This is a genomic window from Paenibacillus sp. Dod16, assembly GCF_049893405.1.
Classification (GTDB): domain Bacteria; phylum Bacillota; class Bacilli; order Paenibacillales; family Paenibacillaceae; genus Paenibacillus_AQ.
On record NZ_JBNDYG010000011.1, the window covers coordinates 115344 to 173014 of the forward strand.

At 50.5% G+C, this 57671-nt stretch carries 49 protein-coding genes (2 of these 49 cut by a window edge); 12 read left to right on the top strand and 37 right to left on the bottom strand.

The window, feature by feature from the left end:
* The 4 genes from ACPV3A_RS11260 to ACPV3A_RS11275 form a co-directional block, all read left to right on the top strand.
* On the top strand, positions 1–607 hold the 3' portion of the coding sequence (locus ACPV3A_RS11260) for an ABC transporter ATP-binding protein (RefSeq protein ID WP_426199612.1). It extends 164 nt beyond the left edge of the window; the window shows 607 of its 771 coding nt (coding positions 165–771); the start codon falls outside the window, past its left edge; its stop codon occupies positions 605–607.
* Entirely contained in the window at positions 582–2531 is a 1950-nt protein-coding gene (locus ACPV3A_RS11265) for an ABC transporter permease (RefSeq protein WP_426199614.1), read from the top strand. Before ACPV3A_RS11260 ends, ACPV3A_RS11265 begins: the two co-directional genes overlap by 26 nt.
* 43 nt (positions 2532–2574) lie before the next feature.
* A complete protein-coding gene (locus ACPV3A_RS11270) occupies positions 2575–3186 on the top strand; it encodes a DedA family protein (protein WP_113058241.1) in 612 nt (203 codons plus the stop codon).
* 105 nt (positions 3187–3291) lie between these two features.
* The gene (locus tag ACPV3A_RS11275) at positions 3292–4134 is read left to right on the top strand and encodes an undecaprenyl-diphosphate phosphatase (protein ID WP_220686587.1); all 843 of its coding nucleotides are present in this window, start codon (positions 3292–3294) and stop codon (positions 4132–4134) included.
* A gap of 142 nt (positions 4135–4276) precedes the next feature.
* Here the strand turns inward: ACPV3A_RS11275 and ACPV3A_RS11280 are convergent, their stop codons facing one another.
* The 7 genes from ACPV3A_RS11280 to ACPV3A_RS11310 all read right to left on the bottom strand — a co-directional run bounded on the left by ACPV3A_RS11280 (position 4277) and on the right by ACPV3A_RS11310 (position 11429).
* Complete coding sequence (locus ACPV3A_RS11280; protein WP_374198216.1) at positions 4277–4921, bottom strand: N-acetylmannosamine-6-phosphate 2-epimerase; 645 nt, start codon at positions 4919–4921, stop codon at positions 4277–4279.
* A 29-nt stretch (positions 4922–4950) separates the two neighbouring features.
* Entirely contained in the window at positions 4951–6441 is a 1491-nt protein-coding gene (locus ACPV3A_RS11285; protein WP_194540869.1) for a PTS transporter subunit EIIC, read from the bottom strand.
* Between the two features lie 224 nt (positions 6442–6665).
* Complete coding sequence (locus tag ACPV3A_RS11290) at positions 6666–7478, bottom strand: MurR/RpiR family transcriptional regulator (protein ID WP_339295542.1); 813 nt, start codon at positions 7476–7478, stop codon at positions 6666–6668.
* Positions 7479–7701: 223 nt separating this feature from the next.
* A complete protein-coding gene (locus ACPV3A_RS11295; protein ID WP_220686588.1) occupies positions 7702–8007 on the bottom strand; it encodes a DUF4406 domain-containing protein in 306 nt (101 codons plus the stop codon).
* 307 nt (positions 8008–8314) lie between these two features.
* On the bottom strand, positions 8315–9214 hold the full coding sequence (locus ACPV3A_RS11300; RefSeq protein WP_426199618.1) for a helix-turn-helix domain-containing protein: 900 nt from the start codon (positions 9212–9214) through the stop codon (positions 8315–8317).
* 224 nt (positions 9215–9438) lie between these two features.
* Complete coding sequence (locus tag ACPV3A_RS11305; RefSeq protein WP_194540865.1) at positions 9439–10434, bottom strand: Gfo/Idh/MocA family protein; 996 nt, start codon at positions 10432–10434, stop codon at positions 9439–9441.
* Positions 10431–11429, bottom strand: coding sequence for a Gfo/Idh/MocA family oxidoreductase (locus ACPV3A_RS11310; RefSeq protein WP_339295541.1), 999 nt, complete (start codon positions 11427–11429; stop codon positions 10431–10433). Before ACPV3A_RS11310 ends, ACPV3A_RS11305 begins: the two co-directional genes overlap by 4 nt.
* A gap of 275 nt (positions 11430–11704) precedes the next feature.
* Here ACPV3A_RS11310 and ACPV3A_RS11315 point away from each other — a divergent pair, with 275 nt between their 5' ends.
* Positions 11705–13168, top strand: a complete 1464-nt coding sequence (locus tag ACPV3A_RS11315) for a carboxylesterase/lipase family protein (RefSeq protein ID WP_426199621.1) — start codon at positions 11705–11707, stop codon at positions 13166–13168.
* Between the two features lie 233 nt (positions 13169–13401).
* Here ACPV3A_RS11315 and ACPV3A_RS11320 read toward each other — a convergent pair whose 3' ends face one another.
* The 5 genes from ACPV3A_RS11320 to ACPV3A_RS11340 form a co-directional block, all read right to left on the bottom strand.
* Positions 13402–14220 carry a carbohydrate ABC transporter permease gene (locus tag ACPV3A_RS11320; RefSeq protein ID WP_194540862.1) on the bottom strand — a complete coding sequence of 273 codons (819 nt, stop codon included), beginning with the start codon at positions 14218–14220 and terminating at the stop codon, positions 13402–13404.
* The gene (locus tag ACPV3A_RS11325; protein WP_220686593.1) at positions 14220–15086 is read right to left on the bottom strand and encodes a carbohydrate ABC transporter permease; all 867 of its coding nucleotides are present in this window, start codon (positions 15084–15086) and stop codon (positions 14220–14222) included. Before ACPV3A_RS11325 ends, ACPV3A_RS11320 begins: the two co-directional genes overlap by 1 nt.
* Before the next feature lie 53 nt (positions 15087–15139).
* Entirely contained in the window at positions 15140–16360 is a 1221-nt protein-coding gene (locus ACPV3A_RS11330; RefSeq protein WP_426199624.1) for an ABC transporter substrate-binding protein, read from the bottom strand.
* Between the two features lie 205 nt (positions 16361–16565).
* Positions 16566–17426: a transporter substrate-binding domain-containing protein gene (locus ACPV3A_RS11335; protein ID WP_071221923.1), complete on the bottom strand. Its 861-nt coding sequence runs from the start codon at positions 17424–17426 to the stop codon at positions 16566–16568.
* A 215-nt stretch (positions 17427–17641) separates the two neighbouring features.
* The gene (locus tag ACPV3A_RS11340) at positions 17642–19609 is read right to left on the bottom strand and encodes a methyl-accepting chemotaxis protein (RefSeq protein ID WP_194540858.1); all 1968 of its coding nucleotides are present in this window, start codon (positions 19607–19609) and stop codon (positions 17642–17644) included.
* Between the two features lie 385 nt (positions 19610–19994).
* Between ACPV3A_RS11340 and ACPV3A_RS11345 the strand changes: the two genes are divergently transcribed.
* Together ACPV3A_RS11345 and ACPV3A_RS11350 are read left to right on the top strand one after the other, a co-directional pair.
* Positions 19995–20744 (top strand): RNA polymerase sigma factor, encoded by a 750-nt coding sequence (locus ACPV3A_RS11345; RefSeq protein WP_426199626.1) that lies wholly within the window; start codon positions 19995–19997, stop codon positions 20742–20744.
* A gap of 64 nt (positions 20745–20808) precedes the next feature.
* Positions 20809–21216, top strand: coding sequence for a VOC family protein (locus ACPV3A_RS11350; RefSeq protein ID WP_426199628.1), 408 nt, complete (start codon positions 20809–20811; stop codon positions 21214–21216).
* Between the two features lie 82 nt (positions 21217–21298).
* Here ACPV3A_RS11350 and ACPV3A_RS11355 read toward each other — a convergent pair whose 3' ends face one another.
* The 6 genes from ACPV3A_RS11355 to ACPV3A_RS11380 form a co-directional block, all read right to left on the bottom strand.
* Positions 21299–22519: a sn-glycerol-1-phosphate dehydrogenase gene (locus ACPV3A_RS11355; RefSeq protein ID WP_426199630.1), complete on the bottom strand. Its 1221-nt coding sequence runs from the start codon at positions 22517–22519 to the stop codon at positions 21299–21301.
* Entirely contained in the window at positions 22516–23283 is a 768-nt protein-coding gene (locus ACPV3A_RS11360) for a glycerophosphodiester phosphodiesterase family protein (RefSeq protein WP_426199632.1), read from the bottom strand. Before ACPV3A_RS11360 ends, ACPV3A_RS11355 begins: the two co-directional genes overlap by 4 nt.
* A 26-nt stretch (positions 23284–23309) precedes the next feature.
* Positions 23310–24626, bottom strand: a complete 1317-nt coding sequence (locus tag ACPV3A_RS11365; RefSeq protein ID WP_426199634.1) for an ABC transporter substrate-binding protein — start codon at positions 24624–24626, stop codon at positions 23310–23312.
* Between the two features lie 61 nt (positions 24627–24687).
* Entirely contained in the window at positions 24688–25521 is an 834-nt protein-coding gene (locus ACPV3A_RS11370; RefSeq protein ID WP_194540854.1) for a carbohydrate ABC transporter permease, read from the bottom strand.
* 30 nt (positions 25522–25551) lie between these two features.
* The gene (locus tag ACPV3A_RS11375) at positions 25552–26430 is read right to left on the bottom strand and encodes a carbohydrate ABC transporter permease (RefSeq protein ID WP_194540853.1); all 879 of its coding nucleotides are present in this window, start codon (positions 26428–26430) and stop codon (positions 25552–25554) included.
* The gene (locus tag ACPV3A_RS11380) at positions 26423–27478 is read right to left on the bottom strand and encodes an ABC transporter ATP-binding protein (RefSeq protein ID WP_194540852.1); all 1056 of its coding nucleotides are present in this window, start codon (positions 27476–27478) and stop codon (positions 26423–26425) included. The genes ACPV3A_RS11375 and ACPV3A_RS11380 overlap by 8 nt, the downstream gene beginning before the upstream one ends.
* A 361-nt stretch (positions 27479–27839) precedes the next feature.
* Between ACPV3A_RS11380 and ACPV3A_RS11385 the strand changes: the two genes are divergently transcribed.
* Positions 27840–28601: a DeoR/GlpR family DNA-binding transcription regulator gene (locus ACPV3A_RS11385; protein WP_071221931.1), complete on the top strand. Its 762-nt coding sequence runs from the start codon at positions 27840–27842 to the stop codon at positions 28599–28601.
* Between the two features lie 998 nt (positions 28602–29599).
* On the opposite strand, the gene ACPV3A_RS11390 is transcribed toward ACPV3A_RS11385, so the two are convergent.
* Together ACPV3A_RS11390 and ACPV3A_RS11395 are read right to left on the bottom strand one after the other, a co-directional pair.
* Positions 29600–30634: a lytic polysaccharide monooxygenase gene (locus tag ACPV3A_RS11390; protein WP_426199637.1), complete on the bottom strand. Its 1035-nt coding sequence runs from the start codon at positions 30632–30634 to the stop codon at positions 29600–29602.
* A 381-nt stretch (positions 30635–31015) separates the two neighbouring features.
* On the bottom strand, positions 31016–31315 hold the full coding sequence (locus ACPV3A_RS11395) for a hypothetical protein (RefSeq protein ID WP_426199639.1): 300 nt from the start codon (positions 31313–31315) through the stop codon (positions 31016–31018).
* A gap of 204 nt (positions 31316–31519) precedes the next feature.
* Here ACPV3A_RS11395 and ACPV3A_RS11400 point away from each other — a divergent pair, with 204 nt between their 5' ends.
* The 3 genes from ACPV3A_RS11400 to ACPV3A_RS11410 all read left to right on the top strand — a co-directional run bounded on the left by ACPV3A_RS11400 (position 31520) and on the right by ACPV3A_RS11410 (position 34123).
* Positions 31520–32935, top strand: a complete 1416-nt coding sequence (locus ACPV3A_RS11400; protein WP_426199641.1) for an NAD-dependent malic enzyme — start codon at positions 31520–31522, stop codon at positions 32933–32935.
* Complete coding sequence (locus ACPV3A_RS11405; RefSeq protein ID WP_426199643.1) at positions 32928–33533, top strand: class I SAM-dependent methyltransferase; 606 nt, start codon at positions 32928–32930, stop codon at positions 33531–33533. The genes ACPV3A_RS11400 and ACPV3A_RS11405 overlap by 8 nt, the downstream gene beginning before the upstream one ends.
* 74 nt (positions 33534–33607) lie before the next feature.
* Positions 33608–34123, top strand: a complete 516-nt coding sequence (locus tag ACPV3A_RS11410; protein WP_100540121.1) for a DinB family protein — start codon at positions 33608–33610, stop codon at positions 34121–34123.
* 164 nt (positions 34124–34287) lie between these two features.
* Here the strand turns inward: ACPV3A_RS11410 and ACPV3A_RS11415 are convergent, their stop codons facing one another.
* The 9 genes from ACPV3A_RS11415 to ACPV3A_RS11455 form a co-directional block, all read right to left on the bottom strand.
* Positions 34288–35253, bottom strand: coding sequence for an anti sigma factor C-terminal domain-containing protein (locus ACPV3A_RS11415; protein ID WP_426199679.1), 966 nt, complete (start codon positions 35251–35253; stop codon positions 34288–34290).
* A gap of 142 nt (positions 35254–35395) precedes the next feature.
* Entirely contained in the window at positions 35396–36820 is a 1425-nt protein-coding gene (locus tag ACPV3A_RS11420; RefSeq protein ID WP_426199645.1) for an alanine/glycine:cation symporter family protein, read from the bottom strand.
* A 282-nt stretch (positions 36821–37102) separates the two neighbouring features.
* Positions 37103–37873 (bottom strand): MerR family transcriptional regulator, encoded by a 771-nt coding sequence (locus ACPV3A_RS11425; RefSeq protein WP_426199647.1) that lies wholly within the window; start codon positions 37871–37873, stop codon positions 37103–37105.
* A 157-nt stretch (positions 37874–38030) separates the two neighbouring features.
* On the bottom strand, positions 38031–38804 hold the full coding sequence (locus tag ACPV3A_RS11430; protein ID WP_426199649.1) for a hypothetical protein: 774 nt from the start codon (positions 38802–38804) through the stop codon (positions 38031–38033).
* 162 nt (positions 38805–38966) lie between these two features.
* A complete protein-coding gene (locus ACPV3A_RS11435) occupies positions 38967–39635 on the bottom strand; it encodes a hypothetical protein (RefSeq protein ID WP_426199651.1) in 669 nt (222 codons plus the stop codon).
* Positions 39636–39921: 286 nt separating this feature from the next.
* Positions 39922–41115 (bottom strand): acyl-CoA dehydrogenase family protein, encoded by a 1194-nt coding sequence (locus ACPV3A_RS11440; protein ID WP_426199653.1) that lies wholly within the window; start codon positions 41113–41115, stop codon positions 39922–39924.
* Between the two features lie 109 nt (positions 41116–41224).
* Positions 41225–41728, bottom strand: coding sequence for a GNAT family N-acetyltransferase (locus ACPV3A_RS11445; protein ID WP_426199680.1), 504 nt, complete (start codon positions 41726–41728; stop codon positions 41225–41227).
* Positions 41729–42236: 508 nt separating this feature from the next.
* Positions 42237–43016 (bottom strand): alpha/beta fold hydrolase, encoded by a 780-nt coding sequence (locus ACPV3A_RS11450; RefSeq protein ID WP_426199655.1) that lies wholly within the window; start codon positions 43014–43016, stop codon positions 42237–42239.
* A gap of 16 nt (positions 43017–43032) precedes the next feature.
* The gene (locus ACPV3A_RS11455; RefSeq protein ID WP_426199657.1) at positions 43033–43638 is read right to left on the bottom strand and encodes a TetR/AcrR family transcriptional regulator; all 606 of its coding nucleotides are present in this window, start codon (positions 43636–43638) and stop codon (positions 43033–43035) included.
* A gap of 275 nt (positions 43639–43913) precedes the next feature.
* Here ACPV3A_RS11455 and ACPV3A_RS11460 point away from each other — a divergent pair, with 275 nt between their 5' ends.
* Positions 43914–47030, top strand: a complete 3117-nt coding sequence (locus ACPV3A_RS11460; protein ID WP_426199659.1) for a glycoside hydrolase family 2 TIM barrel-domain containing protein — start codon at positions 43914–43916, stop codon at positions 47028–47030.
* An 80-nt stretch (positions 47031–47110) separates the two neighbouring features.
* Here the strand turns inward: ACPV3A_RS11460 and ACPV3A_RS11465 are convergent, their stop codons facing one another.
* The 8 genes from ACPV3A_RS11465 to ACPV3A_RS11500 form a co-directional block, all read right to left on the bottom strand.
* Positions 47111–47608 (bottom strand): pyridoxamine 5'-phosphate oxidase family protein, encoded by a 498-nt coding sequence (locus ACPV3A_RS11465; protein ID WP_426199661.1) that lies wholly within the window; start codon positions 47606–47608, stop codon positions 47111–47113.
* A gap of 230 nt (positions 47609–47838) precedes the next feature.
* Positions 47839–49875, bottom strand: a complete 2037-nt coding sequence (locus ACPV3A_RS11470; RefSeq protein WP_426199663.1) for an alpha-L-arabinofuranosidase C-terminal domain-containing protein — start codon at positions 49873–49875, stop codon at positions 47839–47841.
* Between the two features lie 53 nt (positions 49876–49928).
* On the bottom strand, positions 49929–50822 hold the full coding sequence (locus tag ACPV3A_RS11475; protein WP_071221947.1) for a carbohydrate ABC transporter permease: 894 nt from the start codon (positions 50820–50822) through the stop codon (positions 49929–49931).
* Positions 50823–50835: 13 nt separating this feature from the next.
* Positions 50836–51798 (bottom strand): ABC transporter permease, encoded by a 963-nt coding sequence (locus tag ACPV3A_RS11480; RefSeq protein WP_426199665.1) that lies wholly within the window; start codon positions 51796–51798, stop codon positions 50836–50838.
* A gap of 33 nt (positions 51799–51831) precedes the next feature.
* The gene (locus tag ACPV3A_RS11485) at positions 51832–53403 is read right to left on the bottom strand and encodes an extracellular solute-binding protein (protein WP_194540836.1); all 1572 of its coding nucleotides are present in this window, start codon (positions 53401–53403) and stop codon (positions 51832–51834) included.
* Positions 53404–53600: 197 nt separating this feature from the next.
* Positions 53601–55241, bottom strand: coding sequence for a response regulator (locus ACPV3A_RS11490; RefSeq protein ID WP_426199668.1), 1641 nt, complete (start codon positions 55239–55241; stop codon positions 53601–53603).
* Positions 55242–55245: 4 nt separating this feature from the next.
* On the bottom strand, positions 55246–57060 hold the full coding sequence (locus tag ACPV3A_RS11495) for a sensor histidine kinase (RefSeq protein ID WP_426199670.1): 1815 nt from the start codon (positions 57058–57060) through the stop codon (positions 55246–55248).
* Between the two features lie 76 nt (positions 57061–57136).
* Positions 57137–57671, bottom strand: partial view of an AraC family transcriptional regulator gene (locus ACPV3A_RS11500; RefSeq protein WP_426199672.1) — the 3' portion only. 320 nt of this gene lie beyond the right edge of the window; only the last 535 of its 855 coding nucleotides appear in the window; its start codon lies off the right edge, out of view — the gene reads right to left on this strand; the stop codon is at positions 57137–57139.

The following is a 57671-nucleotide window of genomic DNA, read 5'->3' on the forward strand; positions in this document are numbered from 1 at the left end:
TGATCAGTCCACGGCCGGGGAAGTGATCATCAATGGGCGCAATCCTCATCTGCTCAGCAGAAGCGACACCGCTCTGTTTCGGCGCCGGGAGCTGGGCTTCGTCTTCCAGCACTTCAATCTGCTGGATACGCTCACCGTTGAGGAAAATATCGTTCTCCCGTTAACGCTGGAAGGCGTGCCGCTGGACGAAATGGGCAGCCGGCTGAGCCGGATCGCGGATCGACTCGGCATCGGGTCCATTCTGCATAAGCATACCTATGAGATTTCCGGCGGACAGATGCAGCGTACTGCCATTGCCAGGGCGCTCATTCAGGAGCCCTCCCTGATTCTCGCTGACGAGCCCACCGGCAACCTGGACTCCAAAGCCTCCAAAGAGGTGATGCAGACGCTTTCCGCATCGAGTAAAGAGGCTTCCGCAACGATTCTCATGGTCACTCATGATCCGGTGGCAGCCAGCTACTGTGACCGCGTCTTGTTCATCAAGGACGGACAACTATATAATGAAATGTATTGCGGTGACAACCGCCAAGCCTTTTTCCAGAAAATCATCGACATGCTGGCTTTACTGGGGGGAGGCAGTCATGACCTTTCGACAATTCGCTTTTAGGAATGTCCTGAGGAATAAGCGGACCTATGCGGCCTATTTCTTAAGCAGCGCATTCTCCGTCATGATTTTCTTTGTGTGCGCCCTGTTCCTGTTCCATCCTTCGATAGCCGACGAGATGTTCTATCCGGTTGTTATCCAAGCGATGCTCGGCGCCGAGCTGATCATGTATGTATTCTCGTTTTTCTTCGTGCTGTATTCCGTCGGGGCCTTTCTAAAGACGCGCAAGCGCGAGTTCGGCATTCTGTTCATGCATGGCATGACGGATCGCCAGTTTAACAAGATGGTATTTCTCGAAAATATGATCATCGGCGTTAGCGCCATTGCAACGGGCATCCTATTCGGCGTCATTACAGGCAAGCTGTTTCTGATGGCTGGTTCGGCCTTTCTTGGAATCCCGCCCCTGCCGTTTCGACTGCCCCTGCGTGCGCTTGGACTGACGGTCGCAAGTTACGTGCTGCTGTTTATCATCATCTCGCTGTGCACATCCTGGCTGCTGCGTCCTAAAGCGTTGATCGATCTGTTTCAGTCCGGACAGCGGCCGAAAACGGCGCCCAGGACATCGCCCAGGTTATCCATATTGGCAGCCGTGCTGCTGGTGGTCAGCTACAGCTTGGCGGCCACGACAAGCGCGTCGACTCTCGCGCTGCGCATGTTTCCGGTTACCTTCATGACGATGCTCGGCACCTATCTGTTGTATACGCAGCTAGGCGTTGCTCTTGTGCGAAGGCTGAAACAGAGCCGCCGGTTAGCCTGGAGACGGACCAGGCTGATCTCGCTATCCAGCCTGCATTACCGGCTTAAGGATCATGCACAGATGTTCTCGATGGTAACCATCGTGCTGGCTGTTTCCTTTTGCTCGGTAGGCGTATTTGCCTCCATCCCGGTGCTCACGAAGCAATTCAATGAGGATTTCCCTGCTGCCATCGGCTATCTTGCCAAAACGGGAGACACCTCCGAGAAGCAGCATTTACATGAAATTCGACAGGAGCTTGAATCGAAAAAAATACCGTTTGAAACGCTATCGTTTCGCGTGAAATATACGGAAGCCCAGCCGGCTTCCGCGCAGGTCGGGCAGTTGCAAAATCCGTTGGCACTGATCTCCTTCTCCGACTATAAGGCGGCGGTGCTGATGGCGGGGCTGCCATTTGATGAACAGCCGCTGAGCGGTGAGGATGCTCTTGTTCTCATTGCCTCGCAAAATGACAGAGCTTATATTCGCCATCGGGAGCACGCTTCATACCGGATCCATGATTCCGAAATCCTCCTGCATGAAACCGGTTATTCCGATCATGTCGGCGTACCGGAATATTTGCTGCCGGAAATGGATGACGATTCCCGCTTCGGCGGGCTTGTGGTCAGTGACAAAGCTTTCGCCGCCATCACGAATCCGGTCCGGCTAGAGCGGTACACCGGCTTCTATGTGGATGATTTCACGAAGACTGAGGGCATCGTCCCTCATCTGGCCCCACGCGGGGCGGTGCGTTATGAGATGGGCCAGCCTTATGCGCTGGCGGTCAGCGGCACGCTGTTTGCCCTCCGGGACAGCCTGTACAATATGCTGCTCTTCGCGGCACTGCTTGTGGGTACGGTGTTTTTTATCGCGGCGGGAAGCTTCCTGTACTTCCGCCTCTATGCCGATCTGGATTATGACCGCAGGCATTATGCCACGATATCCCGGCTTGGAATGACCGATAAGGAGTTCCGGCGGATCGTCACCGGACAGCTGGCGCTGCTGTTTTTTGTACCGATCGGCCTTGCGATTGTGCACAGCATCTTTGCTTTTGTGGCGCTGCAGAGCTACTTCTATTTATCCATTGCGGCAGAAATGGGCATCGTGCTGATCAGCTTCCTGATGATGCAGGTTCTGTATTTCTTCTTCATCCGCAGTCAATATCTGCGCAAGCTGAAGCAGACCCTTATATAAAGGATGGCAGTGGCATCCTTATCATTTGAAAGAGGTGTAACTTTTGGAAAACTGGATTACGGATATTATGGAGCAGTTCGGCTATATCGGCATCCTGCTGATGATTGCCCTGGAAAACGTGTTTCCTCCAATCCCCTCCGAGGTCATTCTTACCTTCGGCGGATTCATGACCACCTACACAAAATTGACGGTGCCAGGCGTTATCATTGCCGCTACGATCGGATCTATAGCCGGTGCTGTTATTCTGTACGGGATTGGTCGCCTGCTCGATGTCGAGCGGCTTGAAAAAATCGTGGATCGTTGGGGACATATCCTCCGCGTCAAAAAAGAAGACATCCGCAAGGCGGATGCGTGGTTTGATAAATACGGCTACTGGACCGTCCTGTTCTGCCGCATGATTCCACTGATCCGAAGCCTGATCTCCATCCCGGCGGGGATGTCCAACATGAAGTTCGGCATGTTCCTCCTCTTCACGACGATCGGTACACTGATCTGGAACGTTATTCTGGTATGCGTGGGAGCCGCCGTCGGCGGTTCATGGGAAAAAATCGTGGCTTTCATGGACGTCTATTCCAATATCGCTTATGCTGTAATAGCTGTGGCCGGGATTGCGTTTCTGTTCCTTTTCTTCCGCAAGCGGAGAAAGTCAGCTTAAAATCGGGTGCCCGCTGAAAAGTTGAAGATTGAATCACGCACTTCATGCCATTCATCATTCATATCATTACATTTAATATTTTTTGTAAGGGAGAGACTATAGGTCATGGATTTTTTAACCATCCTGAAAGCAATTATTCTGGGAATCGTCGAGGGACTGACCGAGTTCGCTCCTGTATCCTCAACCGGACATATGATCATCGTTGATGATATGTGGCTGAAATCCGAGGAGTTTCTGACGAAATACGTAGCCAACACCTTCAAGGTTGTCATTCAGCTTGGCTCCATTCTCGCCGTCCTCGTTGTGTTTAAGGACCGCTTCCTGGATCTCTTGGGACTCAAACGCAAAAAGCCTGAAGCCGGCGTACCGGCGGGTACAGGCAGATTGAAGCTCAGCCAGGTTATCGTCGGTTTGATTCCGGCCGGTGTTCTGGGCGTCTTGTTCGAAGACCTGATTGACGAGCATTTATTTTCCACCGAAACGGTGCTTATCGGACTTGTGATCGGAGCCATCTTCATGATCGTTGCCGATAAAGTCAGCTCGAAAAAAGAACCGAACGTGGTCACTGTCGACCAAATTACGTACAGACAGGCATTCAGCGTCGGTCTGATTCAGTGTCTGTCGCTCTGGCCGGGCTTCTCCCGCTCCGGCTCCACCATCTCCGGAGGCGTCATGCTCGGAATGAGTCACCGCGCAGCGGCTGACTTCACCTTCATTATGGCTGTGCCGATCATGTTCGGAGCCAGCTTACTGTCGCTGCTGAAGAACTGGGAATACTTCACGCTGGAGGCTCTTCCGTTCTTCATCGCCGGTTTCGTGGCAGCCTTCGTCTTCGCCTTGATCTCCATCCGCTTCTTCCTGAAGCTGATTAACCGGATCAAGCTGGTGCCGTTTGCGATCTATCGGATCGTGCTCGCTGCTATTATTGCGTTGGTGCTTTATCTGTAAAACCGTTCGTTCATGTATATTGAATGCACAAGATTGAAAAAAGGCGGGGCTGTCCCTAAGTCATCCTCAATGACTTTGGGGACAGCCCCGCCTTTTATTAAGGGTGCGCGGATAGCTATCGTACAACTGTATGCCTCTTTTGTTATAGAATTTCGTTTACCGCATTCGAGAACCATTTCGTGATGATTTGCGGCCTTGTTATGGCACTGCCTACAACCACACAATAAGCTCCCATTTCGATCGCTTTTGCCGCCTGCTCCGGTGTGTTGAAGTTGCCTTCTGCAATGACTGGCTTCTTACACTGCTTAATCAGTTCTTCCAGCACAGTGAACTTCTCCACATGCTGGGACTGCGGTGTATAACCAATAAGGGTCGTTCCAATGTAGTGGAACCCCAATCGATCTGCTCGCACCCCCTCTTCCGTTGTGGAGATATCCGCCATGAACTTCTGCGAAGGATATTTTGTAAAGATCGATTGCAGGAATGCCTCATCCTGATCCATCGTTGCTTGCACAGCAATAATCTCAACCCCCGTACCAACAAGCGCATCCACTTCGGTCATGGTCGCTGTAATGAACGATTGCATGCCCGGATAGTCTTTTTTGATAATGCCAATAATGGGCAGCTCAACTTGCTTCTTTATTTCCTCGATGTCTTCAACGCTATTCGCACGGATCCCCACCGCACCGGATTCGGCTGCCGCAATGGCCATACGTCCCATAATAAACGAACTATGCAACGGTTCGCCTGGCAAAGCCTGACATGATACAATTAATCCTCGTTTCACAATATGTTCCCTCCATGCCATATCCTCTTTTATTCTTCTCCAATAGCCTCATTTATCTTTTGTTTAATTAAGTCGGCTTTTGCGCCAAATACAGCCTGAATCCCGCCTTTTACTTCCAATACTGCAGTAGCGCCCAGTTCTTTAATTGTATCCTTATCTACTTTCGATACATCTTTGACTGCAACGCGAAGTCTCGTAATACATGCATCGACATCTTCCAGGTTCTCCTTGCCACCAAGCGCATTCAGCACTTTCATCGCGGTCTCTCCAATGCTGTCCTTGGTTTCGACCGATACGCTCTCCCCATCACTTTCACGTCCAGGTGTCGCCACATTGAATTTCGCAATTAAGAAGCGGAACACAAGGTAATAGATGATAGCCCAGAAGAGCCCCACAATAATGACATAGATCCAATTCGTTTTGGCATTCCCCTGCAGAACCCCAAAGAGCATGAAGTCGATGGCCCCGCCAGAGAAGGTATTTCCGATACGAACGGATAACATATCCGCGATCATAAAGGATAGACCATCTAGAGCCGCATGAATCACGTATAACCAAGGAGCGACGAATAAGAACATAAACTCAATCGGCTCCGTAATCCCTGTTAGAAACGATGTCAGCGCTGCACTAAAGAACAAACCAAACACAAGTTTGCGACGGTGCTTCGGAACGCAATGATACATCGCAAGACAGGCCGCAGGAAGACCAAACATCATCGTAGCAAAACGTCCTGCAAAAAAACGGGTTCCTTCGGAGAACATTCCAGCATGATTCGGATCAGCCAGTTCGGCAAAAAAGATTTTCTGCGCACCCACCACTTGCTGACCTGCAACCGTGGCGACACCGCCCAGCTCTGTGAACCAGAACATCGGATAAATCATATGGTGTAGACCGACAGCACCTGTAAGACGAAGCAGGAATCCGTATAAATAGGTACCGAAATAGCCCATTCCGGCTATAGCAGTCCCTGCCGCTACCAGCCAGCCTTGAAATGTAGGCCAGATTAAGAAGAAGATCCCGCCTACGAAAATAGCACTAAACGATGAGACGATCGGAATAAACCTCGAGCCTCCAAAAAATCCTAGAAAGGAAGGTAATTGAATCCCCCGGTATCGATTGTTCAAATAAGTAACCAGGATACCAATGACAATAGCCCCTACAACTCCGGTGTCAATGGATTCAACGCTTGGATTAAATACCGTGATCATTGCACCAATCGATGCATTCATAACCAAGAACGAGACGGCCGCGGCCAGCGCAGCAGTACCTTTATCTTTTTTCGCTAACCCCACGGCAAGACCAATACACATGATTAGCGCTAAGTTGGCAAACACAACATTGCCGGCTGCCGACATAATTTGAAAAACAGCTTGTAAAAACCGCGTATTCAGAATCGGATATGCAGCAATCGTATTCGCATTCGATAAGGCTCCCCCAATCCCAAGCAGCAAACCCGCAGCAGGTAGGATTGCAATCGGTAACATAAATGACTTACCAAGCTTTTGCAACTGTTTAAACATGGATTTTCCTCCTAATGGATCAATCATTGTATTCCATCGCGATATGTCAATTCTACATCATGAAATTATTTTAGTAAATATAATATTACTAAAATAATTTTATTAATTGGTAATTACTCTATGACACTTAGTATGAACAATGACAATAAAAAAACCTGTGTCCCTCCAGTAGACGCAAAATACGTCAACTTCTGAGGTTCACAGGTACGATGAAAGCTTTATTTTTAATCCATTCGATTATGTTCAAGAATCGTATTAACTGTAATTTGCATCCGACTATTTAAATCCGGATCCGCAAGTAAGATCATGCATAAAATATCTATCGCATACATGACGGAAAATTGACTGTTTACAAACCTTTCTTTATCAACAAACAATGTATTGGAGACCAAAATAAAAGAGTCCACTTGTTGCGCAAGCGTACTTTCGGAGAAGCTGGTCAGACAGATGACTTTGCACCCATTATTCTTTGCAATTCTAGTTGCGTCGACAATAACAGACGTTTCCCCTGAACTGGAAATCGCAATAACGAAATCATTCTCATTCAATATCGAACTATTGATCAGCATTAAATGAGAATCCGTAATACTCTGCACATTGAAGCCCATACGCAGCAAGCGAAGCATCATTTCCTTCGCTGAAAGTCCCGAGCTCCCGATTCCGTATATGTAAATTCGTGCTGCGCTCTTAATCGCTTCAGCAAGTCGATGCAAATATGTAATGTCCAGTAATTGATTCGAACGCTCAATGACCGTCTGATAGAATTTTGATACTTGAATGAGAATATTGTCCTCCGCCGAAGGAGCCGTCGCAGTACGAAGCCTGCCCAACTGAACCTTCAATTCGGCAAAATTATTGCAACCAATCTTCTTGCAAAAATGCGTGATTGTCCCATTCGAGACACCGACATGGTTCGCCAGCACAGATATATTCATGTTATTAATTGATTGACCTTCTTGAAGAATATAATTCGCTACCAACTGTTCTTTCTTCGAGAAAGTCGGATATAACTGCTGAATAACCATATAAATATCCATTGAATCCACCACCGCCATTTGGGAATTATAACAAAAAAAGCATATGGATTCAATATTATTGCCATGGGCGTGAATGCTAGTGCCCATCCTGAATCCTAGTTCGTAAAAACGGGTATACAGAGAAAGATATCGAGCTCGTTCGGAAGACCGTTTTTTAGTAAACAAACGTCCGATCTGTCCGTCAACGAATATCATAAATGCGGGGGCTTCGAGGAGCAGACTACTACAGTTGCTCCTTTGAATAATACCGTACCTTCTTACCATGACTGCTGGCGTATTCAATTTCGGCCCGAGTGCTGTCTCCAATATAGCCATTCACATCGATTACAAAGATTTCGTCCGACCTATCGATTTTGCGGAAGTGCAGCTCTTTAAGCTGGCGCTCCTGCTCCCCCGTGATCGCCATCCCGTCGCTCTGCTCAAAAAAACCGACACTAAGAACGATATGTCCGCTTAACGTAAGCGCAGCTTCGACTTCCCGAAACTGTGCTTTAAACTTGGTCGATCCGCATAGCGTTATTACGTGCATGGTACACCTTCCTTTTGGCAAATAGATGCTCGTTTTCTTCAGAAATATCGTATACAAGAAAAGATGCGGATAATAAGAGTTGTTTCTAATGAGCTGAAGCTATCTATGATTATCATAATGATAGGGATAATTGCTCAAGACCATCATAGGAGTAAATATGATGCAACGCAACCATTCATCCATGGAGAAAAAAAGAAGAAGCCCTCCGATAAGGAAGGACTTCTGCCTAATGGTTGTACGGGGAATCCCCTATCCATCGACGATCCAGGATTCATTCATTTCCATAGCAGCGTGAACCCCCTCCACCTCACTCTTCAAACGATAAATTGGTAGGCTCCTCCAGCAGCTCATAGTGAAGATCGAGGTTCGTCGTCGGTACGCTAAGTTCCACCTCTTCAAAACGGAGGCTGTCCAGCCACACCTCGCCTGCCCCCATCAGCAGAACACCGATCGAGATCGTGGCGCTCTCCTCGGGTACGTCGAGCACGATGGCGTAGTGATTCCAGTGCGTACTGCCCACAATGCGCCGATCGTTCATATTATCGAACTGAAGCACGTCCTCCGCACGGTTATCAACGCGCATCCACAGCCCGCAGTATTCTTTGACGTTCTCGGTTTTGACAAATCCGGAGAACCGCATCCGTTTGCCCGCATACTTATCAGCTTTGAACTGCTGCATCATGGTCGCAAATGCGCCAGCCTCCATGGGGGTAAGGGCTTTTAGGTAACCGGAAGTCCTTCCTTGGTGGACGATGGAACGATCGACGCCGATTTCATAATCATGCGGGTGGCTTCCGCTCAGAAACCAGCCTTTTAATTCGGATTGAGATTGCTGCTGCATGTGATCCTCTCCTTTATAGTGGCTTGAGTGATGAGCGTGAACCGCAAAGATTTTCCGGTAACGCCCCGGCGGCATGCCGTATAATTTTTTGAATGCTCTCGTAAACGACTCCTGACTCTCGAAGTGGCAGTGCAGGGAGATGTCGATAATCGCAGCCTCGGAGTGCAGCAGAAGCTGTGCTGCATAACAGAGTCTTCGTTTTCTAAGGTAATCCGCGATGTTCATACCGACCTCCTTCCGAAACAAGCGGTGGAAGTGATATGGCGAAAAACCGGCATGGGCCGCAATATCCGCGAGGGTCAGCTGCTCCTCCAGATGCTGCTCCATGTACGCTATGCTTTTTTGGATGATACGCTGGGTACTCAAGGTCAGGCCCTCCTTTGTTATTAAGAATACCAAATGGAAGAAGGACGTTTTTGATCTTTTTTGCCAACATCAAAAAGCCCCCTTCGATTACAAAGATCGAAAGAGGCTTTTGCCATGATATGATTCTCATTATGGATCCTGGGAAAGGCTTCCTGCGTGTCGTCGACGGCGACACCTAACCGAGCGTGCATCCTGCTGTACGGCTATAGCCGGAAAAATCGCATTTACCCCAGCGGTTTCAGCTGAACGGTACGCTTGGTGCTTGCGGATTCATACGCTGCAATGGCTACACGGGCAGAATAGTACCCGTCTTCCCCTGTTATTTCGACCGGCTTGCCGTCGCGAATGCTGTCGATAAAGCTGTTGACAAGACCTGCATCCATATCATCGCCCCAGAAGCTCCACGCAGCTTTACCAGTTACATCGCTGTAGACATCGTTCTTCTGGGCAAAAGAATCAATGTTCAGCACACCCTTGGTGCCGATGATCTCAAGCGTTACGTCTCCCCAGGTCGGGAAGGTACGATTACGGGACCAGCTTGGGTCCAGTACAGCAACAACGCCATTCGCGAATTTGACGTGGACCATGCCGGCATCGTCAATCTCCGTGTCATTGAAGAGTGTTTCCGCATGGGCGTACACTTCCTCTGCCTTGCTGCCGGTAAACCAGTGCATCAGGTCCATCACATGGACGGTATGGTCCAATACGGCTCCGCCGCCCGATTTCTCCCGTTCGATAAACCAGCCGCCAGGCATGCTTCCCCGGTTGGTTCCCTTCATGGCCAAAATCTCACCGATTTGTCCCGCGTCAATCGCTTCCTTCGCCTGACGAACGGAGGTAATATAACGGCAAGGAAAAGCCGTCATAAGCTGAACGCCATGATCCTTGCACACTTGAATCATCTCCAGCATCTCGGACTCGGACAAACCTAATGGCTTCTCGCACAGCACATGCTTACCCGCCGCAGCGGCAAGCTTGGTAAATTCTGCATGTCGTGCATTTTCCGAACAGATGACAACCGCATCCAGCTCCTGTGCCAGCAATTCATTGTAGTCTGCATAATACGGGATTCCCCGGTCCACAGAGTAAGGACGCACGCGCTCCGCGTTCTCATCCGCGACTCCGACCACCTCGACATCATCCCGCTTCAGCATGCCTAAGAGATAACTCGCTGCATGCATATGGGCAAAGCTAATAAAGCCTACTTTAACTTTTTTCATGAAACTGTCCCTCCGATCATCACGGGCTGTCCAGTCTGAGCCGATTGCTCCGCTGCCTGAGCGATTTCAACGGCATAACAAGCATCCTTGATACTGACAAGCGGTTCGCTGACGTTCCGGATGCACTCGATAAAATGCTGCACCTCGTAATAATATGGGTCATACAAGCTTGGGCTTGAAGGAACCTGTACGGCTGCTCCCTCTCCTGCCTCCGCATTCACCAATTTAATATCCAGAGACTGCACCTGATTGCTATCAAATCTTATGATTCCTTGGTTTCCCGAAATTTCGAACTGCGTCGTAAACGGTCCGGGATATCCCCAATAGCCGGTTAGACTCGCGATTGCTTTATTTTTAAAATGAAGCGTAAGCTGAGCATACTCCATCTCAGGCTCATCCCGCTTAACAGTGGAAGCATATACCGACTCCACTTCCCCGAACAGCCAGCAGGCAAAATCGATATCGTGAATCAAGAGGTCCATGATAACACCGCCGCTCTTGCCCGGATCGTTATACCATCCATCCATGCCCTGCGGATACGAACCGTACCGCTTAAAGTGAGCCATCTTTGGTGTTCCGATGCTCCCGGAGTTGGCCTGCCGATAGGCATCATGATAGTTCGGGAAGAATCGAACGACATGTCCGATAAACAAGCGGACTCCATGCTTTTCGCAGGCTGCCTTCATTTCCAGTGCGTCCTCCAGGGTCAATGCAGCCGGTTTTTCGCAGATGACGTGCAGCCCTCTTTCAGCTAACATCAGCACAAACGGTTTATGGAGATAGGTGGGCAGACACACCGCAACCGTTTCCAAATCTTTTTGTTCAAACAGCGACTCTACATCCGTGTATGCCTTCGCCCCAGTCAAAGCTGCTGCCCGCTCAGCCCGCCCGGCGTTAATATCAACCACGCCTGTCACCGTTACTCCCGGCATTTTCGCCAAATTGTGCGCATAGGCTGTCCCCATCGTTCCGCAGCCCAAAATCGCTATGTTCATGCTTATCCCTCCAGTATACCTTAATGACTTGGACCAGAAAGTGATACCGTATTCGTTGTCCACGAATACGACTCACCCTGTTACATTCTTCATGTGACATGACATTCCTGCCTCAATTTCGCATGATTCGTGCTTTTTTGAACTTATGCCGCTAACTTGGTAAAGTGTATATATAGAGTAGTAAAAATCTTCTATATGACGCTTCAGCCATTATGAATAACATTCGAATAGGGTCGACAGGAAAGATCCACAGATAGAAAGGGTGTAGAGTGAACATGTCAGAACTTGTCGTTCAAACGAAAGCCGGGCGTATTCATGGCAGTTCGGAAAACGGAGTACGCGTATGGAAGGGAATTCCTTATGCGAAGCCCCCGGTTGGCCCGCTTCGATTCCGTGCTCCTGTGCCCCCCGATCCATGGGACGGGATAAAGGATACCACGGCCTTCAGCCCCATGTGCCTTCAACCGCTTGAATCCACTTCAAGCATGCTAGGCGGAGGCGTTACCAAAACCGTGTCCGAGGATTGTCTCTATCTCAATGTGTGGGCACCCCTGAACACGCCAGCGGAGCCGCTGCCGGTCATGGTATGGATTCACGGGGGCACTTTCGTCACAGGCTCAGGCAGCTTGCCAAGCTATAACGGCACGCCTTTCGTACTCCGGGGCGACGTGATTGTGGTAACGATCAATTACCGGCTGGGTCCGCTCGGCTTTCTCCATCTCTCCCCATACGGCGAAGCCTACTCCTCCAATACCGGTTTATTGGACCAGATCGCTGCCCTGGAATGGGTGCGGGACAATATTGCGGGCTTCGGCGGCGATCCGGAGCGGGTTACCGTATTCGGAGAGTCGACCGGCAGCATGAGCATCGCAGCCTTACTTGCAATGCCGGCAGCCAAAGGGTTGTTTCACCGGGCTATCATGCAAAGCGGCGCTGCCCAAGTCATGGCTCCGGAACAGGCAAAAATGGTAACGGCAGGTTTGCTTAAGGAGCTGGACATCTCGCCTGATAAGGTCCATGAGCTTGAATCACTCACAGGTGAGTTAATATTCGAAGCCGGGGAACGATTGAAGAAACGATTTGGCCCTGGTGTCAGCATGATCTTCCAACCGGTGCTGGAACCGGGCACTTTGCCTCATGATCCGCTGCAGGCTGTTCAATCGGGCTGGGCCAAGGACGTGCCGATCCTGATCGGCACAAATCTCGATGAAGGCGCCTTGTTCTTCCGGCCGGACATGCCGCTTGTGAAGGAAGACGATCTTGTACGCACCGTTGAAATGATGACCGGTATCCAGGATGCCGCGCCTATCACCAAGGAATACCCGTACAGCATCGACGGACATGCCCAGATTATGACTGACCTGTATTTCTGGCGTTCGGCCCTGCAATTCGCTTCCGCTCAGAGCAAACACGCGCCGGTATGGATGTACCGATTCGATTGGACGCTGCCAAATCATCCGGTTCTCGGCAAAGCGATGCATGCCCTGGAGATACCGTTTGTATTTAACACCCTGGCGCTGTTTCAGAACATCGGTGTTCAAGTCGATGCCGCCACGCAAGCCCTGTCCAACCGGATGCAGGATGCTTGGATATCATTTGCGCGCCATGGTTCGCCGGATACGGAGGCGCTGCCGTGGCCAGCTTATGATCCGGCATCGCGCTCAACGATGATATTCAACAACGACAGCAGGATCATCGAGGACCCGGATGCGGAGAAACGGAACATGCTGCAATTATAAAATGGAAAAGCCTTAAGCAAGGGCCCTTTCGCGGGAGGTGGTCCTTATAACAGCAAAAAAAAGCTGTATTTCCTGGCATGACATCATGGATATCATGCCGGAGTACAGCTTTTTGTTAATTTTAGCAGGCCGCACATGCACATACACGACTAACCTCTGGCGTACCTCTATCCTACAGCATCCGGTTCAGGCTCTGTCCGTCGAAGGAAACTTGGATCGGACCGAGCCGCTCCTTATTTCACAGCTCCCTGCGTAATGCCATTGATGATCCACTTCTGGGCGAACAGATAAATAATGATCATCGGCAGCATCGCCATCAGATATGAAGCAAAGGCCAGATTGAAATCTGTATTGAACTGCCCCTGGAAAATATACTGCACAAGCGGCAGCGTGTAGGAATCCGTATCGCTGATAATGATGAGCGGCAGCAGGAAGTCATTGTAAGTCGAAAGGCAGATCAGAATGCCTACCGTCGCATTGATCGGTGCCATAATCGGGAATATGATTCTCCAAAAGGTCCCCCAAGTCGACGTGCCGTCCACCCGAGCCGCTTCCTCCAGCGCAACCGGAATGGATTTAATATAACCAACATACACAAATACGTTAAATGCCAATGCATACACGGTATGCAGGATGGTCAACCCGACCAGGTTCGTCATATTGAACCCGGCTGTCAGCTTGACCAGCGGCAGCATAATAATCGGGAACGGAATGAACATAGCGCTGATGAAATAGAAGTATAAACCCTTGAAGAACTTTCGGTTCATATTGCGGGCAATGGCATAAGCGACAAGCGAATTGGTCAGCAGGGTCAGTACCACCGTTGCCGTCGTTACCATCGCACTATTGCCCAGCGCGTTGAAGAAATTGGTCATTCGAATGGCATTCGTAAAATTCTCGAAATGAAGCTCCTTCGGCAGGCCGAACACGGAAGCCAGCATGTCCTCCGGCGTTTTGAGCGCAATCGTGATTGTCATATACAGCGGGAACAGGATCAGTATCGTCCCCAATGTGATGAGAATCATCACCGTCCAGTTGGTTTTCGTCCGCATTACATGTCCCCCTCTCTTCTCTGCAGGAACCGAATCTGCACAATCGATATCGTGGCAATCAGGATGAAGTAGATCACGGAGTTCGCGGATTGATAGGCAAACTCCCCTCCCTCGAAGCCGCCGGTGTAGATCAGATGGGAGATGGACTGCGTGGCCCGACCTGGACCGCCGTTGGTAAGGGCGACGATCTGGTCAAAGACCATCAGGGAATTCTTCATCGCAAGCACCATGTTGATCGTAAAGAATGGCGCGATCAGCGGAAACGTTATTTTCCAAAATTCCTGCCAGCGGTTCGCCCCATCGAGGTTGGACGCCTCGTACAGTGTTTGAGGGATAGTCTGGAGCCCCGCGAGATACAGGATCGTGTTATATGCTATGCCCTGCCATACCGCTACCACCACGATACCGATCCAGGCATGCTGTTCACTGCCCAGAATATTGGTGGACAGCCATTCGATCCCCAGATTTTGGCCCCAGATGGTAAACACATTCGAGAACAGATAGTTGAAGATGTAACCAACGATCAGCACACTCAGAATATTCGGAAGAAAGTAGATGCCTCTGAGGAAATTCCTCGCTTTGATTCTGGCATTTAGCCCCATGGCAATCAGCAGACTGAAGATGTTGATCAGGATGGTTACCACGACCGCGAATTTGAATGTGAACCAATACGCATTGCCCACGTTACCGTCCTTGAACAGATTGATGTAGTTCTTGAATCCGATGAAATCGAAGTTATCGCCGAATCCATTCCAGTTCGTGAAGGAGTAATACACCCCCTGCAAGGCCGGCAGTGTCAGAAATACGAAGAACAGCACGACCGCTGGCACGGTCATCAAATAATAAGGCATAAGACGCTTGTTCATGTTGGGTCCTCCTCAATGCTCATGGATATCGTGTCACAGCGTTGATCGCTCCGTTAGCGTCTGTCCGCTACCTTGTCCCATTCGGTGTCCAGCTTCTGTAGATACCCGTCAATGTCCCTGTTCTGGAGGAAGGATTGGATCACCGAGTTCAGCTGCACAGCGGCAGGAATATAGTGATCGGCAAAGTCGATAACTTGGCCCCGCTCCAGATAAGGCAGCAGCTCTGCAACGGCAGGATCATCCTGCGTTACGCCCTCAACGGTCGAGAACAGCGTTTGCTCCGTAATATATTGCTTGCTATTCTCAGGCTCCAGCAGAAACTGAATGAAACGCTGAGCCTCCTCTTTATGCTTCGAATCCTCGGAAATAGCCAGTAGAGTATCAACGCCCGAAATCAGTTTATTCTCCTCCGGATTATCGCCGGTTGGCAAAGGAAAGAAGCCGATCGGCGCATCCGGATTGGCCTTCCGGATTTCCGGAATTGCCCAGGTTCCCTGGATATACATGGCCGATTCACCCCTCGCAAACCCCCGGTTGCCGTCCGCGTAGTTCTTGCCGAAGTTATCCCCATGGCCATAGTCCATCAACGCGAGCTGCTTCTCCGCAATCTCTCGATACTTCTCGGCAAACGTTACCGTGCCTCCCCGGCGATCCATGTAAAACTCTATGCCTTCCAGATTGGATGCCAATGCGTTAAACGGCAGCACCGTCTGCCAATCGTCTTTATAAGTGAAATAAAACGGGATTATCCCCGCATCCTTGGCCTTCTGCGCCGTAGCTAACAGCTCGTCCCAGGTCTTGGGAACGCTGAGCCCCAATTCCTTGAAAATTTCCGGATTGTACATGACGCCGTTAGCGTTCGTTGAATAAGGAATGCCTGTAACCTCGTCCATCCCCGCTACGTCTTTCAGCATCTGAACATAGGTCTCATCCACCTGACTCAGCAGCGGATTATTCGTCAAATCCATAAATATGCCGCTTTGCGCAAGCAATGAATACGTATCGGTTGCACCCATGCCGATAATGTCAGGAATATCATTCTTGACAACTCTTGTCTTGAGTACGGTCTCCGCATCCGGCGGATTCACCTGAACAACCTTGATCTCGGACTGGGATTGATTAAATTTCTCAATTAGTGCGTCAAAGGAGCCCTTAGCCTCAGGCTTATTCTGAAAAAATTCAATCTGCACGCGTCCCGATTCCTCTTTTGCACCGCACGCGGCCAGCATCAATACCATCACCAAACACGCCGCGATCCTTGTACCAAGCTTCATGGTCTGCCCCCCGTTTCATATCCTGATGTAGTTTTGGTCAAAGTCCATGTCTATTTACTACCCTTTTTGCTTGGTTGGTAAACCTCCCGGACGCCGAGGGGACGCCCTCTTCACTTTATTGGACAAAACGAAAAAGCCAGCAGACCAGGCTCTTCAGCCTGGTCTGCTGGCAGGGATTGGCTATCTGCTCATAGCCTGATTCAACCTACTCCAACCATTTTTTATGAATGTCCGCAAACTTGCCTTGCAGCTTCATTTCGTCAATCCACATTTCCAGATAGCTTGCATATTCAAAGTCGCCGCGAGGAATCATGTAGCCTTTTTCACTGTTCGTGAACGGCTTATCCGTCAATGCAGCATACAGTCTGGAATCTGCTTTTGCATACGTAATCGCTTCGATCGTATCGGTAATCATCACATCATACGTACCGTCCGCCACCAAATGCGGGATATCCAGATTATTTGGAACGACAGTCACATTAGCTTTCGTCAGATGCTCGCGTACGAACACCTCGTTCGTTCCGCCCGGATTCACGCCAATGCGAACCGAAGGTTTGTTAATGTCTTCAATCGTCAGGTATTTGTCCTTGTCTTCAGCACGAATCAATGGGGCTTTACCGAAGGAAATGTACCCTTGGGATACATAAGCCGTTTTTTGTCTTGCCGTGTTGCGGGTAACGCCGCCCACTGCGATATCGAATTTATCAGCCTGCAGGTCTTTCATCATGTTGGACCATGTGGTGTTGACGTAACGAACTTCCACGCCTAGATCTTTACCGAGCTCTTCCATAGCGTCAACGTCATAACCTTCATACTCTTTTGTAGCAGGATTTAAATATGTAAACGGTTTGTAATCCCCTGTCATACCAACCCGGATGTAGCCTCTTTCGATAATTTCGTCGAGCTGGGAAGCCGATTGTTTCTTAAGTTGTCCGGGTGCATTGGTCGAAGCTGATTTAGCGGATACCTCCGGTGATGTGAGCACTTCGTTTGCAGCAAAACCCGTTGCCACCAATGATAAGCTGACTACCCCTGCTAGTAATACCTTTTTCCAATTCTTAGCCATGTCTTCATTTCCTCCAGTTTTCATCTAGTTGTACATCGTGATGCCCCTTGGTTGGCAGCGGCATCGATCTGCCTGAAACACTCTGATCATCGTCTTGCTGGTACTTACTGGTACTTTCCGTGACTTACTGCCTTCCTCGTTACGATTTGAGCCTCTTTTCTTCCAGGTATCCCCCCTCTCAAGTACCCATACGTGCGGTCCATAAGAACGGAATGTTAAAGCCTGAATTTGGCAAGCTCTTTGCTAAGCTCCTGAGCGACCGTCTCCAGATGTTTAACGGAGTTCGAAATTTCCTTGATGGTTGAGATTTGATCTTCCACAGCGGCAGACACATTTTGGGCGTCGCTGGAAGTCAGATCTGCGATGGATTTCAGCTCTTCCACCGAAGCGCTGACCTGTTCGGATCCCGCCGACATTTCCTCGGAAGCTGCCGATACCTCCAGAATGTGGTCAGCCACGTTGCGTGTCGCACTCAAAATGTTATCGAATTTCTCGCGCACCTCTTCAATCAGCGCAATTCCATCCTGTACATCCTTCCGGCTTACGTCCATCACCTGTACGGCGTTAATTGTGTCCTCGCGGATTTCCGTTATCAGCTTCGCGATCTGATCGGTCGATACCTCGGATTGTCCAGCCAGTTTCTTGACTTCTTCAGCCACGACTGCAAAGCCGCGTCCATGCTCGCCTGCTCTGGCTGCTTCAATAGAAGCATTCAAGGATAGCAAGCGAATCCGGGAGGTCACTTCCGTGATGAAGCTCAGAATCTGCTCGATTTCGGAAGAACGCTCATTCAAGCGCTCAATTGCCGTGCCGACCTTGGTCGTGCCCGCGCCGATGTTGCCGATCTGCTTCACCGCTTGTTCAACGACAACCGATCCGGTCTCCGCTTGACTTGCCGCCTCCTGTGCAGCTTCAGATACCATGGAGGACGTTTCGGCTATTTTGACGATCCCGCTAGCCATGTCACTCATCGATACGGCGATTTCGTTGGAGCTTGAGGCGTGAGCATTCGCGCCGCTGGCAATTTGACGAATGGAGGCGCCGATACGATCCACGCTGTCCATAGCCGTCTCCACCCCGCTCGAAACGGTCTCCGTTACCGACATAACTTGTCGGGAGGAATCATTCACACCGAGGACCAGATGCTTCAGATGCGATACTGTCTGGTTAAAATCGCCGGAAAGGACGGCAACTTCATCCTTGCCGCTAACCTGAATGGTCTTGGTCAAATCGCCTGCCGCAACTTCCTTAACTGCCGTGTTGAGCCTGCGGATCGGCCGGACGATCTGTGCCGTGAACCAAACCGCTGCACCGGCGGAAACGACCAGCGCGGCAACGGAAATAATGACTAACGTAACCGACATCTCCGTGATCGGAGCATTCAGCTCCTTGGTCGGTGCCGTTACGAATATGCCCCAATTCAAATTGGATGGCGCATAGGCAGCCGAGTACTTGGTACCTTCCAATACATAATCGAACTCGCCAGGTGCGCCTTGACTGACCTCCTCGTAGGCCTTCGTTAATTCCGCACTATTAACCTCCTTCACAGTCATTTGTAGAACAAGTTCCTCTTGCGGATACCACATGAACGTTCCCGCTTTGCTCAAAAGAAAAGCGTATCCGGTGTCTCCAAAGGTTTGGGAGGATACTTTTTTCTGCACCTCGTTGATCGGAAGCGTAGAGCCCATATAACCGTACTGTTTTCCATCCTTCATCAACGGAATGATCATCGTTACAATGTTGTTTCCCGTACGCTTGGAAAGCACCGGCTCGGATACAACCAGCTTGCCTTCTCCCTTCCCGGCTTCCTGATAATGGACGCGATCGGACACATCGGTCACCTCGCCCAGAAAGTTAATGACGTTCTTCCCCGTCAAGTCGTACGAGAAGAAGAAGGTCTCAAATTCCGGGTTCACTTCCTGTGCAGCCTGAATCAACTGCAGATCCTGCTCTTTATTCCCTGTTATAAATTTCCCCACGCTCTCAACCTTGGCAATTTCCACGTCAAGAAATTGATCGATCTGAAGCGCCAGCTTTTCTGCTCTAAGCTGTGCTTCCTTGTCCAAGCTCTCCTGCAGTAAGTCAGATGACCGGTTGTAAGTTACGGCAAAGACGGATCCAAGACTGACGAGCAAGAGCAAACAAATCATTGTAATCATTTTTTGCTTGAGACTCTTAAGCATGCTGATAACCCCCCCAAAAAAAATAGTTCCTGGGTCCTATCCGATCATTCGTCCAAAATTTTTGCAAGTGCTCTTTTTTCTGTAAGGACTTTCTCTCTACAAACAAAAATGAACAAATCACATCGAAAAATCATGGTATAAAATGGTGAAATAAGACTCCACTTTATTAGTTATCGGTAGGGTATGTTCGTTTTTTGAGAGGTTAATGAGACATTTTACACAATTCGACATTAACGTGAGAGAGCGAAAATCCAGGAGTTTATCTAGTTCAAAAGATTTAAATATATATAAATATTTTCATACATCTTTAGTCCCTGCCAACATGTTGCAGGAATTTCCTGAGTTTATATGGAATGTATCAGCACCCTGAGGAGGAGTGAGGTTTGTGACATTTCCATTCAACGAAGACTTATCCCAGCTATTGCCCGACCTTAGGAGTTATTGCATGCAGCTTGCATCCGGCTCCAAGTGGGACGCTGAGGATATCGTGCAAGAATCGCTGATCAAGGTCCATCACGCTCTTGAACAGACGCCTAATCGGAAGGTTACCAAAGCCTATCTATACCGGATAGCGCAGACCACTTGGATCGATATGTACCGTAAACAGAACAAAAAGCCCGTTCTACAGGCAGATGCCGGCAAACATGAGGCGTACCATGACCAATGCATCTTGGTAAGGGAATCGTTGGAGCTGCTTACATCTCAACTCACCGCCCTTCAGACGGTCCTCATTATCCTTGTCGATGTCTTCTCCTATACAGCCAAAGAAGCAGCCCAGCTTATCCACAGTACGGAAGGGGCGGTTAAGGAAGCTTTGAAAAGGGCCCGAAAACGGTTGAAAAGTTTCAGCGTCAAGCAGGATATACAGGAAGTGTCAACCAAGGAATCAAGTCAAGTTATAGGCCCTCCCTTCGCTTGGTTTGAACAGCTGCTTCAAGGTTTTCGGTCTGCCAATCCCTACGCGATCGCCAATGCCTACCTGTCCATACGTTCGCAGAACATCCTTCTTCGCGATGTTCAGCGTTCAGGCGAGACGCTGTCCTTTACCTTCCGGGATCCAGACGGACATTTGCTTACCTTTACGACAAATATTTTTTTCAGACCCGTTTCTTTTGCACCCTCAACTTCCGTTTAATAAGTAAAATCGCAATCAGCGATGCCTAATCTGGTTAGGACCATCTGAAAGGAGTGTATAATCAATGGCAACAATCCCGCAGCGGGTAGCCGTCATTCAATGGCCAGTAAAAAATGTGGAACGATCACTCAAATGGTACCAGGAGGTGCTTGGCGTCACGCTGACCTTCCCGTTTACCCCAGGTGATCCTGCAGCCTGGCTGTGCATTGGCGACGTCGGATTCGGCTTAGTACAAACGGAAGAAGTGCCTCGCCTGGAATTTACGGATATGCAAGGGAATCTTCAATCCATTGTCCAATTGCAGGTGAACGAAATTCATGAGGTATACCGGCATCTTCAGGACAAAAAAGTAACCGTCAGCGATATGAGGTACATTTCGGACGGTGGCTACAGCTTCAGCTTTACCGATCCGGACGGCAACACCGTTAGTCTCTGGGGCGGCTGGCCATCTCCGGAAGACCACACGGACTAAGATAAAAGCAAAGAAGGCTGTCCCCTATCAAGCAGAATAATCCGCTTTTAGGGAACAGCCTTATTTCATTGCATGTGGATTCTTAATTTACGAACAGATATCCTTGTTCATTGTAAGCATGGAGCAGCGTGTACCGGCTGTTTCGAACCTTGTGAGCCTCACCCAGGCTCCGCTTCAACAATTCGCTCTTGATCGGAAGCTCCGACACTCCAGCCGGTCCGCCGACCGTTCGCATCATATCAGCCAGCTCTGCCGGCTCCGGGATTTGCGTTATATGCAACCGGATTTCATTCCAGTGCTGCATGATCCGAAGTGCAGCGTCATCCGCACCCTGGGGGGCGCCTTTGTTCAACTCAAGCCCCTGTTCCCCGAGACGGTGATACAGCTTCGAGATTTCCACGCAAGCGGCACCTACCTTGGCACCGTGCAGCAGCTGCTTCTCCCCCAGCCGGATAAACTCCATCTCCCAATAGTGGGACAGATGATGCTCCGAGCCTGAAGCCGGATGGGATTGACCGAACAGCAGCATGGCTAAGCCGGATTCGACGAGCGCACCCATTAAGAGGCGCACCCCCTCCTCGGTTCGCTCCGCAATCTGTTTCATCCCTTTCACGCACTGGTTAAGCGCAGATCGCGTAATATCCGCCGAGATTTGCAAATAGGGTTCATCGGCCACCAGGCTTCCGAATTTCCAGTCGAACAGGGATGTATACTTGCCCAGCATATCCCCGAACCCGGCTGCGGTAAGCTGTGGGGGAGCCGACATGAGAATATCGACGTCCGCAAAAATCGCGCTCGGTCCAATGGCCGGAATCGTCTTTTTCTCCCCTCGTATAATGATGGGTGCTCCCTTGGAATTAAATCCATCCACCGAAGCGGCCGTGGGTATAGAGATGAACGGAATACCCGCGGTATAGGCAGCATACCGGCTAATATCATGAATCGTTCCCCCGCCTACCGCCAGCACCGCCTTCGCCCCGCTTTGCTGGATATCCAGTATGACCTGAATCAGGGAAACCTCATCCGCGATAACATCTCCCTTCCGGTCCGGATGAAGCCTGGTGACTTGGACCTGAATCGAGGATTTCGTGAGCAGGCTCGCAAGCGGCTGGCCCGCTACGTCATAGGTATTGCCGTCGACGACCATCACCACCGAGGTCCAGCGTTTCGTCTCAAGGTAACCCGCGACCTCGCGCAGAGCTCCGGACTGGATCCGAACCAGCTCCACTTCATCCAGATTCGAAAGCTGCCTAGCAGGTAAGTCCGCCGCCAAACTTCGGACATTCGATAAAATGGAGGTCATATCGGAGTGCCCTTCTTTCCGATCACAGCCATCGCCGGCAGCGGGTCATTGCAGGTCATGCCGGTAACCCCGCATTCCAGCGAATAGCGGACACCCTCCTCATCGTCCGGACAATAGCTCCAGACCAGCAGTCCCTGCTCCTGAAACCGGGCAACGAGCTCCGGCGTAAGCAGCGGCATCTCCACGCCGATTGCCCACATCTTGGAGTAGGTTCCATCCTCGCCGAGGACAAATCGGGACATTTTCTCGCCAGGAAAACCCTGGGTCTTCAGTCCATGCGTATCATGAATATGGGTCAGAACTTCTGCATCGAAGCAGGTGAATACACAGCGCGGCAGGTACCCGTATCGGTTCAGCACATCAATCGCCAGGTCTGCTGCCTCTATAGCATCAGGGCTTGGCTTAATCTCCACGTTGCACAGAACTTCGGGATATTCCCGGAGCAGTTCGCATAGCTCCGCAAGCGTCGGGATCTTCAATCCCTCAAACTCCCGAGCGAACCAGCCGCCCGCATCGAGGGATTTCAGCTCTGCAAGCGTATAATCCCTCACCTCGCCGGCGCCGCTCGTCGTGCGCTGAACCGTTGCATCATGGATAACCACCACTTCCTTATCCCGCGTCAGCCGAAGATCAAACTCCAGCATATCTACCCCTAACTCCAGCGCCTTGCGAAAGGCCAGCAGCGTATTTTCCGGATAAGCTGATTTATACCCGCGATGTGCAGCCACCATCGTACAGGATGGTTCCCGTAGTCGTTCGATCATATGTCCTGCCACTCCTTTACCAGTTGTTATTGGGCCAAAATCCGTTCCGTCTCTTTCTTGAAGGTATCCAGCGTAGCCGGAATATCCTTGCTGTCGTACATGATCGCTTCTATGGCCGAGAAGAACTCATGCATAATCTCCGGCCATGCTACGTCCTTATTGGTATCGGTCGCAAATTCCAGCTGATCATAGGCGACTTTGCGGTTCGGTTCCTTGGCCCACAGCTCTTGGATCTTCTCCGACTCTACCATCTTCTTCGTGAAAGGCAGATAACCGGATTGCAAAATAAATTCAAGACCGCCTTCCTCTTCCATCTCCATCCACCGGATGAACTCCCATGCCGCTTCCTTGTTCTTGGAAGAGGACAGCATCGTCACATTCGCGCCTCCGGTCGGATTCGCATATACTTCGTCCTTAGGCAGGAATGCCGTCACGTAATCGAAATCCACCGCGCTGGACAGCCCGCCAATCGATCCCGTCGATTGATACATCATTCCGACCTTGCCTTCCACAAACATGCTGTTCACAATGTTGCCGGAATCCTGAGCCGGCGGATAATACAAGGCGCCTGTGCTTTGCAGGTCTTTAAGGTAAGTGAACATCTTGGCGCCTGCGCCGTTATCCCCGAAGCCGATCGACGTATTATCATCGTTGAAAAAAGTGCCGCCAGCCTGCGAGATCATGGCAATCGGATACCAAGTGTCATAAGGCATCGTAACGCCGTAGCGCTTATACTCGCTGCCTTCCTTAACCACCAGCGCATTGGCGACCTCCTTCAGCTCCTCCCATGTGGTCGGAATTTGAAGACCCTGCTCATCCAGCAATGTTTTGTTCACATGCAGAATCGGGGTGGAACGGTTCAGCGGCAGCGATACTAATTGATCATTGAAGGTGGAGTGTCCCATCAGTCCCGGCGTAAAATCTTCGACGCTGATGCCAGAGCCTTCTAGATAAGGCGTCAGATCTTCAAGCACTTCCGAATCGGCGAACATCTGAACGTAGGCTCGCTCCAGCATACTGACGTCCGGACCGGTATCGGATGCTATCGCTTGCTGCAGCTTGGTTACCGTCTCGTCATAACTTCCCTGGAAGGTGCCTATCACCTCGATATCCTCATGGGATGCATTAAAACGCTGGATGAGCGCGTCCATGTATTCCCCGTTCTTGCCGCCCAGCGAGTGCCAGAACTGAACCGTGGTTTTCCCTTTGTCTCCGGACGGGGCTTCGGTTCCCCCGCTGCCCGGGGCTACGCCTGGATCACTGGAAGTTCCCCCGCCACCGCATGCGGCAAGCAAACTGAACAGCATGATGACGGATAGCAGTGTATACCATTTGGATTTCATATGACTCATTCCTCCATTAATTATTCGATTATGAATTGCTGAACCCTGTCATTTCCTGTAATTATTTAATGCCTGAATAAACAAAAGCCTTCACGATGTGTTTCGAGCAGAATACATACACAAGCAGGATCGGCACCACCAGAATCACATTCCCGGCCATAATGATATGCCAGTTGCTGATGCCCTCAGTCTCCCTTAGCATGGCGATCCCCAGGGTCAGCGGCCGGACAGCAGCAGAATCGGTCATGACGAGCGGCCAGAAATAGTCATTCCAGTGGCTGACAAAGCTGAACAGCGCAATGGTAGCCAGTGCCGGCTTCGACATGGGAATCATGATTTTTCGAATGATTTTGAATTCGCTCGCATTATCAAGGCGGGCCGCTTCAATGATTTCCTCCGGAATCTGCATGAAATATTGCCGCAGCAGGAAGATGCCGAAGGCATTCGAGATGAACGGGATAATCTGCGGCAGCAGGGTTTTGACCAATCCCCAATCGGCCATCATCAGATAGACCGGAATGAACGTCACCTGGCCCGGGATCATGAAGGCCAGCAGGATCATGCCGAACAGCAGCGTTTTTCCCGGAAACTTATACTTGGCAAATGCATACGCGGCCGGGATCATGATCAGGAACTGCAGAACGATGATGGATCCCGTGACAACAACCGAGTTCCTGAAATAGGTCAGAAAAGGACCTGCCTGCATCGCCTCCGCGAAGTTGCCCCACTGCGGCGAGGCTGGAATCCACGTTGGCGGAAACGTCATCGTTTCCCGGAATGTCTGGAGCGAGGTGGAGATCATCCACAGAAACGGGAAGATAAATATCATGAGCACCGCGGCTTTCAGCAAATAACCTAGCATTGTCCATACGATTTTTAAGTCAAAGGTCTTCAAACTGTGCCTCCTTTCTGCATGGCCAAAGCCTTATTGATAATGGACCTTTTTGGACAGCAGCCGGAAATAAATGAACGTGAGCAAACCGATAATGGCCATAAGCACAACGCCTGTCGCGGCCGAATAACCGATATTGGTCGTCCGGAAGCCGTATATGTAATACACAAGCGTAGTCGTTGCATTATTCGGTCCTCCACCTGTCATCACCTGAACGGTATCGAAGACTTTGAAGGAACCGATCGTCATGATGATCAGGATAAAAAACAGCTGCGGCGAAATCATCGGCAATGTGATTTTATAAAACACCTTGAACCTGCTGGCATTATCCAGCGCAGCCGCTTCATAAATGCTTGGCGATATGCTCTGCAGGGCTGCCACGATAATCAAGGTGTAATAGCCGATAGCCTGCCAGACCGATACGATAATGACGGAAATCAATGCGGTCTTGGAGCTTTGCAGCCATGCGGACGGCGGGAGTCCCACCAGCTTGAAGATATAGTTGAGAAGTCCTTGATTCGGCTCCATCAGCCACAGCCAGACCAATGAGATCGACACAATCGAAACGACGTGCGGCGTAAAAATCCCGGCCTGAACGACCGAATTGAAACGCCCCTTCTTGTTAAGCCATACCGCAATCAGCAAGGATAGCAGCATGGTTAGAATAACGACGCCGACTGTGTAGATGGACGTGTTCCAGAGCGCTTTGTAGAAATCCCCGCGGCCCAGAATCTGGGTGAAATTGTCCAGTCCGACAAACTTGCTCTTATCCTTGTTCATCAGGTTGTATTTGAACAGGCTTAAGTAAATCAGATAACCTACCGGATACATCACAAACAGTATGATACCAGCCATGGCCGGCGCGATCAGCACATAGGGCCTGATCCCTTCCCAGATCCGCTTCTTATCCATGAGCCAGCCCTCTCAGCCGCTCCATGAACTCCCTATAGCGGACGTCCTGCGCTTCGATCCGGTTCTCATCCGCTCCGAAGAAAAACAATTTATCCGCCGGTACGCCGAGATGTACCTCCTGATCGACATGGAACTGGTCATCCTGACACTTCACCATGAATGCCTGGCCCTCCGTTGTCCTCACCTGATAAATCGTCTCGGATCCCAGCATTTCGCGCGTGATGACCTCCCCCTTGGTCGTATAATGAAACGACTCCGGTTCTGTGCCGATCACGACGCTCTCCGGACGGAATCCGAATGTGGTGCGATCGTCGCCAAGCGGCGCAATGTTCATGGGGGGAACCCCGATAAACTGGGCCGCAAACAGATTGCTGGGCTCCCGGTACACCACTTCAGGCGGCGCTTCCTGCTGTATGATGCCTTTGTTCATAAGGACGATGGTGTCTGCCATCGACATGGCCTCGATTTGGTCATGGGTCACATAGACAAAGGTCGTTCCCAGCTTCTTATGCAGCTCAATCAGCTCGATCCGCATCTGAACCCTGAGCTTGGCATCCAGATTGGACAACGGCTCATCCATCAGGAAAACGGACGGATTCTTAACCATCGCCCGGGCCAAAGCCACCCGCTGCCGTTGTCCGCCGGACAAGGTGGATGGCTTGCGATCCAAGTAATCGTTCAGTCCAACGGTTGCCCCTATGGTCTCCACCAGACGTGTACGCTCGGCTTTGGGAACCTTGTTGTTCACGAGACCAAACTCGATATTCTCGCGGACCGACATGGTCGGGTAGATCGCGTAATTCTGGAATACCATGGCCACGCCGCGTTTACCCGGCGCAATGCGCGTAACATCCTTGCCATCGATAAGAACGGAACCGGAGGTTTGAGGGTCAATACCCGCGATCATCCTTAGGAGCGTTGTTTTCCCGCAGCCTGACGGACCGACCAGCACGGTGAATTTTCCGTCCTCGATGGTAAGGTCCAGGTCCTGTATGACGGTTTGACGATCAAACGACTTGCTTACTTTCACAAATTCAATGGATGCCAAGAGCGATCCCCCTCACGAAAGTGTAATGATGCTGTCATGACAAGCGAATAATAAATGAATCCATAAAAATGAAAACCTTACATGCATCTGATAATAAGTACGCACCAAATGCACATGTAATGATCACTTTTGTTCATTTTTATTTAATTCGATTGTAGATGTGCAATATTAGGAGAGTGTTAGACCTTCGTACGGATTTTGTAAATTCGCTTCGCATCAAGGGATTTAACATGGCATTAACATACTGGGAGTACACTAGATAGACATGGAATCCTTAAGCATAAAAGAGCAAAAGTGCGCATTGTATGTACAAACGTACCTGCACAGCTCATTGTCTATTTAGGAAGGGAGAAATTATCGATTGCTAGCACATGAACGAAAGAAAAGGATTATTGATTATGTAAGGCAATACCGAACAGCAACGGTTGCTGCGCTGGCATCTGAATTCGGTGTTCACACGGCAACCATCCGCCGCGATCTGGCGGAGATAGAACAGGAGGGCGCTTTGAAACGCACGCATGGCGGGGTCATCATGGAGCAATGGACGCATAACGAGCCGTCCTTTAATGAGCGAACCAACTTTCATCGGGACGAGAAAATACGCATCGGTCAGCTCGCGGCTTCTCTCGTGGAAGACGGGGAGAATATCATCATTGATTCGGGAACAACCACCCTTCATATTGCAACGCATCTTGTGCACCGCTCGGACATTACGGTCATTACGAACGATATGAACGTCGCCGTCGAACTTCGCGATGCTCCGGGCATCAAAGTCATCCTGACCGGCGGGGAGCTGTACCCCTCGAGTTACATGCTAAACGGCATGTTTACCGACCATGTGCTGAAATCCCTGCATGTCGAGAAAGCATTTATCGGTACCCCTGCCCTGCATCCTCAGCATGGCCTCATGCACCCGGAAGCGCTGCTCGTCCCGGCCAAGCAGAACATGATTCAGGCCGCAGGTGAAATTGTCGTTGTCACCGACCACAGCAAGATCGGCAAGCTGTCTCTGCACACGGTCGCCCCCAACAGCGCGATACATACTCTTGTCACCGGCACTGAGGCTTCCGACTCGGATATCAAGCCGTTCCAGGAACGGGGCATTACCGTGTACAGAGTTTGAGGCTTTCACACTTTGCATACCTTCATACTTTGCATACATTGCATATCTTGCATACCTTGCGTACCTTGCATACTTTCATACTGTGCATACCTTGCGTACCTTGCGTACCTTGCATACTTTCATAATTTGCATACCTTTGTGTACCTTGCATCTTTTGCATACCTTTGTGTACATCAGCATTCCTTCGCACACCTAGGCATTCCTTTGCGTACCTTTGCGTACCTCGGCATACCTGAACATCCTTCTTACAGATAACACATAAGGCACCCCTAGGGGTGCCTTATCAAGCTGCTGCTTGCTGGCAGCTTGTTTATTTATATTCCACTGCTATGTTTCCCATCCATGCCCGCTCTTTTTTCGCCATCCCCCCGCTTAGACCAAAAGCAATAAGCAGATAATTCACTGAACGTCCAAAAATTACGATCGCTATTTCGTTCAATATGTCCAAAAATACGATCGCCATATCATTCAATATGTCCAAAACTCAACGGTCGACAGTCGATCCAAGCATGCCCCGGGCCACGCACCGTGCGCTCAGGGAGCAGTGCGCACGATGTACTTGTTCTTTATTCCTAACGGACTCAGAATACCTTATTTCATAGAAAACAGCTCTTTTAGTAACTTTAGCCGACCCAGCGGACCTTATTTGCGGTTTTAGTCGGTATTTGCTCCCGTATTTCTCATAATAGCGGATCTGGAGTCCGGTACATTGTGAAAAATCGGGTTATGATCTTAAATAACGGAACTAGGGTCCGTTAAAGTTGACGAAAGCCATGAAATCATCGAATGAAGAACATCGACAGTCAGTGAACCCACAACATTTCGATCGGTAATTTCAAGAGCCACCAGGGACAATACGTAGCCGACGGAAGCTATTTCCTCTACGCTTATTAATGGAAGTAACAAAAGGAAATCTCCCCCCACTCTCTCATTCCCTGCCCGGCTGCCTAAAAAAAAGATCCGGCAGTCATAAGACGCCGGATCTCTCACCCTATCGATTAAGGAATGACCTTCCAAACTTCGGCAGATCCAGGAGTTTCGCCTTGAGTCCACCATCTTGCTTCATAGTTCACGCCGTTGTGGCTGACTTTGCTGCCACCTAAATAAACGGCTGTTGCGCTCCATGCCGGATAGGTCGCTGCGCTTCCGGATGTTGATACGGTAAGCGGAGCGGATGCGGATGATTTGCTGCCCGTACTGCTGACGGCGACCACAGTATACGTATAGGACGTTCCTTCGGCTAACCCCGTATTGGTATAGGAGGTTGTTGTGGAAGTACCTACAAGGGATCCGTCACGGTAGATTTCGTAACTGGAAGCACCTGTGGAAGCTGCCCATGCCAAGGAAACACTGTTGTTGGTTTGGGCTGGGGAAGTAAGTCCTGTCGGTGCCGGTACGCCTGGGTTCGGCGTTCCACCACCGCCAAAGTCCACATCGATAACGTTATAGAAAGCGTTAGCTGTGTCAGCTACTTCCCATACCGCCAGAATGACATGGTAACCGGACTTTGCAGGAACGTTACAAGTGGATGCATAGTTTGTCGGAGGTTTTACACCGCCGTAGTTAATGGAGCAGAAAGGCGTCAGATCAAACGAAGCTCTGCTCAAAGGAGCATTTTGATTCCAGCCGTCTTTTGTAATGTAGTATTTCCAGCTTGCCGTCGCATGGTTGGCTGTCAAATGCCATTGGAACGTTGTGGTTCCCGGGGAAATGCTTACTTTGCTCCAGCGAGTTGCGGATTGCTCGTCAAGTTTAGGGAACACGCCGCCTGCACTGGCGATTTTGCCATCGGCAGGGCCTGCGTTCGGCCAGCCTTTAGGAGCTTCCAAGCTTTGAGGCTCATACACGACTGCGCCGCAATCGGTATTTTGCCCCTGCTTACACAGAATGGCGCGGCTGCCTGGGGAATCGACATATCCGTGGGCAGAAGCTTTATCAGCAAATAATACCATGAACAAGGTCATCAACAACATCGTGGAACCGGCAATGATCAGATTCTTGAGCCAAGCTTTGTTCGGCAAACTTAAAGTCATACAATTAATCCTCCTTTAATATAAAAGATAATAAATAAAGCGTTTACACAACCTCCGGCTGCTCGGCCCACCTCCCTTTCTTTGATACAGTAGTCACCCTCTTAATTTGACTGATAACTTGATTAAACTTGGAAATCTTCCATAACCATCGTCCAAGCTTTACCAGTACTATAATTATTTTAAAGCATATGGAAGCCCTATCCCATAACACTAATCAACGATTTGTTACACATTTCAATGAAATTGGATAAATATGTAACCTGAAATGTTATGAAAACACACGGAAATTGCAGAAAAAAATCACAAAAAAAGCATGCCTCCCCTGGGGGAACCATGCTTTCGTTCCATGCTGTTCTTTCCGTTTTGACCGCGCAACAGCTCCTATTCCACGCCGTCCTTAAAGTGTTTCTGATAATGCTTATCCCCTTTATGCTCCAAGTCCTCGATCGTAAGCTCAAGGGTATGAATGATCTGCTCCTTGACCTGATTCAACGTGTCAAAATACACGTTCTCCTCCGATCCTACAATGCGTGTGCCGCTGAGTGCCTGAACGGCCTGGTAGATCCGGTGCTGTTCGGCCAAATCGTCAACGGCTTTCAACGTATGCTTCATCTGAAGGAACAGGTCCTTATGATGCTGGGTCGTCAAACGCTTTTCAAGTTCCTCGATTCTGGCATTCATGGTGCTCCCTCCTTCACAATAAGCTGCTTTTGATAATAATTCCTGACATTTTGCATTTCCAAAAAATCCTTCTTATATATATCACGGTTTCTTTATACTGAAACAGGAAATTGACCACTGCTCAGCGAACTATGATAACGTTAACATTTTGCATAGTTACATACACTGAGAATGTCGAAGTCGATCAAACATTTGGAGGTAACCATGGAAAACAACGGACTCGGAGGAAAGAGCATTATCCTCAGACTAGAAATGAATACACAAGAAATCAAATTCGGTCAGGTAGCATCCACCATATTTGAAGCCGGGGGAGACATGGTCGCCATCGACGTCATTCAGGCGAGCGGCCACATTACCGTACGCGATATTACCATTACGGTCACGGACAGCGTCGATATCGGAAAAATTACAGATGCCGTGAAAAATCTAAAAGGCGTCCGGCTCGTCAACGTTTCGGATCGTACCTTCCTGCTGCATCTCGGCGGCAAGATCGAAACCCAGCCTAAAATCCCGATCCAAAACCGCGATGATCTGTCGCGCGTCTATACGCCAGATGTTGCCCGGGTGTGTGCAGCCATTCAGGAGGACCCGAAAAAAGCCTTTACGCTCACGATTAAAAGAAATACGGTGGCCGTCATCTCGGATGGAAGCGCCGTGCTCGGTTTGGGCAATATCGGCCCTTATGCGGCCATGCCGGTGATGGAAGGAAAATCGATGCTCTTCAAACAATTCGCAGGTGTAGACTCCTTCCCGATCTGCCTGGATACCCAGGATACGGAAGAGATCATTTCTTGCATCAAAGCCATGGCACCGGCTTTTGGCGGCATTAACCTGGAGGATATCTCCTCCCCGCGCTGCTTCGAGATCGAGCAACGACTGCGGGATGAGCTGGATATTCCCGTGTTCCACGATGACCAGCACGGCACAGCGGTCGTTCTGTATGCGGCACTGATCAATGCCCTGAAAATTGTCGGAAAATCAATCGATAAAGTCAGGATCGTTGTATGCGGAATCGGCGCTGCAGGCGTGGCATGCAGCAAAATCCTCCTGTCGGCCGGTGTCAAGGACATCATTGGCGTAGACCGCGAGGGTGCGCTGGTTGCTGGAAAAGAATACAGTAATAGTATGTGGCAATGGTACGCAGAGCATACGAATCCGAATAAAGTTGAAGGTTCCCTGCGCGAAGTGATCCAAGGTGCCGACGTGTTTATCGGCCTATCCGCCGGCGGCCTGCTTCGCCGCGAAGACGTACAAGCCATGGCTAAAGATCCGATCGTGTTCGCAATGGCAAACCCTACGCCGGAGATTAAACCGGAAGAGGTCGAGGATATTGTAGGCGTCATTGCAACCGGACGTTCGGATTATCCGAACCAAATTAACAACGTCCTCTGCTTCCCGGGTATTTTCCGTGCAGCCCTGGATTGCAGAGCAACCACGATTAATGAGGAGATGAAGCTGGCCGCAGCCGAAGCCATCGCATCCGCCGTATCGGATGAGGAACGCAACCCGTCGTATATTATTCCAAGCGTATTTAATCAGAACGTCGTGAAAGCCATTCGCGAGCTTGTCGTGAAAGCGGCGATCAAAACCGGCGTTGCCCGGAGAATCCCGCGTGAATAAGCAATCCCTCATTCGGAAGTTCAATAAGCAGGCAGCGATATATGAAAGGAACACCAGACAGCGCAGGCTCGGTGAATGGAGACAGCGGCTGCTTGAGGATGTAGAGGGTAGCGTGCTTGAAGTAGCTGTCGGCGCCGGCGCGAACTTCCCCTTCTATCCTCGTGACAAGGTGAACGTAACGGCTGTCGATTTCAGTCCCGAGATGTTAAGCCGTGCACGGCGGATGGCCTCCGAGATGGGTATCCGGGCCCATTTCCTAGAGCGGGATATCGAGACGCTGGAGCTGCCGGAACGTTCCTATGATTGTGTTGTATCCACCCTGTCGCTATGCGGCTATGAGGATCCGGTCAAAGCTCTGAATAAAATCAATCGCTGGGCCAAACCCGGCGGCCGCGTTTATTTACTGGAGCATGGCATGAGCACGAACCGGCTCCTTGGCGCTATTCAGCATCTGATCAACCCGGCAGCACGGCGGATATCCGGCTGTCATTACAACAGGGACATGATCCAGATTGCGAATGCCTCGGAACTGAACATCGTCAAGACAGAACGCTATTGGAACGGCATCGTTCATCTGATCTGGGCGCAAGCAACCTGATCCATTCATTCATTTTGACCTGTCGGCATAAATTTTAACGTAAGCTCTTATTAATTAATCTGGAGGAACTTGTTATGAACACAAGGCCTGATTCTAATGAATATTTACCCCTCGCCGAAAAATACGTCTCTCTTGTCCCCGAAGGCCATATTGCCGAAGTTTTGCAGCGGCAACATGATGAAACGTTACGATCGCTCAGCGATCTGACGGAAGAACAAGCGAATGTTCGCTATGCCGAAGGGAAATGGAGTCTAAAACAGGTGGTCGGACACATCGCCGATGTAGAGCGCTTATGGAACTACCGCATCCTCTACATCGCGCGTGGAGATGCCCGTGAATTCTCGGGGTACGACCGGGAGATTTTTGTCCAAAATTCACCCTTCAGCCATCTTCCGTTACGGGAAGCCCTCAAGGATTATGCCGCCGTCCGGCAGTCTACCATTACGCTGGTTGGAAGTTTGACGGAGGAAGCGCTGCTGCGCCAGGGCACGTTCAACAATTACCCGCTCTCCGCCCGGGCAGCCGCCTATGTCATTGCCGGTCATGAGCTTCATCACCTGAATATTCTACGAGATAAATATTTAACGTAGTTTATGAAGGGGCATCCTTGCACGCCATTTGGCCTGGAGAGATGCCCCTTGGCATGCTGCCGATCCACATCGTCTGCCTTCACTTCCTTAAATTTAAAAAAGGCCTCAAGCTGAGGCCTTTTTCCCTTCCATATTATGTAATGGTTTAGCACAGCCTGGCTGGCTTAACTCCAATTCCATACCTCGATGCGGCCCAAGCGGAATCCCCAAAATTCCGACTCCTCCTTCAGCTTCTCCAGCTCGCGCACAGGTCCCGTAACGGTCGCTCCGTAAACTTGAACCCCATTTTTCTTTAAGTAAGCCAGCCGCTGTTTGTCTTCATCCACGCCGTTATATTTGATGTTGTCCGTCATCCATTCAACGTCGGCGATCAGTTGCTTCACGTGATCTGTTATCCCGTCATCCATTGAGAAGAAAGTATGCCAGAGGGAAAGGGAATGGTTATCGCCAAACTGAACCTTGGGTCTTAACGTTAGATGAGGAATCATGTAATCTGCGCCGCTAGAGCTATAAGTACCCAGCTTAAAATCCTTCAGTTCGCCTGCAAAAACAGCCATACTGGTTGCTTTAACGTCATAGTCCGAGAAGAGCTCCAAGACCTCCTCCGGTGACCTAAGCATTCGAAGCGAGAAGAATAATTCCGCTACGTTACCGTCTTCAAGTTTCCCTAACTGGTTCATTGCACCAGTAGGGTGAGGATCGTCTTTAATCTCCCTGCCCTCCAGCAGCGCAGAGTTCAGGGTATAAGGATTTCTTTCCTCACGATTCAAATAAGGATTCAGTTCCTCAATAGAATACCTCAGTTCTCCCCCTAATCGCTTCTTCGCGTGAAGCTCTCCGACAATTACCTGCCATTCCCCCACATTCTTATACACTTTCAGATTTGCCTTCTGAGTGAGGAAGGGCGTTACTTCAACCAAAGGCAAGCTTCGTTTATCTACCATAAGTCCACTTTCATGCAATTCAACCGTTGTTATGACGGTCCTTAGAAATTTATCATTTAGGCCGGTTTTGTAATGGTAAATGTGGATAGCCGAGTAATACACGGCATAAATAAAAAACAATAATAATACAACTAACAAAGCATATATAAGCTCCTTCACCCTTGTCTGCCAGGTTATCCGATTCATCACTTCCGTATCCATCTCCTCTCTACCTTCTCATGTAGACAACGGTTTAATCGCGCTAATGTTACGGTAAAACAAGAAAAATCGCTACAGCAGCTAAAAGCAAGCAGCTACCGTAACGATTCCATATAACGAATATTCTATATTATTTCACTTCAGTCGATAGGGTGCTGTGTCCATCCCAGCACTCCACCTCATCAAGCCCTTTGATGCTATCCTTGGTGTAGACAGGATTCAGGCCTGCCCGCTTCTGCTTCATGTAATCTTGAAGCGCGGCAAAGGCCGTTCGGGATAGCAGCGTGATAGCCACAAGATTCACAATCACCATCAATCCCATGAACAGGTCGGCCAAATCCCACACCAGCTTCACGCTGGTAACGGAACCGAAGATAACCATGGCCAGCACAGAAGCCCGATAAACCCATATCCATGCCCGATTCGACTTCAAAAACTCGATATTGGTTTCCCCGTAATAATAATTGCCGATCAGCGTGCTGAACGCAAACAGGAAGACCATGATCGCCAGGAAGTCGGACGCCCATGCCCCCATCTCCATGCCCAGCGCGGCCTGCGTCAGGGCGATTCCATCAAGTCCGGTCTGCTGATAGGCACCGGTAAACAGAATGATGAAGGCGGTGCTTGTACATATGACCAGCGTATCGATCAATACGCCCAGCGCCTGCACCAGCCCTTGCTTGGCTGGATGGCTTGTCGTTGCGGTAGCCGCTGCGTTAGGCGCGCTCCCCATGCCGGCTTCGTTGGAGAACAGCCCTCTTTTGATCCCGTTCATGAGAGCGGCACCGATCGACCCGCCAACAACCTGCTCATAGCCGAACGCGCTTTTGACGATAAGAGCAAAAACTTCCGGCAGCTTGGTGATGTTCGCCAATACGATAAACAGCGCGGCACCGACATACAGGACGGCCAATACCACAACGATCAGCTCCGACATTTTGGCAATCCGCTTCACGCCGCCAAAGATGATCACCGCGAAGATAACCGCCATAATAATGCCGATGGTTAATCGGTCAGTTCCGAATGAGTTCTCGAAGGCAATCGTAATCGTATTGGATTGGACCGCATTAAAGACAAGACCGAAGGACAAGGTGATCAGGATCGCAAACAACACGCCCATCCACCGTTTCTTTAATCCTTGCTGCATGTAATAAGCGGGACCGCCGCGATAACCACCCGCCCCATCTTTTACTTTATAGATCTGGGCCAGCGTACTCTCGATAAAACTGGATGCCGAACCGATAAGCGCAATAATCCACATCCAGAATACGGCCCCGGGTCCTCCAAGCGAGATGGCCAGAGCCACCCCGGTTATATTCCCTGTCCCGACACGGGCTGCCATACTGATGGCAAATGCCTGAAAGGGCGAAATGCTACCCTTCTCTTTACTCTTGGGTTCGCGGATGACCCGGAACATCTCGCCGATCAGGCGAAATTGCAGAAACTTGGTCCCCACCGTGAAATACAGGCCAACGGCAATCAGCAATACGATGAGCAGCTTAGACCATAAAAAATCATTAAAGATATTGACTACATTCTGTACAATTTGATCCATATTCTACCCTCGCTATATAAGTCATCACCCATGGTGTAGGTTTTGTGTAAAATAGTCCACGTTTCATCTAACCATTACTTCCCCATCCAATACAAGAGGTTAATTGTGGAAAATGCTGCACCTAACCTGGGCGGTTACGTCATTTCTTATTCGCGGGGATTCTTTGTTGATTTCAAGGCGGGATTTTCGGACATTCATATTAAAAAGGACCCTCTCCTCTGCGTGTTAAAGCGCAGGAAAAGGGTCCTGTCATCATGTCAGGCTGCCTACCTACCAGCCTTTCTATGATGAAGAGTTCATGCCCGTATAGACCAGAATCGCATCGCGGAGGAATACTGCCGTTCCAGGCTGCTTCTCATCGTAATGAGCGGTAAAGCGCTCATCGTCAACATACATCTGGGCGAGGCCTGCGTGGGCCTCTTTGCTGTAATCGTTCCAATAATAAGTGAGCCAGCGCTTGTGAAGATCGGCCGCCTTCTGGGCCAGCTCACTGGCAGGATCGCCTTGCTTAAATGCTTCGGCCAGCGTCTCGTACAGCTCATCAGCCAGACGCGTTATTTCCTCATGCTGTTCTTGCGTCATATTTTTCAGCTGGGCATTGGATTTATTTACAATCTCATCGCCATACTTCTCGCGAATTTCCTTACCGTATTTCTTCTCATTATCATCAATCAGCTTCTGCTTGAATCCTTCAAATTTCTCTTGGTCACTCATGGTTATTCTCCCTTCGGCGGAGGCGATCGTGTTCTCCACATTGGTAATCAGCAAATCCAATTGCCTTCTTTTGTCTAGGAGCTGCGCATGGTGTTCTTGGAGCGCCTTGATCCGGTTGAAGGATGGTGAGGCCATAATCTCTTTGATATCGTCCAATTGAAGCCCGAGCTCCCGGTAAAACAAGATCTGCTGCAATTGATTGACCTCCTCCTGCCCATAGATCCGATATCCCGACGAGTTGATTCTGGCCGGCTTCAGAATACCGATCTCATCGTAATAACGGAGCGTCCGGGTACTTATTCCTGCCAACCTTCCAAGCTTCTGCACCGTGTATTCCATGTTTTCTCACCTCCTGACAACATCAATGTACACCTTTACGTAACGTTAAGGTCAACACGCTGTGCAAAAAAAATTATAAATTTCTTAAATAAAAAAGAAACTGAATGTATTCTTAACAGAATATCATCCAGTCTCCCCAACGATCCACTTCAGTATGTTACTCCGCGTCCGCTTCCGTGTCTGTCGCAGGATCTGCTGCTTCATCAGCGTTCGTATGCTTCTCGTTTACCCACTGCTTCAACGGCTCGGTCATTTGATCCTTCAGCTTCTGAATCAATTGATCCTCCGTAATCCCCTTCGCGGCCGCGATCTCGGCTAGCGACTGCCCTTCCTTCATTTCTGCCTTCAGCTCGTCCTCAGACAATCCAAGCAGAGCTGCAAGTTCCTCCGGATTACCGAATTTGCCGAAGCCTCGGCCGCCTTTGCCATGGCCTTTTCCAAAACCGGCTTCGCTGCTCTCCACGATTTGAGTAAGACGGTCGCTCAGCCCCTCTTTCCACTCGGCTGCCTCGGTTTCCGTAATGCTGCCTCCACTCAGGCGTTCATCAATCTTCGCGGTTTCCAGAACGATCAGCTTCTGCACAAACACGGATTGGGTCATTCCTTTGCCTTCGGCAATTTCAGCAAACGTGCTCCCCGCTTCAAGCGCTGTGCGAATCTCTGCCTCCGTGAGCCCAAGAACCTCGGCCGTCTCTTTGACGATGTTGCCGCCGCGAGGACCGCCACCTTTACGATCCATCCACTTTCCATCCCGGCTCTTGCCTGCATCGGCAGCTGATGAGCCTGTCCCCGTCTGTCCATCCTCGGATACCGAGACGGAAGCGTCTGTGCTCGTCGCGGCAAAAGCCTTGCTCTGAAGATACCCGGCTCCCCCCAGCACAATCGCTGCTGCCATACTGCTCACTAATACTTTTTTACTTATCGGATTCATCGTCATCTCTCCTTGTAGGTTCATGGTTTGTCTTACAATTTGAAGTATAGAGAGGGAATCTGAAAGTAAACTTAGGAGAACGTTATGCCAGGCTTAGGCTCAGCTGAAGGTTTGCTGAATGTGGCGGTATGCCAATTGGCTTCAGCACATCATAATAAGCAACTATCGAAAAGACAACGTGCGGTAGGAGGCCAGCTTGCGAACCGTCAGCCACAAGGATAAGAGGAGAAGCAGCTCGAATACGTTCGTGGCAGCCGAACTTTCGATCGGAATCGGAATGGCGCTCCCGGCAGCCATCAGCACCGTACCGATAAACAACAGCGGCGACTTTCTCTTCCGCCATACGATAACGCCTGCAATCAGCAGAGGAATCAGGATCAGGATGACCATGAGCGGCGGCCCCCCGGATTCGGTCGGAACGTAGCGAAGCGCTCCATATTCCACAGATGGCTGGAGCTTAAGCGGCAGCGTCTCCGTCATCACCTCAAGCGCGATTAGAGCTGCAGTGAGAAGCCAGGCTCCCCATGCGGCGGCCAGCTTGCTGGCCCAAGGGCTTCCTGCCTTGCGAATCAGATCGAACGACACGAGCACAAGCAGCGGTGTTGCCAACGCATGCACCCAGAAACGCGTAACGTTCAACCCCTCCAGCAGATCTCCCTCCCCGATGTACTTCCCGATGCCGATCACGCAATTATCCCAGACCAGTCCGGCCGTCACGATCAGCAGCAAATACCGAAGACCCGGCGAAGAATCACGCTTCAACAGCACACACCCATACAGAAGCAGCGCAGCATATACAACGGCCAAGCCCAAATACAGTATAGAATCCATGGTCCGTATCTCCTTTCATCTTAACGCCTGACAATCGGATCTTGATTGACCCTGTTGCAGCATGTACTGATAGGTTTTATACCCGTTAGCCCGCCATCCTAACCCAAGTGTATGTATATGAAGCAGGGGGGACTAACGATGTGGAGATTTTTAATGGAGTCACGAAGAGATCCTCTATCCAGCGCAAAAAAACCGCAGGAGACATCCCTCTCCAGCGGTTTCTATCCATAGATCCTTCACGATTTCATATGCAATCCATGCTTCCCATTCAATCGGATCAAGCGTCTTACTTCCCCTTCTCCTCTGCTTCCGAAATAGCCCGTTTGGCCAGATTCGTCAGCACGACATCGTCCATCGGCGGATTATGAAGACCCGCCCGGACATCCCTGTACATTCGTTCCAACGGAAGCTGCCGGGAGAGACTCAATCCTCCAACGATCCGCATCGCATGATCGACAATCCGGAGCGCTGCATTGGTCACAACATATTTAGCAAGACCCAGCTCAGGCTTAAGGGCAGCGCGGTTCTCCACTTCCTTGTCCCAGCGGTCGGCGGTTTGATATAAATAACTGCGGGCCGTAAGCAGGTCCACTTCGATTTCGGCGATATGTCTTTGGACATTCGGCAATTCGGCAATGTGGACCGTCAAGGAGTTCGGTTTATGATGACGGGCAAAATCGATGGCAAAATTGCGCGCGGCATAAGCAATCCCCATATAACATGCCGGTATGTGAAGCAGAATGCCTTCCGTCGGCACGGGAAATTCAGGTTTCTCATAATCGAGTCCCCGAATCACTTCCGCCTCCGGCACGAAGACGTCCTCCAAAATCATGTCATGGCTTCCCGTAGCGCGCATGCCCATCGTATTCCAGGTTTCCTCGACCTTGACCCCGGGTCCACTTCGAACGAGGAATGCACCGACCTTCTCGCTATGCTCGATACCGGCCGTAACCACAAACTGCTTCAAGATCGGGCTTAATGTGCTGAAGGTTTTGCGTCCGGTAATGCGCCAGCCGCCCGACACTCGCCGTGCCGTGGTCTCCGGCCTTCCACCCCGGCTGGGACTTCCTGTCGCAGGCTCGCTCGCCAGTTCATTAATGAGCACACCTTCAGCTACAACGTCCTTGCACAGCCTCTCAAATAAAGGCTCCGGCCAAGCCTCGGATAGGCGCAGCTGGAGTATTTGCCCGATATGCCAACCGACCGCCAGCGCCGTAGAGCCGTCGCCTCTGGCGAGTCGTTCCTGGGCAAGCACCATTTCGTATACGGAGGCTTCGTCTCCTCCATAGGATGCCGGGACGGTCAGCTTCAGATAACCTGACTCCTTCAGATCATCAAAATTTTCGAACGGAAACGAACCCTCCAAATCGTGCCGTGGAGCTCTTTCCGCGAATTTCGCCCCAAGCTTATCGGACCGAGCTGCGATCATGGCTTCGCGTTCATTACGTATGAATGGATCTGTGGAACCGGATCGATTCAAGTTCGTCCCCTCCTTGCTAACCCTTGTATTCCGATGGATATATACTTAAAATTGTAGCAACCCTATTTGGGGGTGTCAATGAAGGGATCACCGATCGCCGCTCCCCCCTTTAGTTCGGATATATCCAGTGTATGATTTCCGAATCCTCGTGACTCTTCTGGAATCCCAGTTTAAGCAAAACATGCTGAGAAGCCGCATTTCCGGGTTCGCATCTAGCCATGATGGATTTGACGTCCTGCTGCCCCGAAGCCCAATCCAATAGTTTCTGCGCCGCTTCATGACAGTAACCTTGCCGCTGATGGCTTGGATTGGTCGCAAAGCCGATTTCGATTCTGCCCTCCGGATCAGGATCTCCCAAGAATCCGATGCCGCCGACAATATCGCGCGTGGCCTTGTCTACCATAATCCATGAATCAAACCCCCGCGTACCCTTATTCTTGACCAACAACTCCCGGAAAAAAGGCAATGCCTCATAAAAGTCGGTGCCCGGCCATTCGCCGTTACTGTGGTATCCTAAATCCTCGAATGCCTTCGGATCCCGGCGCGATGCCGCGTCAATCAAATCCAAATCCAATGTTCTAAGCAGCAACCGTTTTGTTTCCAGTTCCATGATGTGTTCACCTGTCCTTCTTAAGATTTATTTTTATTAGAAAACATAAAAAGACGGAAAATGTACTTGAGTCATTCTCCGCCTTTATATGAAGTCTATATGCTAATTGCATCCATAAGAAAAACATCAATCGACGGGCTTCATAGAAGACAGGCCGCGTTTAGATGAAGTTTTTCTTGCGATTATCGAATGGTTCAGCTTCGCTGAAAACTTACAAATTCAATAATCCAATAAAAAATCCGCGCTGCAGAAGCAACGCGGATTCAAGACGCAAATAGGATAGTCTACCCAAGGCTTCCTTGATCTCCGCAGTTCTTAACTCCTCCACATCCGGCCGAAGAATGCACCTTGAACTAAACCTAGCCAATGGCGGCTATGTCAGGCGTTCCTCAGAACCTATAGGTTTAAACAAAGTTAAGAACAACAAATCTCTCCTTAAAGTAGGTTTTACATATTGTACCTATTACCAGATGAGCGCGTCAAGCTTTAAAGCCCCCTTCTAGTCATACGTCTACATCGCGTTCTCTTTCAGAAATGAAGTGATGGCTTCATTCACTTCATCGGGGTTATCCAAATTCGTTGCATGGTGAGCGTTCCGGATGATTCTTAATCGCGAATTCGCCATTCTCTCCTGCATGTACGCCTGCTGCCTTCGAATCATCGTGTCGCTCTCTCCTTGAAGAAGCAAGGTCGGACAATGGATCTTATGCAGATCCTGCGTGCTGTCCATCCGGGTCACCGCATCCCATATCCGAACCCAGCTGGAATACGGGATGGAACGGAAGGTCTTCTCTATATAAGCTTGATTGCTCTTGTTGTACTTGGATAGCATTTTCGCTTGCAATTTTCCCGATAAGGACATCGGCATCAAGTAACTTGACCAGCGATTCAGCGGCACGAACATTCGCTCATACCAATTGAACGCATTCGTGAACGGCGTGCCGATCAGTACCAGGGCTGCAACCTTCTCAGGATAGCGAACAGCTGTCTGCAGCGAAATATGCCCGCCCAGGGACAGCCCGCAAAGAATCGCTTTTTCAATGCCCAATCCGCTTAGCAGATCGGCCAAATCCCTGCTGAAATCCTCCGAATCCACCTTTCCTTCCGGCAAGGAAGAGGAACCATGTCCCCGGATATCCCATACCAAGGTCTGATACTGACGTGAGAAATAATCGACTTGCGGCCGCCATTGTTCATGATTCCATGAGGCACCATGCGTAAAAACAAGCGGCTTTCCTTCTCCCTTTACTTCATAGTACAGATCGACTTCCCTTCCTTTGAAAATCGGCATATAACCATCCTCCTTGCTATATTTGAAAAGATTGCGTACCGACATTCCGTAACGGAGCAAATATCACCTGAAAGCACTCATCAAACAGTTCCTCCAACGTTCGGTTTGACTCTTTAATCCAGATCATCATAGCTCCGCTGATGGCAGCTTGCAGTACCCGGCTAACCATAGCTACGTCGCATTCTGCGATTTCTTTGTTCGTGATCGCCTGGCTCAGCATCTGCCGGGTAAACGCATCAATCAGCTGCAGTCGGTACCGGGTTTTTTCCATCAAATCGGGGTCATTCGTCCCTTCTAAATAGAAGGAAGTATGGTTCGCCAATTCAACAGGATTTTTCATATGGGAAACCGCATGCATAAATACGGTCTTTAGTGCATCAAGTCTCGATTGATCGGATAGGCCAGCCTCCTGGAAGGCATGTCTGGTTAGTTCAATAACATAATCGCTATAGGCCAGAAACAAATTCTTCTTCGAACCGAATCGCTTCATTAAGGCTGCCGGTGAAATATTCACTTCATGTGTGATGTCGGTTAATGTTGCTTGTCCGTATCCTTTTTTGGACAGTGCCCGGTAGACACCGTAGAAGATAGCCTCATCTTGAAATTCACGAGGTCTTACCATGCGTAGTCTCCTCCCTTAGTTAGTGAATGATCATTTACTAACTATTGTTTCATAAACTTTCTCGAGTGTAAACCGTGAAGTGCCTGGAGATGAACTCGCACATCAACTTACGGCCTGCAGCCAAAAAAGGCTCGGTCCCCCTCTGCTGACCACTCTGGTGAGTAAATCAAGATGTCTTTTTTAATAGAAAAACGCAACTTCTTTATACTCTTGGAGCGAATTAACCTCTATACTGACAGTAGAAGGAAACCATAATCTAGGAGGAGCTGAGCACATTGCGTACCAAATTCATTTACCAGGCACCTGCAAACGGTTATCCCGAATGGAATAATAATCCGAATATTTTTCAGCTGAACCGTCACAAAGCCCATGCTTACATGATGACGTTCCCATCGGAGTCTGAGGCGCTGAACCGTGCCCACTCCATGTCCCCCTGGTATCAATCATTGAACGGGATGTGGAAGTTTGCGTTTGCCGAAACCCCTGACAAGCGCATCCAGAATTTCTATGAGGTCGATTATGATTCCGGCAGCTGGGCTGATATGCCCGTCCCTTCCCATTGGCAGCTTCAAGGCTATGACTATCCTCAATATACAAATGTTAGATATCCCTGGTCCGAATCGGAGCCTGAATTGAAAGCCCCCTTCGCGCCAACGCGATACAATCCCGTAGGCTCCTACATCCGTGAATTTACGGTGCCGGACACTTGGAAGGAGCAGCCCGTGTATATTAGCTTCCAAGGTGTTGAATCCGCTTTCTATGTATGGGTGAACGGCGAGATGGTCGGATACAGCGAAGATACGTTTACGCCGGCCGAGTTCGATATTACGCCCTATCTGATCGATGGCGAGAATAAATTGGCTGTAGAAGTGTATCGCTGGTGTGACGCGAGCTGGCTGGAGGATCAGGATTTCTGGAGGCTTAGCGGGATTTTTCGCGAGGTCTACCTCTATTCCGCCCCGGCCATCCATATCTCCGATTTCTTCGTGCGGCCGGTTCTTGATGACGAATACCGGGATGCCGAGCTCGAGATCGATGCAACCGTTACGAATTACTTTAATGAAACCATCGATAAGGACAAGCTTCAGCTTGAGGCGCTGCTATACGACCAGGACCGTCAGCTGGTTCGGAAACAAACGCTCGCCATAGCGGATTACATTCTGGACGAGAGCACCTTCACCCTGAGCATGAACGTCCCCGAACCAAGAAAATGGAGCGCGGAATCGCCTTATCTGTATACCGTCGTTCTGGCATTAAAGGATAAAGACGGAGCATGCCTTGGAGCCGTAAGCTGCCGCACCGGCTTCCGCCGCTTCGAGCTGAAGGACGGATTGATGCGGATTAATGGTCAGCGCATTCTGTTCAAAGGCGTGAACCGGCATGAATTCTCCCCGGATACCGGGCGGGCGCTTAGCCGCGAAGACATGATCACCGATATTGAGCTAATGAAGACGCATAACATTAATGCGGTACGGACCTCCCATTACCCGAATCAATCCGCATGGTATGATCTCTGCGATGAATATGGCTTATACGTGATCGATGAGACGAATCTGGAGACGCACGGAACATGGGAGTATGGGCAGCAGGAACTGAAAGAAACGGTCCCCGGCAGCAAGCTCGAGTGGCGCGACAATGTTTTGGATCGCTGCAATTCGATGTTTCAACGAGACAAGAACCACCCCTCCGTCATCATCTGGTCGCTTGGCAATGAATCCTTTGGAGGCGACAACTTCATTGCGATGCACGATTTCCTGAAGGAGGCCGATCCATCGCGGCTCGTTCACTATGAAGGGATCTTTCATTACAGGGCGTCCGAGGCGGCTAGCGATATGGAATCCACCATGTATGCAAAACCTCAGGAAGTGGAGAAGTATGCAACCAGCAACCCGAGCAAGCCTTACATCATTTGCGAATACAGTCACGCGATGGGCAATTCCTGCGGCGGTCTCCACCTGTATTGGGAGCTGTTTGAGAAGTATGACATTTTACAGGGAGCCTTTATATGGGACTGGATTGATCAAGCGATCCGTACCCAAACGGCCGACGGTATCGAATATTTAGCGTATGGCGGGGATTTCAACGAAAAGCCGCATGACGGCAATTTCAGCGGAAACGGCCTGATCTTCGCGGACCGCAGCAAAACCCCCAAGCTGGACGAAGTGAAAAAATGCTACCAGAACGTCAAGTTCGAATGTTTGGACATTGCTGCTGGTCGGATTCGGGTCAGCAACCGTTTCTTGTTCACCAATCTCGATCAGTATCTTGTGAGATGGAACATTCAGCTGAACGGAGAAGAAAGCCAATCAGGCACGCTCCAGCTCTCGCTCCAGCCCGGTGACCATACCGAAATCGAGATTCCGTATTCCCCTATAGAGGACGATGGAAAGGAAGCGGTGCTCACCGTCTCCCTGGTTCGTAGGGAGAGCGCCAAGTGGGCACCCGCAGGACATGAAGAGGCTTGGGAGCAGTTTGAGCTAACGCCCTATATAGCGAGTAGATCGGAAACGGACGCTCTTTCAAACGCGAAGACTCTGGAAGTTACCGAATCGGATGAAGAGCTTCTCATCGCGGGTTCAGCCGTTTCGTTACGCTTCCACCTGGGCACCGGCGATCTGACATCTTACGCGCGATCCGGCAAGGAGTACCTGCTGGCACCGGCCAGACCCAATTTCTGGCGAGCCGTGACCGATAACGATCTGGGCAACCGGCTCCCTGAACGCTGCGGCGTGTGGAGAACGGCCCACGACCGGCGGAAACTGCTGTCCCTGCGCTGGCATACGGAAGGTCCTGCCGTCGTGGTCTCCAGTCACTACCAGATCGAGACGACTCCTATATCCGGACTGACCTTGGAGTATCGAATCTTCCCGGATGGAACCATCCGCGTGCAAGAAACCTTTGTCCCGGGCAGCGGTCTGCCTGACATTCCGGAAATCGGCATGCTGTTCTTGCTGGATGAAGGCCTCGATAAACTCAGCTGGTACGGCCGGGGGCCTCATGATAATTATTGGGACCGAAAGACGGGAGCCAAAATCGGTCGATACACGGGAAGAGTCGCCGATCAGTTCGTTCCTTATTTGAGACCTCAAGAATGCGGGAACAAAACGGATGTCCGCTTCGCGAGCCTCATCGAAAGTAGCAGCGGGGAAGGTCTGCGGTTCGAAAGCTCCTCCCTCATGGAGTTGTGCGCCCTGCCGTGGACGCCGGAGGAACTCGAGGGCAGCGACCATGCGTACAAGCTCCCGCCAAGCGATAAAACCGTCCTGCGCATAAACTACAAACAAATGGGCGTAGGCGGCGACGACAGCTGGGGAGCGCCAATCCATGAAGAATTCACGCTGCCTGCGAACCGTACGTACAGCTTCGGCTTTACGATGGGGGTAGCACGCTGAACCTAATCTATAGGAAAAATACAAAAAAAGAGCAGCTTCGTATTGAAGCTGCTCTTTGTGCTATGAAATTCTATCCGTCATCATGAATCCAGACTGACGGTTTTGTTAATATCCGAGTCGCCCTCCGGCTCTTGGCCCACCATTTTCTTGAAGAAGGCTTTTACCGTTTTGGTTTTGTTTCCGGTTTCCCAATACTCTGCGGTGTCCGTATCCACCTTGATCAGAATAATGTTGGGATCGTCGTAGGACGTCTGCAGAAACTTCTCATATGCCGCGTTCCAGATCGCCTTTTTCCGTTCTAGGTCGTCCACGACTTGGGCCGTTCCCCGAATCGATACATAGGATTTGCCGACATAAGCGATATTGACGTTGGGATTAGCCATAATTTCTTGATATTTGCTGGTGTCCCTTTTCGTCAAAAACCACAAATCGCCGTCGAATTCGATATCCTGCGTTTGCATCGGTCTGGAGTTGATCCCGCCCTCCGATATCGTGGAGAACATCGCCGTTTCAATATCCTTGATAATATCCTTCACGGTCTCGACCGCTTCCCGGTTCACTACGGTTCCGTTTGACATCTCAATCACCCCATCCTTGTATTTAGTCTCTAATTACACTTCCCATAAATAAGTTAAACGATGAATCCTTTATAACTCCGTTTTCCTTTGCTAAGTCATCCATTATGATTAGACAAAGTTTTAACCGTCGCTTGCACCAAAAAAAGCCGGAAGCTGCCTGCGCAGCCCGACTTTTTTGCGGATCGATTCATTTAGAAGCTAACTTCATTCTTTTGTACCTCTTCTGTGCCTTATGATTTACCTTGCGCCACACTATGACGCGCTTTGAATTCAAGCGCGTAAACAGATGAAGGTCGTAACAGGTGCCCCCGCTGCCATGCCTCTGCCGGCACTTTACTTTCCTGGCACACGATATCATCCGGCTGGAACACGGAGTTCACATCATCGTAAGAATTGCCGGTGATTTCATAAAGGGTCGTTTCCCCGGAAGCCTCGAAGGCCTGCAAATCCAGTACGGCCGTTACCTCCTCCAAGCTGCGGTTAACGATAAATACGGTGACTTGGCTGCCGTCGTCATTCGTCCCGGCCACAATGTCCAGTTCCGGAAGCGCATCAAGCTCCATAGGCGTCTCCTTGTTTGATGCCACGGAGAAAGTGCCGCATTCCGCTTGGACGGGGAGAAGACGACGCACGTCGCGATTCGCGTAAAGCTTTAACACTTCATAGGTCGGCGTCCCGTAAATCGTGAGCGGAAGCCCGCTCCATCCGGGCTCCTTGCCGCAATACTGATCCGAGTAGTAGTCCCCGACCCGTATGCATCCTCCGAGCCAGCCATTCACAAGATCGGAGAAGCTGCCGATATGCACCATGTCGCTGCAGCGAAGCATTTCGTTCAGGTTGGCGGCATTGGCCACCGCGGCACCTAATGTATGCTCGTTCGGCAGCCCTTTTCGCACCGTATTCGGATAGTACATCGTGTTGTATTCGGTGATCGCCAGCTTCACGTGACTATGCTTCGACTGGGATCGGATCAACTCCGTTGTCTTCCGGATATGGTGCCGGGTCCACTCGGGATAAGAGGCAATCGCTTTATAGCGTTCCTCTGCCGGCGTATCCCGGTTCATGCCGAAGGGGCCATAGCCGTGATATAAATGCAGCGTCAAGTAGTCCATATACTCGCCTGCCAGATCCAGAACGGTCCGGTTCCATTCCTGCTCGTAATGCCCGCAGGCCAGCAGCACGATGGAAGCGTCCGCCTCCTTCATAGCCTTGGCAAACGATATGGTCCGCTTCGCAAACTGTTCTGCCGTACAAGTGCCGACCTGCCATTGGCCCCATACCTCATTGCCGATCTCCCAATACTTGACGTTGTATGGCTCAGGGAAACCGTTTCGGGCACGTAAAGCGCCCATGGGTGTATCCACGCTCCCATTGCAGTATTCGATCCACTGCTCAGCTTCTTCAGGGGTACCCGATCCATCGTTCACGCAAATCAGGGGCTCCACCTGCAGCTCGCGGCAAAAGCGGATGAATTCGTCCGTGCCGAAATATTTGCTGGTCCATCCTCCCCAGGCTTCGTTGTACATGACTGGTCTCTCCAGAACCGGACCGATGCCATGCTCCCAGTGGTAAGCGCTGATGTAATTGCCCGCGAGCCTCATCATGCCCGCATTGAGCTCTCTCGTCATCTCGATCACTTCACGCTTCACCATCGCGATGCTATCGATCGGCAGCAGGGACACGTGATCAATCCAGAGCATGCCGGTGGAGACGTGATCGATCCACCTTGGATGCTCGGCCGGAACATACACCCGGATCTCGGCATCACTGCAAGCGCGTGTGACCGACAGCTCACCCACGTATTCATGCCAGTTGTGGCTGCCGAGCTCCACGCGAAGCTGTCCAAGCGTTTCTTCCGTACGCCGGTCCACGGCTTCAACCATCGCGTATTGAAGCTCGATGGAAACGCGGGCAACAAGCCGGACCGTATACTTCATCGGACCCTTTAATGCCGCTTTCTGCGCAATGCCGGCATAGGCTTCGTCATCGCTCAGGATCCGAATACGCTGGGCGCGTCCCGAATGCCGGGGCGCCGGGGCTTCCATCGCGTACCCGGTGTTGCGCCCGTTGGTATAGGCGCGCCAGCTTCCCGACACCGGCGTCTTGGTCTCCGCCTCGCTTTCAAAATCCATGTCCCTCAGTGGAAACGCAAGCATCGCCTCCATATGATCCCGAATATCCTCCACAAAATGACCGAACAGGTAAGGATTGATCGTGTGCTCGCTCTTGCGGCTGCAATCAATGGTAATCGTTGCGTTCGTATTCAACATAAAACCTCCCCAAGCAATTTTAGGCTGGCCCGTGCGTTCGGTATCGGAATTCAACCTTTAATCGAGCCAATCATGACGCCTTTAACGAAATGCCGCTGCACGAACGGATACATCAGCAGTACAGGTAAACTGGAGACGATAATGACCGCGTATTTGATGCTTTCGGCAAGCAGGATGCTTTCTTCCAGTCCCACGCTGCCGTCCACGGCATCCGATTGGCTGATCAGCAAAATTTCGCGCAGCACCAACTGAAGCGGGTGCAGATTCTCGTTACGAATATAGATGAGCGCATTAAAGAATGAATTCCAGTGGCCGACCGCATAAAACAACACCATCACCGCCAGGATCGGCTTGGATAGAGGCAGAATGATACTGAAAAGCAGCCTCCAGTTGGAGCAGCCGTCGATATGGGCGGCCTCCTGCAGCTCCCAGGGAATGCTCGATTGGAAATAGGTCCTCATCACGATCAGATTGTAAGTGGCAATCGCGCCGGGAACAATCAGCGCCCACATCGAATCGACCATTCCCAAATCCTTGACCAGCAGATATGTTGGAATCAACCCTCCGCTGAAGAACATCGTCAGCGTGATAAACACCATGATCGCATTTCGCCCCGGAAGGTCAGGCCTTGATAGCGGGTAGGCCGCCAAAATCGTCATGATGATATTGATCACTGTGCCGACGACCGTATAGATAATCGTGTTACGATATCCCGTCCAAATCTTTTCGTTTTGCAAAATATTGGTGTAGGCATCCAGCGTTACGCCTTTCGGCAGCAGCCAGACTTCGCCGTTCAATACCCTGGTCGGATCACTGAACGAAGCGCTGACAATAAAGATCAACGGGTACAGCACAATGACGATAATGATCGCGGCGATCACGTATATGATGACATCGAACACCCGTTCATTCGCGGCCTCTTTTACTGTCGACGGCTTGGACATGGCGCGTCCCCCTTTACCATAAGCTTGTCTCTGACGTCTTGCGCGCAATCCGGTTTACGAACAGCAGCAGGAACAGATTGATGACCGAATTAAACAGTCCGATCGCTGCCGTGTAACTGTATTCTCCCTTTAAAATGCCTGTCGTGTAGACAAACGTGGAGATGACGTCGCTTGATTCCAGATTCAGGTTGTTCTGCATCAACAATATTTTTTCAAAGCCAATGTTCATGAAATGGCCGATATCCAAAATGAGCAAAATGATAACGACAGGCGCGATTCCTGGCAAAGAGATGTGCCAGATGCGCCGCAGCCTCGATGCCCCGTCCATCTTGGCCGCCTCGTAGAGCTGCGGGTTCACCCCGCTCAGCGCCGCAATATAGATAATGGATTGCCACCCCATGTTCTGCCAGATGTTAGAGCCGATAAAGATGGTCTTGAACCAGCCGGCTTCCTCAAGAAAACGGATCGGCGTACCTCCGACAGCCTCGATCAACAGATTGATCGGACCGCTATTGGACGAGAGGAACACGTTTAGAATGCCAACGATCACGACCACCGAAATAAAATGCGGGATGTACGTAATGTTCTGCAGCCATTTGCTGAAGGTCTTGCTGCGTATTTCATTGATGATCAAGGCCAGCAGGATCGGAATCGGAAAGGCAATCAACAAGGAAAACAAGTTGATGGACAGCGTATTCCACAGCAGCCGCCAGAAATAATACGAATCAAAGAAGCGTTCGAAATGCCCGAAGCCCTCCCAGCTGCTGCCGAGGATACCTTTTGCCGGATTGAAATTTTTAAACGCGATTTGCAGTCCGTATAGCGGACCATAGTGAAAGACCAGATACCAGACGACCGGCAGAAGCAGCATGAGATACAGGTCATATCGCTTAGCCATTTGCCTTATTAGGCGGGAACCCCGCCTCAAATCGCTTCGAGGCAGAGCCATCGATGAATCGGCTTTGACACGCTTCATGGGCATCCACTCCTTATCCATGATGTAGCAGCATTATTTCTGCATCTTGTCATAGGCATCCTGATACAATTTCTCCAGCTCGCCGATTTTCATCTTCTGGAGCGTGGATTGGAATTCTCCCCACTTGTCGAAGCTAAGTGCGCCAACAATGAACTTCGTGCTTTGCTCTTCGTAGTATTTGTCGATATCGTTGCGAAGAATGTTGACCTGCTGCGCGGTTTGCTCGTCAAACATCGGAGCCGCATAACGAACCTTCGGCATGAACGGATCCAGCTGCTGCTGCGCCTCCTGTACCTGCGGCGGATTGATGAACGAGGCAACCTGTTCGCTGATGAGATGAGGTGCCCCTCCTCCCGCATAAGGCGTGATTTTGGCCTGATTGGTAATATCCTTCAGGAAATCCTCCGTGTAGTACGGAATTCCGTCCTTGAGCTCGTAGTGCTCCCCTTCCCTGCCGAACCTCAGAAGCGTCGAACCTTCGTCACTATAGAAATAATCGATCCAGCGCATCGTGACTTCCGGGTATTTATTAATGGACGTGATCGCAAAAGCTCCAAAATCCCGTGCAATCGGCAAGGCCTGGCTTTGCATCCGATCTCCGCCCGGGCCAGCCGGAGGTGCTATTCCGGTGTACTGGTCCTGAATCGACAAGAAGTTATTGTTGGTCTGGTCAAAGAAGAATCCCGTATTTCCCGAGCCCTGCTTGGCCAAATATTGCGCTTCGGTGTGGGAGAAAATCTCGGGATCCAGAAGCTTCTCCTTGTAAAGCTTGTTTAAGTACATGAGCATCTCTTTGTTCTTGTCGCTGCCCATCCAGATGCTGACTTTGTCATTCTCGATGTTGATGTTATATCCGAGCTGCGTATCCAGTCCGAATGAACCGCTCATCGCAGCCACGATCGCCAATCCGACACGGGCCGTCATCGGAATTTCATCCTGCTTCCCGTTACCGTTCGGGTCACCATCGCGGAAGGCAAGCAGAACATCATACAGTTCGTCCGTCGTCTGCGGCACCTCCAGATTCAGCTTCTCCAGCCACATCTGGTTGATCCATTTCTTATCCGTCCGCGCCGCGCCCAGCGTTACAATGCCCGGAATTGCATAGATATGCCCCTCCGGCGTTGTGATGCCCGCGCGAATTTCCGGATATTCCTCCATCAATTTTTTCAAATTTGGCGCATATTCATCGATAAGGCCTTCCAGCGGGATCAGCTGTCCTGCCGATCCGTAACGAACGGCCTCAAGCGGCGACAGACCGGAGCGGAACAAGGCATCAGGCAGCTCATTGGAGGCGAACAACAGGTTTTTCTTCTCCTGGAAGCCGTCCGTCGGCGCTTCGATGAACTCGACCTTCACATTGCTCAGTTTCTCGTAATCCTGGAACACCGGCATCTCCTTGAACGGACCGTTCACGGGCGCAATCCGGGTGAACATCTTGAGATCTACGGTCTGATCTACGATGGGAAACCCTGTAGTATGAACGACATTCTCTGTACCTTCGGGTGCAGCTTCTTTCTTCGAACCTCCATCGGAACTGCATCCGGCCAGCATCAAGCTGGAAGCGATCATCGTGATGACCGCGTTTCTTCCCCAGCGTTTACGCATAAATAAGCGACCCCCATATCCCTTCATTCACCAGGCGCCATTTGTAAGCGTTTACCGCCTGGTGTGTGATTATTATAATTCACCCTTTAAGACGGCCCATTACAAAAATATGACCATTTACTCCACATATTTTACGATCTGTGAACGGCAGCTTCGCTGCATGCTTCACCTGCCGATCCGAATACTGGGGTTTTTGCCTAGCCTCTTCCCAAACGGTTCAAATACTCCTGCGGGGTTACCCCCGTTATTTCCTTGAACACTTTAAAAAAATAGTTATGGGTCGTGAAACCCACTTGATTGCTGATTTCCTTGATCGAGTATTTGCCGCTTTCCAGCAGCTTCCGCCCTGCGTCGATTCGAACCTGATTCAAATACTCCGAGAACGTCCGCTGCGTCTCTTCCTTGAAGATCCTGCTTAAATAAGAAGAGTTCAGGCCGATGGCACCCGCGGCCAGCTCCAGCGTGACATAACCCGGATACCTCTCCAGAATAAAATGAACGGCCTGTGTGACATGTCGTGAATACGGTCCCGCCGCACGGTGCTGCTTCAGCAGGCCAAGCAAACCCGCATAGTAGGATTGCAGCCATTGCACCAGCTCCCCGACACTGCCGATTCTTCCGAGCTCGCTTCTTGAAGGAAGCTTCTTCTTCACGGCTTCCGCAGATGGCATACATGTCTTCCACGCCTTATCCCCGGTTAACATGAGCTCGCTGACGATCATCTGGATTGTATGCGAATGGACCGGCAGATGGCGGATCGAAGCAAAGATGGAGGAGATTAACCCGTGCACGTCATCGATATCCATCCTTTCAATTGAAAGCAGAAGCTGCTTGTGTTCCTCGATCGTCAAAGATACACGCTGATCGTTTCCGCCAGCAAGTCCCCCGGCCCGGACCGGCATCCTTGAAACCGCATTGCTTCCGGACGGCTCCATGGTGGAGGCGTCGAGCACCCGCTCAGCGGAGCTATAACTGGAGCCGAGTTGTGACAAGCTGGTGCATACATGTCCGACGGAGACCACGCATTTTAAATTAAGGAACAGCTCGAGCGCATGTTGAAGCTTCCTCATCCGTCCGGCGATCTCGTTCTTTATGGCATGTTCGCTCCGCTCCTTGAACGCAAACACGACAATAAACCGCCCATCCTCCACGTAAGCCGCCGTCCGCTCCTGAATATCCCCCAAGCTCTGCTGCATCATATCGACCGCCTGCTGAACCAGGCGGTTCGTTTGCACGTCGCTGTATGACTCCGTCAGCAGCAGGAACGGAACAATCTGCACGGCGGCTGCCGCATAGCTTAACGCGTGGGTGTACAGGCTGTTTTTTTGTGAGAAAGCCTTAACCTCCGTGGTTGCATCCCTCCGTCCGCTAACCAGGTACACAATATAATCGCGGATCAGCGCGGGATTCAGCCTTTCGGCCACGGCCTCATGAGTTTTGCGTTCTTCCAGCCGATCCTGCTGCCGTATTTCCAGAACTGCTTTGTTTAACAAGGCAACCAGCGCTGCACCGTCCAGCCGATGCTTCAACAGATAATCGATGGAGCCGTTCTTCAGGCACTCCCTGACGTAATCATAATCATCATAGCTGCTGAGCATAATCGTCTGAATGAACGGAAACCGTTCCTGGATCGCCCGATTGAGCTCTACGCCGTTCATTTCGGGCATATTTACGTCAATAATTGCAATATGCGGAGGAGACTGCTCAATCATGGCCAAGGCCATCAATCCATTATGCGCTTGGCCGCATAATTCGAATCCATGCTCATTCCAGTCCAATAACGTGCGCAGATCATGCCGTACCAATGGCTCATCATCAACGAGCAGCACTTGAAACATGGCTTTATATCACCTCTTGTCGGGATTTATCCGCACTGGATTTGTCCGCACTCTCCATTTTTTTCGGCAGCCGGACCTCGGCCTTCGTATATAGCCCCGGCTCACTGTACAGCTTGACGCCGTACGAATCGCCGTACATATGAACGATCCGCTCATGCACACTCCGCACGCCCATACCGCTAAAACGGGAGGTTTCCCCCTTCTTGCCCGTCTCGCCCAGCAGGCGCGCCCTTTGCCCTTCCGTTATGCCCTTGCCATTGTCGATCACTTCAATCTTCAGGTCGCTGCCCTCATCGCATACGCGTATCAGCACGAGCCCTTCCTGCTCCATCGCGCCGATACCATGAATGACGGCATTCTCCACAAGGGGCTGCAGCATCAGCTTCAGCACCCGGCATTCCAGCAAAGCATCGTCCTCAACCTGGGTGACCATCCGGATCGGCTCCATATACCTGTACTTCACGATCGAGATATAACGTTCAACATAATCCAGTTCCTCCCTCACCGTCAGAAATTCGCTAGAATTGCCCAGAACACCGCGCATGAGCTCAATCAGCGATCCGGACACCTCTTCGATATTCGGCACGCCGTTCATCTTGGCCAAATACTTGATGGTGTTAAGCGAGTTGTATAAAAAATGCGGATGAATTTGCGCCTGTAGCGCCGTCAATTCGGCCTCCCGCTTCTCCTTCTCGCTGACCCGAATCCCTTCGAGCAGTCGCTTCAATTCCTCCACCATACTGACAAAGACGCGGTATAGCTGCCCGGTCTCGTCCTCGCTGGTTATCTCCTTTCTCGGAAACGTCAGATTCCCTTCCTTCACAAACATCATTAAGGATTTCAACCTCCGAATGTTGAGGGTAATTCGGGATGATACCTGCAGCGAACCGATCAGGACTACAATGAAGACGATAACCGATACCTCCGCCAACAGTTTACGGAGCTTTGTTGATTCACTAAGCAGCGAATCCATCGGTATCAAAGCCAGGGTGGTCCAGCCCGTATAACCGGATTGGCGGCTGACTACGATATAGTCCCTGCCGTCAATGGCTTGCTTGATGGCGTCCCCATCCCCTGCGAGTTCCCCATGAATGTTGAGGATCTTCTCGAACGAAGGAGCAAAGGACGGTGCCGATTCAGCCTCATAGACAAACCCGCCCTGCTTGTCCAGCACGTAGATCATGCTATCGGTGGTCGGCTTCACGCCATATGTTTTTTGGATGAAATCATAATTCAAATCCACCATGACAACCCCGATCGGTTCACGGTTATATCGAATCTCTCGCCCGACCGTGATGGCATCGGACACTCCGGTCTGCTTGAAGTACGCGTGACGCGATCCATTCTGGAGCATATAATCCATCATTCCGGTCCCCAAGACCGTCTTATCCAGCCACGGACCGCCTGAGAAAAACACCTTGCCGTTTAAACCGACTACGGCAATCCGAGAAATGTAAGGCTTGTAATCGATCAGAACGGATAAAAACTCATCGATCCGTTTCTGCTCTTGAAACCATTCATAACTAATTTCTTCATGAGGGCTCAGCAGGGTGTCGATCACCGTGTTTTTGTTGGTCACCACGACGGTGTTCAGCCGGTCGATCTCTTCCAGCATCATATTCAGCGATTCATCCGCCTGCCTGATGCTGTCCGAAACCGAGGTGATCGCATTCTGCATGATCGTCTCGCGCATGCTCATATACACGATGACCGTAATGGAGACGATGGACACAAGCGTTACCGCACTGAACGCAATAAAGATTTTCCCCTGAATACTTCGCCTCGGTGATATCCACCTTTGAATCGTAGAGAATTTCATGGCGCGTGTCTCCTTTTTCCAGATCAGAAGAACCAGATCGTAAACGTTTACAAAAACGTAATCGCCGTCCGTACGGTCAGCATCGAGCTCCGCGCATGGTTATGGGAGGCACCTTATAATAGATCTTGAAAGCCCTGGTGAACGAATATAAATTCGGATAGCCGAGAGACAAGGCAATCTCGGTAATTGTTGCGTCCGTTTCTTGTAACAACCGTTTCGCCTTTTCCATTCGTATGCGCTGAAGGTATTTTAACGGCGGCATCCCTACCTGATGGGTGAACATGTTGGAGAAGTATGACCGATGCACCCCCGCGAATTCGGCAACCTGCTGTACGGAAATCCCCTCGGTGGCATGCAGCTCCATATAATCCAAACACTCGTGAATCCATCCCGCAAGTTCCGTCGGCTGCGCGGAGGCCATATCCGGGACCATGCCGGCGAGCAGTCCATAAATCAAGCCGTGCAGTTCCAGCGATACCGCCGGTTTCCAGCGTTCGGCTCCGGCCAGGACATCAATCACGCGTTCGGAGGATTCCTTGACCTTAGAGGATATCATTTGTTTGCCGAACGGGTTGTCCGGACATAAGCCAGCCAGCTCCAGCAATGGCTTG

Bases quoted from the DNA above. Each gene is read 5' to 3' on its own strand.
- ACPV3A_RS11265 (WP_426199614.1), top strand. From the start codon at position 582: ATGACCTTTCGACAATTCGCTTTTAGGAATGTCCTGAGGAATAAGCGG.
- ACPV3A_RS11275 (WP_220686587.1), top strand. From the start codon at position 3,292: ATGGATTTTTTAACCATCCTGAAAGCAATTATTCTGGGAATCGTCGAG.
- ACPV3A_RS11285 (WP_194540869.1), bottom strand. From the start codon at position 6,441: ATGTTTAAACAGTTGCAAAAGCTTGGTAAGTCATTTATGTTACCGATT.
- ACPV3A_RS11290 (WP_339295542.1), bottom strand. From the start codon at position 7,478: ATGGATATTTATATGGTTATTCAGCAGTTATATCCGACTTTCTCGAAG.
- ACPV3A_RS11295 (WP_220686588.1), bottom strand. From the start codon at position 8,007: ATGCACGTAATAACGCTATGCGGATCGACCAAGTTTAAAGCACAGTTT.
- ACPV3A_RS11305 (WP_194540865.1), bottom strand. From the start codon at position 10,434: ATGAAAAAAGTTAAAGTAGGCTTTATTAGCTTTGCCCATATGCATGCA.
- ACPV3A_RS11310 (WP_339295541.1), bottom strand. From the start codon at position 11,429: ATGAACATAGCGATTTTGGGCTGCGGAACGATGGGGACAGCCTATGCG.
- ACPV3A_RS11315 (WP_426199621.1), top strand. From the start codon at position 11,705: ATGTCAGAACTTGTCGTTCAAACGAAAGCCGGGCGTATTCATGGCAGT.
- ACPV3A_RS11320 (WP_194540862.1), bottom strand. From the start codon at position 14,220: ATGCGGACGAAAACCAACTGGACGGTGATGATTCTCATCACATTGGGG.
- ACPV3A_RS11325 (WP_220686593.1), bottom strand. From the start codon at position 15,086: ATGAACAAGCGTCTTATGCCTTATTATTTGATGACCGTGCCAGCGGTC.
- ACPV3A_RS11330 (WP_426199624.1), bottom strand. From the start codon at position 16,360: ATGAAGCTTGGTACAAGGATCGCGGCGTGTTTGGTGATGGTATTGATG.
- ACPV3A_RS11335 (WP_071221923.1), bottom strand. From the start codon at position 17,426: ATGGCTAAGAATTGGAAAAAGGTATTACTAGCAGGGGTAGTCAGCTTA.
- ACPV3A_RS11340 (WP_194540858.1), bottom strand. From the start codon at position 19,609: ATGCTTAAGAGTCTCAAGCAAAAAATGATTACAATGATTTGTTTGCTC.
- ACPV3A_RS11350 (WP_426199628.1), top strand. From the start codon at position 20,809: ATGGCAACAATCCCGCAGCGGGTAGCCGTCATTCAATGGCCAGTAAAA.
- ACPV3A_RS11355 (WP_426199630.1), bottom strand. From the start codon at position 22,519: ATGACCTCCATTTTATCGAATGTCCGAAGTTTGGCGGCGGACTTACCT.
- ACPV3A_RS11360 (WP_426199632.1), bottom strand. From the start codon at position 23,283: ATGATCGAACGACTACGGGAACCATCCTGTACGATGGTGGCTGCACAT.
- ACPV3A_RS11365 (WP_426199634.1), bottom strand. From the start codon at position 24,626: ATGAAATCCAAATGGTATACACTGCTATCCGTCATCATGCTGTTCAGT.
- ACPV3A_RS11375 (WP_194540853.1), bottom strand. From the start codon at position 26,430: ATGGATAAGAAGCGGATCTGGGAAGGGATCAGGCCCTATGTGCTGATC.
- ACPV3A_RS11390 (WP_426199637.1), bottom strand. From the start codon at position 30,634: ATGACTTTAAGTTTGCCGAACAAAGCTTGGCTCAAGAATCTGATCATT.
- ACPV3A_RS11395 (WP_426199639.1), bottom strand. From the start codon at position 31,315: ATGAATGCCAGAATCGAGGAACTTGAAAAGCGTTTGACGACCCAGCAT.
- ACPV3A_RS11400 (WP_426199641.1), top strand. From the start codon at position 31,520: ATGGAAAACAACGGACTCGGAGGAAAGAGCATTATCCTCAGACTAGAA.
- ACPV3A_RS11410 (WP_100540121.1), top strand. From the start codon at position 33,608: ATGAACACAAGGCCTGATTCTAATGAATATTTACCCCTCGCCGAAAAA.
- ACPV3A_RS11415 (WP_426199679.1), bottom strand. From the start codon at position 35,253: ATGAATCGGATAACCTGGCAGACAAGGGTGAAGGAGCTTATATATGCT.
- ACPV3A_RS11420 (WP_426199645.1), bottom strand. From the start codon at position 36,820: ATGGATCAAATTGTACAGAATGTAGTCAATATCTTTAATGATTTTTTA.
- ACPV3A_RS11425 (WP_426199647.1), bottom strand. From the start codon at position 37,873: ATGGAATACACGGTGCAGAAGCTTGGAAGGTTGGCAGGAATAAGTACC.
- ACPV3A_RS11430 (WP_426199649.1), bottom strand. From the start codon at position 38,804: ATGAATCCGATAAGTAAAAAAGTATTAGTGAGCAGTATGGCAGCAGCG.
- ACPV3A_RS11435 (WP_426199651.1), bottom strand. From the start codon at position 39,635: ATGGATTCTATACTGTATTTGGGCTTGGCCGTTGTATATGCTGCGCTG.
- ACPV3A_RS11450 (WP_426199655.1), bottom strand. From the start codon at position 43,016: ATGCCGATTTTCAAAGGAAGGGAAGTCGATCTGTACTATGAAGTAAAG.
- ACPV3A_RS11455 (WP_426199657.1), bottom strand. From the start codon at position 43,638: ATGGTAAGACCTCGTGAATTTCAAGATGAGGCTATCTTCTACGGTGTC.
- ACPV3A_RS11465 (WP_426199661.1), bottom strand. From the start codon at position 47,608: ATGTCAAACGGAACCGTAGTGAACCGGGAAGCGGTCGAGACCGTGAAG.
- ACPV3A_RS11475 (WP_071221947.1), bottom strand. From the start codon at position 50,822: ATGTCCAAGCCGTCGACAGTAAAAGAGGCCGCGAATGAACGGGTGTTC.
- ACPV3A_RS11480 (WP_426199665.1), bottom strand. From the start codon at position 51,798: ATGAAGCGTGTCAAAGCCGATTCATCGATGGCTCTGCCTCGAAGCGAT.
- ACPV3A_RS11485 (WP_194540836.1), bottom strand. From the start codon at position 53,403: ATGCGTAAACGCTGGGGAAGAAACGCGGTCATCACGATGATCGCTTCC.
- ACPV3A_RS11490 (WP_426199668.1), bottom strand. From the start codon at position 55,241: ATGTTTCAAGTGCTGCTCGTTGATGATGAGCCATTGGTACGGCATGAT.
- ACPV3A_RS11495 (WP_426199670.1), bottom strand. From the start codon at position 57,060: ATGAAATTCTCTACGATTCAAAGGTGGATATCACCGAGGCGAAGTATT.